52 protein-coding genes (1 of these 52 running past the window's edge) are annotated in these 57671 nt (G+C 58.4%); 37 read left to right on the forward strand and 15 right to left on the reverse strand.

Features of this window, described 5'->3' with window-relative positions; genetic code table 11:
• Window positions 1–122: 122 nt before the first annotated feature.
• On the reverse strand, window positions 123–359 hold the full coding sequence (locus tag COA55_RS13155; RefSeq protein WP_063520290.1) for a PA3496 family putative envelope integrity protein: 237 nt from the start codon (window positions 357–359) through the stop codon (window positions 123–125).
• 352 nt (window positions 360–711) lie between these two features.
• On the opposite strand from COA55_RS13155, the gene COA55_RS13160 reads away from it, so the two are divergent.
• From COA55_RS13160 to sixA, 5 genes are all read left to right on the forward strand, one after another.
• Window positions 712–2331 (forward strand): hypothetical protein, encoded by a 1620-nt coding sequence (locus COA55_RS13160; RefSeq protein WP_290502539.1) that lies wholly within the window; start codon window positions 712–714, stop codon window positions 2329–2331.
• Entirely contained in the window at window positions 2328–3230 is a 903-nt protein-coding gene (locus tag COA55_RS13165) for a TIGR01777 family oxidoreductase (protein ID WP_290502540.1), read from the forward strand. The genes COA55_RS13160 and COA55_RS13165 overlap by 4 nt, the downstream gene beginning before the upstream one ends.
• Before the next feature lie 321 nt (window positions 3231–3551).
• Window positions 3552–5402 carry a molecular chaperone HtpG gene (gene htpG / locus COA55_RS13170; RefSeq protein WP_290502541.1) on the forward strand — a complete coding sequence of 617 codons (1851 nt, stop codon included), beginning with the start codon at window positions 3552–3554 and terminating at the stop codon, window positions 5400–5402.
• Between the two features lie 165 nt (window positions 5403–5567).
• Window positions 5568–6599 carry an NAD(P)H-dependent glycerol-3-phosphate dehydrogenase gene (locus COA55_RS13175; protein ID WP_063518672.1) on the forward strand — a complete coding sequence of 344 codons (1032 nt, stop codon included), beginning with the start codon at window positions 5568–5570 and terminating at the stop codon, window positions 6597–6599.
• The gene (gene sixA, locus COA55_RS13180; protein ID WP_290502542.1) at window positions 6596–7072 is read left to right on the forward strand and encodes a phosphohistidine phosphatase SixA; all 477 of its coding nucleotides are present in this window, start codon (window positions 6596–6598) and stop codon (window positions 7070–7072) included. Before COA55_RS13175 ends, sixA begins: the two co-directional genes overlap by 4 nt.
• A gap of 279 nt (window positions 7073–7351) precedes the next feature.
• Here the strand turns inward: sixA and COA55_RS13185 are convergent, their stop codons facing one another.
• The 4 genes from COA55_RS13185 to xthA all read right to left on the reverse strand — a co-directional run bounded on the left by COA55_RS13185 (window position 7352) and on the right by xthA (window position 11045).
• Window positions 7352–8563, reverse strand: coding sequence for a serine/threonine-protein kinase (locus COA55_RS13185; RefSeq protein ID WP_290502543.1), 1212 nt, complete (start codon window positions 8561–8563; stop codon window positions 7352–7354).
• A 73-nt stretch (window positions 8564–8636) separates the two neighbouring features.
• Window positions 8637–9140 (reverse strand): response regulator, encoded by a 504-nt coding sequence (locus tag COA55_RS13190; RefSeq protein ID WP_063520276.1) that lies wholly within the window; start codon window positions 9138–9140, stop codon window positions 8637–8639.
• 51 nt (window positions 9141–9191) lie between these two features.
• The gene (locus COA55_RS13195; protein ID WP_063520275.1) at window positions 9192–10217 is read right to left on the reverse strand and encodes an ion transporter; all 1026 of its coding nucleotides are present in this window, start codon (window positions 10215–10217) and stop codon (window positions 9192–9194) included.
• Window positions 10218–10229: 12 nt separating this feature from the next.
• Window positions 10230–11045, reverse strand: a complete 816-nt coding sequence (gene xthA, locus COA55_RS13200; protein ID WP_290502544.1) for an exodeoxyribonuclease III — start codon at window positions 11043–11045, stop codon at window positions 10230–10232.
• Window positions 11046–11203: 158 nt separating this feature from the next.
• Here xthA and COA55_RS13205 point away from each other — a divergent pair, with 158 nt between their 5' ends.
• The 6 genes from COA55_RS13205 to COA55_RS13230 all read left to right on the forward strand — a co-directional run bounded on the left by COA55_RS13205 (window position 11204) and on the right by COA55_RS13230 (window position 16279).
• Complete coding sequence (locus COA55_RS13205) at window positions 11204–12013, forward strand: alpha/beta hydrolase (RefSeq protein WP_290502545.1); 810 nt, start codon at window positions 11204–11206, stop codon at window positions 12011–12013.
• A 2-nt stretch (window positions 12014–12015) separates the two neighbouring features.
• Complete coding sequence (locus COA55_RS13210) at window positions 12016–12891, forward strand: alpha/beta hydrolase (RefSeq protein ID WP_063520272.1); 876 nt, start codon at window positions 12016–12018, stop codon at window positions 12889–12891.
• A 112-nt stretch (window positions 12892–13003) separates the two neighbouring features.
• Window positions 13004–13465 carry a MaoC family dehydratase gene (locus COA55_RS13215; RefSeq protein WP_063518676.1) on the forward strand — a complete coding sequence of 154 codons (462 nt, stop codon included), beginning with the start codon at window positions 13004–13006 and terminating at the stop codon, window positions 13463–13465.
• 276 nt (window positions 13466–13741) lie between these two features.
• The gene (locus tag COA55_RS13220) at window positions 13742–14695 is read left to right on the forward strand and encodes a hypothetical protein (protein ID WP_063520271.1); all 954 of its coding nucleotides are present in this window, start codon (window positions 13742–13744) and stop codon (window positions 14693–14695) included.
• Complete coding sequence (locus tag COA55_RS13225; protein WP_290502546.1) at window positions 14688–15776, forward strand: diguanylate cyclase; 1089 nt, start codon at window positions 14688–14690, stop codon at window positions 15774–15776. The genes COA55_RS13220 and COA55_RS13225 overlap by 8 nt, the downstream gene beginning before the upstream one ends.
• Window positions 15773–16279 (forward strand): DUF2505 domain-containing protein, encoded by a 507-nt coding sequence (locus tag COA55_RS13230; protein WP_063520269.1) that lies wholly within the window; start codon window positions 15773–15775, stop codon window positions 16277–16279. Before COA55_RS13225 ends, COA55_RS13230 begins: the two co-directional genes overlap by 4 nt.
• 41 nt (window positions 16280–16320) lie before the next feature.
• On the opposite strand, the gene COA55_RS13235 is transcribed toward COA55_RS13230, so the two are convergent.
• A complete protein-coding gene (locus COA55_RS13235) occupies window positions 16321–17133 on the reverse strand; it encodes an SDR family NAD(P)-dependent oxidoreductase (protein ID WP_290502547.1) in 813 nt (270 codons plus the stop codon).
• A 56-nt stretch (window positions 17134–17189) separates the two neighbouring features.
• On the opposite strand from COA55_RS13235, the gene COA55_RS13240 reads away from it, so the two are divergent.
• Window positions 17190–17456, forward strand: a complete 267-nt coding sequence (locus COA55_RS13240; RefSeq protein ID WP_290502548.1) for a hypothetical protein — start codon at window positions 17190–17192, stop codon at window positions 17454–17456.
• Here the strand turns inward: COA55_RS13240 and COA55_RS13245 are convergent.
• From COA55_RS13245 to COA55_RS13265, 5 genes are all read right to left on the reverse strand, one after another.
• On the reverse strand, window positions 17453–18787 hold the full coding sequence (locus COA55_RS13245; RefSeq protein ID WP_290502549.1) for a dicarboxylate/amino acid:cation symporter: 1335 nt from the start codon (window positions 18785–18787) through the stop codon (window positions 17453–17455). The genes COA55_RS13240 and COA55_RS13245 overlap by 4 nt on opposite strands.
• 95 nt (window positions 18788–18882) lie before the next feature.
• Window positions 18883–19515, reverse strand: coding sequence for a hypothetical protein (locus tag COA55_RS13250; protein WP_290502550.1), 633 nt, complete (start codon window positions 19513–19515; stop codon window positions 18883–18885).
• Complete coding sequence (locus COA55_RS13255) at window positions 19512–20822, reverse strand: ammonium transporter (protein WP_063518818.1); 1311 nt, start codon at window positions 20820–20822, stop codon at window positions 19512–19514. Before COA55_RS13255 ends, COA55_RS13250 begins: the two co-directional genes overlap by 4 nt.
• A gap of 153 nt (window positions 20823–20975) precedes the next feature.
• Window positions 20976–21455, reverse strand: coding sequence for an EVE domain-containing protein (locus COA55_RS13260; RefSeq protein ID WP_063518819.1), 480 nt, complete (start codon window positions 21453–21455; stop codon window positions 20976–20978).
• Window positions 21452–21826, reverse strand: a complete 375-nt coding sequence (locus tag COA55_RS13265) for a hypothetical protein (RefSeq protein ID WP_063518820.1) — start codon at window positions 21824–21826, stop codon at window positions 21452–21454. Before COA55_RS13265 ends, COA55_RS13260 begins: the two co-directional genes overlap by 4 nt.
• 160 nt (window positions 21827–21986) lie before the next feature.
• Here COA55_RS13265 and prmB point away from each other — a divergent pair, with 160 nt between their 5' ends.
• The 3 genes from prmB (at window position 21987) to COA55_RS13280 (ending at window position 25418) form a co-directional block, all read left to right on the forward strand.
• Entirely contained in the window at window positions 21987–22916 is a 930-nt protein-coding gene (gene prmB, locus COA55_RS13270; protein ID WP_063538321.1) for a 50S ribosomal protein L3 N(5)-glutamine methyltransferase, read from the forward strand.
• 95 nt (window positions 22917–23011) lie between these two features.
• On the forward strand, window positions 23012–24103 hold the full coding sequence (gene aroC / locus COA55_RS13275; protein WP_290502551.1) for a chorismate synthase: 1092 nt from the start codon (window positions 23012–23014) through the stop codon (window positions 24101–24103).
• 169 nt (window positions 24104–24272) lie between these two features.
• Complete coding sequence (locus tag COA55_RS13280) at window positions 24273–25418, forward strand: MFS transporter (RefSeq protein WP_290502552.1); 1146 nt, start codon at window positions 24273–24275, stop codon at window positions 25416–25418.
• Window positions 25419–25446: 28 nt separating this feature from the next.
• On the opposite strand, the gene COA55_RS13285 is transcribed toward COA55_RS13280, so the two are convergent.
• On the reverse strand, window positions 25447–26322 hold the full coding sequence (locus COA55_RS13285; RefSeq protein WP_082872387.1) for a LysR family transcriptional regulator: 876 nt from the start codon (window positions 26320–26322) through the stop codon (window positions 25447–25449).
• A gap of 187 nt (window positions 26323–26509) precedes the next feature.
• On the opposite strand from COA55_RS13285, the gene leuC reads away from it, so the two are divergent.
• The 21 genes from leuC to COA55_RS13390 all read left to right on the forward strand — a co-directional run bounded on the left by leuC (window position 26510) and on the right by COA55_RS13390 (window position 50718).
• A complete protein-coding gene (gene leuC, locus COA55_RS13290) occupies window positions 26510–27928 on the forward strand; it encodes a 3-isopropylmalate dehydratase large subunit (protein WP_290502553.1) in 1419 nt (472 codons plus the stop codon).
• A gap of 11 nt (window positions 27929–27939) precedes the next feature.
• On the forward strand, window positions 27940–28584 hold the full coding sequence (gene leuD / locus COA55_RS13295; RefSeq protein WP_063519625.1) for a 3-isopropylmalate dehydratase small subunit: 645 nt from the start codon (window positions 27940–27942) through the stop codon (window positions 28582–28584).
• Between the two features lie 21 nt (window positions 28585–28605).
• The gene (locus COA55_RS13300; RefSeq protein ID WP_290502554.1) at window positions 28606–29052 is read left to right on the forward strand and encodes a hypothetical protein; all 447 of its coding nucleotides are present in this window, start codon (window positions 28606–28608) and stop codon (window positions 29050–29052) included.
• Window positions 29053–29087: 35 nt separating this feature from the next.
• A complete protein-coding gene (gene leuB, locus COA55_RS13305) occupies window positions 29088–30164 on the forward strand; it encodes a 3-isopropylmalate dehydrogenase (protein WP_290502555.1) in 1077 nt (358 codons plus the stop codon).
• 77 nt (window positions 30165–30241) lie between these two features.
• Window positions 30242–31354, forward strand: a complete 1113-nt coding sequence (asd, locus tag COA55_RS13310; protein WP_063521567.1) for an aspartate-semialdehyde dehydrogenase — start codon at window positions 30242–30244, stop codon at window positions 31352–31354.
• A 20-nt stretch (window positions 31355–31374) separates the two neighbouring features.
• On the forward strand, window positions 31375–32391 hold the full coding sequence (locus tag COA55_RS13315) for an aspartate-semialdehyde dehydrogenase (RefSeq protein WP_290502556.1): 1017 nt from the start codon (window positions 31375–31377) through the stop codon (window positions 32389–32391).
• A gap of 165 nt (window positions 32392–32556) precedes the next feature.
• Window positions 32557–35745, forward strand: coding sequence for a FimV/HubP family polar landmark protein (locus COA55_RS13320; RefSeq protein ID WP_290502557.1), 3189 nt, complete (start codon window positions 32557–32559; stop codon window positions 35743–35745).
• Between the two features lie 178 nt (window positions 35746–35923).
• Window positions 35924–36727 carry a tRNA pseudouridine(38-40) synthase TruA gene (truA, locus tag COA55_RS13325; RefSeq protein WP_290502558.1) on the forward strand — a complete coding sequence of 268 codons (804 nt, stop codon included), beginning with the start codon at window positions 35924–35926 and terminating at the stop codon, window positions 36725–36727.
• Window positions 36728–36800: 73 nt separating this feature from the next.
• On the forward strand, window positions 36801–37457 hold the full coding sequence (locus tag COA55_RS13330; RefSeq protein WP_063519950.1) for a phosphoribosylanthranilate isomerase: 657 nt from the start codon (window positions 36801–36803) through the stop codon (window positions 37455–37457).
• Window positions 37450–38661 (forward strand): tryptophan synthase subunit beta, encoded by a 1212-nt coding sequence (trpB, locus tag COA55_RS13335; protein ID WP_063519949.1) that lies wholly within the window; start codon window positions 37450–37452, stop codon window positions 38659–38661. Before COA55_RS13330 ends, trpB begins: the two co-directional genes overlap by 8 nt.
• A 109-nt stretch (window positions 38662–38770) precedes the next feature.
• Window positions 38771–39574, forward strand: coding sequence for a tryptophan synthase subunit alpha (gene trpA / locus COA55_RS13340; RefSeq protein ID WP_290502559.1), 804 nt, complete (start codon window positions 38771–38773; stop codon window positions 39572–39574).
• Window positions 39575–39586: 12 nt separating this feature from the next.
• The gene (gene accD, locus COA55_RS13345) at window positions 39587–40468 is read left to right on the forward strand and encodes an acetyl-CoA carboxylase, carboxyltransferase subunit beta (RefSeq protein WP_290502560.1); all 882 of its coding nucleotides are present in this window, start codon (window positions 39587–39589) and stop codon (window positions 40466–40468) included.
• Window positions 40461–41693, forward strand: a complete 1233-nt coding sequence (locus COA55_RS13350; protein WP_063538683.1) for a Mur ligase family protein — start codon at window positions 40461–40463, stop codon at window positions 41691–41693. The genes accD and COA55_RS13350 overlap by 8 nt, the downstream gene beginning before the upstream one ends.
• A 34-nt stretch (window positions 41694–41727) precedes the next feature.
• Window positions 41728–42351: an SPOR domain-containing protein gene (locus tag COA55_RS13355; RefSeq protein WP_290502561.1), complete on the forward strand. Its 624-nt coding sequence runs from the start codon at window positions 41728–41730 to the stop codon at window positions 42349–42351.
• A 180-nt stretch (window positions 42352–42531) separates the two neighbouring features.
• Window positions 42532–43026, forward strand: coding sequence for a CvpA family protein (locus tag COA55_RS13360; RefSeq protein ID WP_290502562.1), 495 nt, complete (start codon window positions 42532–42534; stop codon window positions 43024–43026).
• Window positions 43027–43037: 11 nt separating this feature from the next.
• Entirely contained in the window at window positions 43038–44561 is a 1524-nt protein-coding gene (gene purF, locus COA55_RS13365) for an amidophosphoribosyltransferase (protein WP_290502563.1), read from the forward strand.
• Window positions 44562–44734: 173 nt separating this feature from the next.
• Window positions 44735–45949 (forward strand): O-succinylhomoserine sulfhydrylase, encoded by a 1215-nt coding sequence (locus COA55_RS13370; protein WP_290502564.1) that lies wholly within the window; start codon window positions 44735–44737, stop codon window positions 45947–45949.
• Window positions 45950–45995: 46 nt separating this feature from the next.
• Window positions 45996–46907 carry a MoxR family ATPase gene (locus COA55_RS13375; RefSeq protein WP_290502565.1) on the forward strand — a complete coding sequence of 304 codons (912 nt, stop codon included), beginning with the start codon at window positions 45996–45998 and terminating at the stop codon, window positions 46905–46907.
• A 51-nt stretch (window positions 46908–46958) separates the two neighbouring features.
• The gene (locus tag COA55_RS13380; RefSeq protein ID WP_290502566.1) at window positions 46959–47873 is read left to right on the forward strand and encodes a DUF58 domain-containing protein; all 915 of its coding nucleotides are present in this window, start codon (window positions 46959–46961) and stop codon (window positions 47871–47873) included.
• Window positions 47873–49909 (forward strand): DUF3488 and transglutaminase-like domain-containing protein, encoded by a 2037-nt coding sequence (locus COA55_RS13385; RefSeq protein ID WP_290502567.1) that lies wholly within the window; start codon window positions 47873–47875, stop codon window positions 49907–49909. The genes COA55_RS13380 and COA55_RS13385 overlap by 1 nt, the downstream gene beginning before the upstream one ends.
• Window positions 49910–49980: 71 nt before the next feature.
• Window positions 49981–50718 carry an iron-containing redox enzyme family protein gene (locus tag COA55_RS13390; RefSeq protein WP_063518662.1) on the forward strand — a complete coding sequence of 246 codons (738 nt, stop codon included), beginning with the start codon at window positions 49981–49983 and terminating at the stop codon, window positions 50716–50718.
• A 67-nt stretch (window positions 50719–50785) separates the two neighbouring features.
• Here the strand turns inward: COA55_RS13390 and COA55_RS13395 are convergent, their stop codons facing one another.
• A complete protein-coding gene (locus COA55_RS13395; protein WP_063518661.1) occupies window positions 50786–51352 on the reverse strand; it encodes a hypothetical protein in 567 nt (188 codons plus the stop codon).
• Window positions 51353–51492: 140 nt separating this feature from the next.
• Here COA55_RS13395 and hrpB point away from each other — a divergent pair, with 140 nt between their 5' ends.
• A complete protein-coding gene (hrpB, locus tag COA55_RS13400; RefSeq protein WP_290502568.1) occupies window positions 51493–53937 on the forward strand; it encodes an ATP-dependent helicase HrpB in 2445 nt (814 codons plus the stop codon).
• A gap of 142 nt (window positions 53938–54079) precedes the next feature.
• Here the strand turns inward: hrpB and acnB are convergent, their stop codons facing one another.
• Both acnB and COA55_RS13410 read right to left on the reverse strand, forming a co-directional pair.
• On the reverse strand, window positions 54080–56680 hold the full coding sequence (gene acnB, locus COA55_RS13405; protein WP_290502569.1) for a bifunctional aconitate hydratase 2/2-methylisocitrate dehydratase: 2601 nt from the start codon (window positions 56678–56680) through the stop codon (window positions 54080–54082).
• 197 nt (window positions 56681–56877) lie between these two features.
• A protein-coding gene (locus COA55_RS13410; RefSeq protein WP_290502570.1) for a lysophospholipid acyltransferase family protein crosses the window boundary here: on the reverse strand, window positions 56878–57671 show its 3' portion. Its footprint extends 115 nt past the window's final position; only the last 794 of its 909 coding nucleotides appear in the window; the start codon falls outside the window, past its right edge; it ends in the stop codon at window positions 56878–56880.

The raw sequence follows: 57671 nt of genomic DNA on the forward strand, positions 1-57671 counted from the left end.
CCTGAACCTCCCTGATGACAACGTTTTCTTCGCAGATACATTGTAATCAGATTGGTTCAGGCTTTTTCATTTATCCCAAACTGTGGGACAGCAGTGGGCATTTGCCGGCCTTTTTTGTGGGCTTAGTGGAGGAGGTCGTCGTCCAGGTCGAAGGACTCGTATTCATTGAGTTCCTTCTTCAGACGCCGCTCTTCCAGCCGATCTTCGATGCGATGGCGCATGTCCATATTGAAAGAGCGGCTGCGAGCGCTGCGCTCTTCCTGCTCTTCCTCATCAACACTGTCATCCAGGATATCGAAATCTTCGTTCATCAGCAGATCTTCCGAATCAAGGTCTTGCTCATTACGATGGTTACTCATGGTGGCCTCCTTTCTGACCTCCTCAAACAACCTGTTATACGGGCTAATCAGGTCCGGACCCCCGGTTTCCCAATCTCCTCAGCGCCTGTATATCCTCAGACTTTCGGCCTTACAAGTTTTTTTTTCTTTTCAATGATGAGTGGCACGGAACATCCGGGCGGAAGGTCAGGGCTGTAATCAATAAGCGCTTGCAGCGGGCGGTTCGGGAGGGCTAAATGTGATGCATATCATGCCCTTCACTCTAATAGAAAAATCAGTAACTTAAGTGCTGGAATGCCCGCAAAAGGCTTTGTAAAGTGGGGGCTGTTCGCCGGTTATCGGTAGGGCGACGACCCGTGGAGAGAATAAGAATATGGCAGAACTGCTGATTATTGTTGGGGTAAGCGCACTCATCATCACCACGCTGGGGCTGATGCATGAAGCCGGTAGCCGGGGCCACAGCTCGCTTTTTTTTCTGGTGCCGCTGGTAAGCCTGGGGCAGGTGCAAAGTCATTGGGAATATTATCGCTGGTGGGCGCTGGGCCGTGTAGCAGCGGTGCTGACCACTGCGGTGGGCATAGGCCTGTTCGTGGTCACAGGTGGCAGCCTGGCGGGAGACGCTTCCGTGCAGCCGGTATCCAGCCAGAGCGGTCAGGTGCTGCGTGGCGAGAAAAAAGCCAGCAGCACCGCGTTTGTTTCCTCGGAAGAGTCTGCTCTGTTGGTTGTCGCAAGACAGGGCAAGCGCCTGACCGGGCGTTTGCATGGAGAGACATTCCGTTACGACCGTGTTGCCCTGATTGATGGGGTAATGACCCTGAGCCAGGGCGAAGGGTTTCTGGCTGACCTGGAAGTACGCATTCTGCTGGGTTGGAACCCGGAAGACATCACCGAACGCAGAACATTGATTGTAGGCCCGTCGGATGAGGATGGCCCTGTGGTGCACCTCTCCTGGAAGCCGGAGAACCAGGATTACCCGGAGACTCGCATTTTTGACGGTGGCTATCGTATGGAGCTGGCTTTGGCGCCGCTGGATACGGGGCAGCTTTCCGGTTCCCTTGTGCTGGTCATGCCGGATAGTTTCAAGAGCTATCTGGCCGGGGACTTTACCGCGCACACAAACCACCTGCGTTACCGTAACGGCCAGGTCGATCTGTACTTTGATCATGAAGATACTCTGGCCCATGTGGCGGAGGAGTTTCTGCGAACCCAGTTCCCGGAAGGGGCCGTGAGCACGATTGAGGCCCGCCATGTGACCCTTCGGCGCACGGAAAATAGCGGCCAGGTAATGGCCGTGGTGGAATTGAGTAATGGGGCTGTGCAGGAACGCACGGTACGTTTGGAGAAGAGTGACGTGGGCTGGGCCGTGGTTGCTGGCTCCATGGAAACCCGTGTTACCACACCCGCAAAAGAGGGCGGGCTGGAGCTGGTGACCCCGAGTGCCGAGAAACCGGCTGAACCGGAACGGGCTGCGCCAGAACCGATTATGCAGACGTTCCCGGAATTGGTGGCGTATGAAAACCAGTCGGTGGTGTTGGAAACCACGGGCGGGCGGACCCTGGAGGGGGTGCTGCGCAAAGTGGATGGCGACCGCCTGTGGCTGGTAATGAATGTGGGCAGCGGTAATGTGGAGCGCAGCGTGGGGGCCGATGAATTACAGTCCCTGACCCTGTCTTCCGGCCAGCGAGTGAGGTTAACGGTGCCTGGTGGGGATCAGTCGGCGGCGGATGAGCCGGCGGATTCGCCGTCTACCCCGAGCCAAGCGGTGGAATCGGCGCCTGCGGAACCGGCAGAACCGGCTGCGGTTGAGAACAGCGAGCTCAAGGCGCTGCTAGGAAAAAATGTGACTATTGAGGCCAATGAGGGGCCCAGTCGCACCGGAATTTTGCAGGCAGTAGCCGACGATCACCTGACCTTGAGTGTGCCGTTGGGCGCGGGCAATATGGAGTACTTTTACGATATCGACAGTATTCGCCATATTGAGGCAACCCGTTGAAGGTACTGATAACAGGTGGCACTGGGTTTATTGGCCAGCATCTTTGCCGGCGATTGGCAGCCCATGGCCACGAGTTGACCGTTCTTACCCGCAAACCCCGAAAAGCGGCTCGCGTGCTGCCGGAAGGGACGCGCCTGGTCACATCTCTGGATGATATCAACAGTGATGCGGCGATTGATGGCATCGTGAACCTGGCTGGCGAAAGCCTGTTTGCCGGGCGCTGGACCGAGCGGCGCAAGAAGGTGCTGTTTGCTTCACGGGTGGGGGTCACCGAAGCCGTAGTGAGTTTGGTATCCCGGCTGGACCGTAAACCGGCGGTGCTGGTTTCCGGTTCAGCCGTGGGCTTTTATGGCAATGCAGATAACGCGGAATTGTCTGAAGAAAGTCCCGCCCGCAAGCGTGATTTCGGTTATTTGCTCTGTGATGCCTGGGAACAGGCCGCCCGGCCGGTATCGCGACAGGGGGTTCGGCTGTGTCTGGTGCGCACCGGTATTGTGCTCGGTAGCGATGGCGGTATGTTGAGCAAGTTGCTGCCAGTGTATCGGCTTGGGCTTGGCGCCATGCTTGGTGATGGCAACCAGTGGCTGAGCTGGGTGCACATTGACGACATGGTGGCGGTGCTGGTTCGGGCGTTGGAAACCCCAGGGGTAGATGGTGTTTTCAATGCTTGCGCACCGGCCCCGGTAACCCAGCGAGAGTTTCACCACACCCTTGCCCGACAAGTGAAACGCCCGGCGCTGCTGCGCGTGCCATCCACCGCACTCAAAGTGGGCTTGGGAGAGCAATCCTCCATGCTGATTGGCGGCCAGCGGGTTTACCCCCGGCGCCTGGAGCAGCAGGGCTTCATTTTCCGTTTCCCGGACCTGGATTCTGCCCTGTCTCACCTGACCAGTCGTTAAGCTGGCCCAGCCTGTCCAATGGTGATTTGTGCAGCGCCAGGGTGGATGCCGGGTGGCTGGCGTTGTTTCTGACGCCTTCCTGGGGAGAATGCCGGGGATGGACAGGAAATCCTCCGTATAAAGAGAAGAAAAAGCCCCCACATTCCAGATTTTGAACAAAGATATCTGGCGTTGTGCATTCGGCGTTCGGCGATTTGCCAGGGTTGAATAGTGAGGCGGGCCTTGAGGTCCGCTTATCACTCAATTCAGTGACGCACCTTGAAAACCCCCGGTTTGCCCATATCTGTTTCTCAACATTACCCGCAGGTTCAGGAGCCAATCGTGTCAGCAGAAAAACAGACCCATGGATTTCAGGCAGAAGTATCCCGTCTTCTTCACTTGATGATTCATTCTCTCTACAGCAACCGGGAAATCTTTTTGCGGGAGCTGATTTCCAATGCGTCGGATGCGTGCGACAAGTTACGTTTCCAGGCGCTGGATAATCCTGCGTTGCTGGAGCAGGGTGGTGAACCCCGCATTACCCTGCAAGTGGACAAGGGCGCGGGCACCTTGACCATTACCGACAACGGTATTGGCATGGGCCAGGATGAGGTAGTGGATAACCTGGGTACGATTGCCCGTTCCGGCACGGAAAAATTCCTCGCCAGCCTGAGTGGTGATCAGAAGAAAGACGCTCAGCTGATTGGTCAGTTCGGAGTGGGGTTTTATTCAGCCTTTATCGTGGCTGACACCGTCACCGTGGAAACCCGCAAGGCCGGGGAAGCGGCGGCCAATGGGGTGCGTTGGGAAAGCGATGGTAAGGGTGAGTTTTCCGTTGAGCCGCTTACCCGTGATGAATCCGGCACAGCGGTGATTCTGCATCTGCGTGACGACGCCCGTGATTTTTTGGATGACTTTAAAATTCGCCAGGTGATTGGCCAGTATTCCGACCACGTGGCTTTCCCGATTGTGCTGGTGACAGCCCCGGACGGTGATGGCGACGCCAAAGAGGAAACCCTGAATTCCGCCACCGCGCTTTGGCAGCGGGCGCGAAGCGAAGTCACGGATGAGGAATACCAGAACTTTTACAAGCACATCAGCCATGACTTTCAGGACGCGCTGACCTGGAGTCATAACAAGGTGGAAGGCAAGCTGGAGTACACCAGTCTGCTCTATATCCCGGCTCGGGCGCCGTTCGATCTGTATCAGCGTGAGGCCAACCGTGGCCTGAAATTGTACGTCCAACGCGTTTTTATCATGGATGATGCGGAACAGTTCCTGCCCCAGTACCTGCGTTTCATCAAGGGGGTCATTGATGCTCCGGATCTGCCGCTGAACGTGAGCCGTGAGTTGCTGCAGGACTATGGCCCGGTACAGAAGATTCGTGCTGCGCTGACCAAGCGTGTGCTGCAGATGCTGAAAAAACTCAGTAATGATGATGAACAGTACGCCACCTTCTGGGCCCAGTTTGGTCAGGTGATCAAGGAAGGGGTGGCCGAAGATCGTGACAACCAGCAAGCCATCGCTGCCTTGTTGCGCTTTGCCACCAGCAGTAACCCGGATTCGGTGACTACCTCCCTGGATGAATACCTGGACAACAAGCCAGCAGAGCAGGACAGCATTTACTACCTGTTGGCGGATACCCCGTCGGCCGCGCGGCAAAGCCCACACCTGGAAGTGTTCCGCAAGAAAGGCATCGAGGTATTGCTGCTCAGTGATCCCGTCGATGAGTGGATGGTGGGTTATCTGGAAAGCTACAAGGATGTGAAGCTGGTCAATGCTGCCCGGGGTGAGCTGGACCTGGGCAATGATGAACAGGCGAACAACGATGATCCGCTGATTCAACGCCTGTCCGGGAGCCTGAGCGAGCATGTGGAAGCGGTACGTGCCACGACGCGCCTGGTGGATTCCCCGGCCTGTCTGGTTCTGGCGGAAGACCAGCTCGGCCCGCAGATGCGCCGTATGCTGGAAGCCGCTGGCCAGCCTGTTCCGGAAAACAAGCCGGTTCTGGAGGTGAATCTGGGTCACGATCTATTGGCCAAACTGAGTGGCATCGACGCGGGTGAGCGTTTTGATGACCTGGCTGCACTGTTGCTGGACCAGGCTATGCTAGCGGAAGGTCAGCTGCCCAAGGACCCGGCGGCAACCGCACGCAGAATGCATGAGATGCTTGTCAATGCAGTGAATAATTAAATAGCTGCGCGGACCAGGTTTGAGCATGATTCCGTGTTTGAGGCCGCGACCACAGGGTGGGCGCGGCCTTCTTGTTTGTCGAAAATACCAGCCTCAATCGCGTCGCTGTTCACTATTCACTGTTAACTGCTTTATGATGCCCGAAAGCGTAAACAAGGCGTTCCTATGACGCAGAACAAGCATAATGCCGCCATTCTTGGCGGGGGCAGTTTCGGTACTGCCATGGCCAGCATCCTTGCGGCCAACGGCCACAGCGTGAACTTGTGGGTTCGTGATCCGGAAACTGCGGCGGCGATCAATATTGATCGCGAGAACAGCCGCTATCTGCCCGGTGCCGAATTACCGGAAGGGGTGACGGCCACGGATAACCTGGAGGAAGCTTTAACGCACGCCTCCATGGTCTTTGTGGCGATTCCCAGCAAGGCTTTCGCCGAGGTGCTGGAGCAGGCCCGCCAATGGGTGCCGGACGATACCCTGGTGATCAGTTGCACCAAGGGGATCTATGCGGAGGGTTTCCTGCTGATGAGCGAGCTGCTGCATCAGTATTGGCCGCATACCCGTATTGGCGTGCTCAGTGGCCCTAACCTGGCCAAGGAAGTGGTGGAGCAGAAATTTACCGGTACGGTGATCGCCAGCCCCGATGAGCAGCTGCGACAGACCGTGCAGGACGCGCTGAGCTGCGATTATTTTCGCGTGTATGACAACCCGGATATTTATGGTGTCGAGCTTGGTGGGGCGCTAAAGAATATCTATGCGGTGGCATCAGGCATGGCCGCAGCCATCGGCGTAGGCGAAAACAGCCGCAGTTTTCTGATTACCCGTGCGCTGGCAGAAATGAGCCGCTTCGCGGTAGAGCTTGGCGCCAACCCCATGACCTTCCTGGGCCTGTCCGGAGTGGGGGACTTGATTGCTACCTGTACTTCGTCGCTGTCACGCAATTATCAAGTGGGTTTCCAGCTCGGCGAAGGCAAAAGCCTGGAGGAAGCGATTGCGCACCTTGGGCAGACTGCCGAAGGGATCAATACCATCAAACTGGTGGCGGATAAGGCTGCGGAACTTGACGTTTATATGCCTCTGGCCACTGCGCTTTACAAGATTGTCTATCATGGCAAGCCGCTGGAACTGGTCATCCAAAATCTGATGAGTGGTGAGTACAAGCACGATGTGGAATTTCAGCTGGGTGCGTTCAGCTCATGAAACTCTACCTTTGCCGCCACGGGCAGGCCGTCTCACAGGCGGCCACGGATGCCCTGCGGCCGCTAACAGAAGCCGGGCAGGCGGCACTGCTGTCGCATTGGCAATCCTTGCAAGGCCGTGGCGTTCAGCTCAGCGGTCTGATCGTCAGCCCGTACCTGCGTGCTCAACAAACCGCAGATTGTATCGCCCAGGTATATAGCGGTTTATCCCGGCAGGAGTGTCCCTACCTGACGCCGGATAGCCACCCCCAGGCCCTGTTCGACTGGTTGCTGGCCAACCCGCCGGTCTCAAATACGGTGCTTGTGAGCCATATGCCACTGGTGTCGCAATTGACCGCCAAGTGGACCGGTGTACCAGAGCGGGTGGGTTTCAACGTGGGGACTGTCGCCTGTTTCGATGTGGATGTGACTGCCGCCAACGGGGCGCAATTGCTGTGGTTATGCAGCCCTGGCGAGGAGCTCGCCAGCCGTTAATCGGTGATTCGCCACCCTTGATAGGCCCTTGTGTACCGTTCGCCGATCCGGTCTTTGCAACGGCGGGTGGGCATCGTAGCCTGAATTTGGTGACACAATGAACGCATGGCAGACTCCTGAACCGTGTCACCGGAACCACACCTGAGGGGGGAAATCATGGTGTCTCCTTGCACCGTGAGGCTTAGGTCGAATTAAGCACCAACCATCGTTGGTGCTTTTTTTATGCCGTTCAGCGGCCAGGGATCTGAACCGTTACTGTCTGTTTTCTACGGGGGTGGTTCAGGGCTGTTGCGCATCCGTAGTGCTGTTTTCCATGGGGCCCCAGGCCAGTTTCTCGATGGGGTCGCCATCGGAACCCACCAGGTTGATGGCCATGGGAATGCGGGCCAGAAATTCCAGCCCTTCTGTTTTTCTTAATTCTTTCAGATATTGCTTAACCCGGCCGCTGATCCAGGGGTGCAGTGTTGCCTTGATGGTGACGGCCTTGCCGCGTGCGCCCCGTTGCTGGAACCAGTCCATCAGTGCGGACCGCATGACCGGAAAGTGAGCCTGAAACTGCTCAAAATCATCAGCTACCAGGTAGATGTCGTATTGGTACAGGTTGCCTCGCCAGCTCAGGCCCAGCTTGGACTCTTTCAGGCGCAAGCGCGGGGCCAGTGGCGTTGTGGTGCCCTGTTCCTGGGGCCGGTAGCGGGAGCGGTCTGCGGAGTAGTGCCCCGGGCCGGGCTCCAGATTATCCAGTTGGGCAATCAGGGCACTGCCGCTTTCCGGGCGGTCTGCCGGGTCTTTGGCCAGCAACTGGCGGATCAGTGGCTGGTAGCGGCGTAATGCCACTGGCAGCAGGGGGACCGGGTCGCGCAGGTGGGCCAGGCTCATGCTACGTGCGTCCGGGGCGCTAAAAGGGGGCTTGCCCGCCAGCATCTCGTAAAATACGCAGCCCAGGGAATAGAGATCCGATTGTGGCGTCAGCGGCTGGGAGCGGTGTTGTTCGGGGCTCATGTACTTGGGCGTGCCCATGATCGCGTTGGACTGGGTAACGCTGGTGTCGCGCAGCACGTTGGAGGCGATGCCGAAATCCACCAGCAGCGCAGAACCGTCGGCGCGGAACAGTACGTTGTCGGGTTTTACGTCGCGGTGAATAAAACCGTGTTCGCCGGCATAGTTCAGTGCGCCGGCCAGCTGGCGAAGTATGTTTTGAGCGTTGCTCTCATCGAGTGCTCCGTCAGCGAGGCGCTGTTTGAGGCTGCCGCCGGTTACGTGTTCCATGGTGAGGTAATAATAGCCCTGATGCTCACCCACGTCGTAAACGGGAACGATGTGGGGATGGTTCAGGCTGGCAACGGTACGAGCTTCCTGCATGAAGCGCTCGGCAAAGCGGGGTTCCAGCGCCAGCGTCGGCGTCAGGATCTTGATGGCAACCTGCCGCTCAAAGGAGTGCTGGGTGGCAAGGAACACGTGAGACATGCCGCCTTTGCCCAGGCGGCTGGTCAATCTGTATCCGGGAATTGAAATGGCCATGATATTTTTTATGGGTCGTCCTGACCGTCGCAGTATACCCGTGGAACTATTCGGGTTGTTCACCGTACAGGGCATTCATTTCTGCCTCTGATCGGCGCGCTCGCGCTAATTTGGCTTCCAGCCTTTTTTTCTGCTGATCCAGGCCAAGAAAAAACGATACCTTGCTTTGTAATAGCTGGGGATCAATGGGCTTGAACAGATAATCCACGGCGCCACTGCGGTAACCCTGCTGTACAAAGCGGGTTTCCTTGGAGATCGCGGTCACAAAGATGATGGGCACATTCTGCGTGCGCTTGTGAGAACGCATGATGCCCGCGACCTCAAAGCCGTCCATGTCGGGCATTTGCACATCCAGCAGCACCAGGGCGTAGTCTTCCTTGAGCAGTTTGGACAAGGCTGCGTTACCACTGCTAACGCTATCCACCTGGCAATCCAGATCTTCCAGCACCACTTCCAGGGCAACCAGATTCTGCGGCGTGTCATCCACGAGAAGAACCCGGGAAGCGGGGAGTTGCAGGTCGTCGTCACCAGTGGGAGGAATGCTGTTCATGCTGTGGTCCGTGCTGTGCCTGGGTTGATACTTTTAACTGATACGAGCGTATCAACTTTTTACTGATTCGTCTCCTTCTTCCAGCTTCCACTGCTGAACGGCAACCTGGTTTTTCACTTGTTCGAGAACGTCCAGCAGGGTGTCGCGGACCAGTGCATCGAGTTGCTCACCTTCACCGCCGGCGGCGTCGATCAGATCGTGCAGCAGCTGTTCCAGCTGGGGACGATTGGCGGGGGAGGCCAGGTCATCCACCAGCTGATCCACAAAGGCGCTGCCGGTTTCACGCACGGCATCGCCCAGCAGGGCGATAGCCCGGGGGCCAGCGACGGGAATGGCGGCCAGGCGCCGGCCCGCCTGGGTGCGGACCAGGGATTCATCTGTCAGGTGAGAAAAGTATTCGGCCAGTTGATCGCGATATTGCCCATGGCTTCTCTGGGTGGCGTTGGCAATACGGGTGGCGACAAAGCTCACCAGTTGTTCTTTGCGTGGGGCCAGCACCTGGGATTCGATGCGGTGGAGCAGGGGGCTGCCGCCGCCAATTTCCTGCTGAGCGCCACTAAGCACATTGATCACTACACGGTCGGAGATTTCTTCCACGACGATGCCGTAATACTTGAGGATGGTCTGGCCAAGCCAGGTTTGCGACAGATCCACGATGCCCATGCGTTGCAGACGTATAAGCAGGCTGATCACACGAAGAATTCGCAGCCAGCGGAAGCTGCCCACGGGGATACAGCCGAGCAAATCGTACCAGTGCGCAAAGGGGTAGAAGAACCAGCGATGGTACGTGCCGCGGGCAATGGCGACGATCCAGCGGATGGTGAACTCCGTCAGGTAGACTGCTACGAAGCACAGGTCGTAGAACAGAAAATCGTCGTGAATGGTGTCCCGGTAGAAGTTATGGAAGCCCGGCGTCAGTGACGCCAGAAACTCCTGAACGGGGGGCACCTGAAACAGCCAGTCGAACAGGATCAGGCCCAGATTGGCGATGACCAACACAATCATGCCCAGGTCGATGATAAAGCCAAGGGTATCCAGGTTGGCTTTCAGCTTTTCCGGGTGCAGCCTGATCTTCATGTGAGGCCCTGTTCAGCCGTTAAAACGTGCCCATACCGGGCAATGATCTGAGGGTTTTTCCATGCCGCGCATGTCGTAATCCACGCCGGTGGTGTCCAGCTTGGCCATGAGCGGTTCGGTTGCCAAGACGGTGTCGATACGCAGACCCCGGCGGGGTTCGCGATCAAAGCCCTTGGAGCGGTAATCGAACCAGGAGAACACATCGTCGGTGGTGGGGTTCTGGTGACGGTAGGTGTCGGTCAGTCCCCAGCCCACAAGGCGTTCCCACCATTCTCTCTCTTCTGGCAGGAAGCTGGTCTTGCCTTCGCGCAGCCAGCGCTTGCGGTTGGCTTCGCCAATGCCGATATCCAGATCGGTGGAAGAAATATTGAAATCCCCCATCACCGCGACCTGATCGCTGGGCTGGTGATGGTTGATCAGATAATGCTGCAAATCGTCGTAGAACTTTTTCTTGGCTGGAAACTTTGTCGGGTGCTCGCGGTTTTCCCCTTGCGGGAAATAACCATTGAGTACGGTGACCAGGCTGCCGTCGCTATGTTTCAGGGTGCCGATGATCATGCGCCGCTGGGCATTTTCCTCGTCGGTGGGAAAACCGTACTGCACGGATTCCAGTGGTTCACGGGTAATCAATGCCACCCCGTAGTGGCCTTTCTGGCCAAAAAAATAGGGGTGATAGCCCATATCCCGAACCGCCTGCTCCGGAAACTCCGGATCGTGGACTTTGGTTTCCTGCAGGCCGATCAATGCGGGCCGGTACTTGTCGATCACCGCCTGGAGTTGATGCAGACGGGCACGAATACCATTGATGTTGAATGAAATCAGGGTCATAGCGCCTCCTTTGTGCCGGCATTGTACACTACCTGAAAAGCACTGGTCGCATACGCCTCTACCGTGACGTATGGCGCTATCGGCCATGGCATGGCTGCTGTGAGTGCCGCTATGATGTGCCTTTTGTTTGGGTCGGATATTGGCCCCAGGGAGAGTTCATGCCTGAACAATCAGGGCAACGTCAGGTGCTTGCCTTCGCTCACGCCAATGGCATACCAGGCCACAGTTACGATACTTTTCTTGCGCCGTTGGCGGATGATTACCAGTTGGTGATACTGGACCGGGCAGGCCATGACCCTGCCTTCCCGGTGGATAATGGCTGGCATAGCCTTAGCCTGGAACTGGAGGCACAGCTGGCGCCGTTGCCCAAACCCATTGTGGGGGCCGGGCATTCGCTGGGGTCGGTATTGATGTACCTGGTGGCGCAGCGCCATCCGGAGTGGTTTTCCTGTCTGATAATGCTCGACCCTCCCATGATGAATGGTTTGCATGGGGCGTTGATGCACGCAGCAAAACTGACGAGACAAATTGATAAGGTGACCCCGGCAGGGAAAAGCCGTGGGCGGCTGGACTACTGGCCTGATTGGGACTCGGTGGTCAGCTATTTTTCTTCTCGCGGGCTGTTCAAGGCGTTTGATCCCCGTTGTTTGTCCGATTACCTGAAAGCCGGTGTGGAACCCTGGCAAGACGGCTGGCGGCTGCGTTTTCGACCGGAAGTGGAAGTGGAGATTTTCCGCCATACCCCCACAAACGCCACCCGGTTGCCACGGCTGAAGGTGCCGGGCGCGATCGTGACTGGCAAGGACTCGCCGTCCCCTTTCCATGACAGCGCCAGGCGTCACGTGAAACGCCACCGCATGTTGCATCGCATTGCGGAAGGCTCGCACATGTACCCACTGGAAAAACCGGAACAGACCCTCGCGCTGTTTCGTGAATTGCTGGATGAACTGCAACCGAAGGGAGCCTGAGAATGGACGCCATCGAACGAAAATTCAGTGTCTACGGCCAGACTCTCAGCGCCCTCGAGTGGCCAGGGCGTGACGACGGCGAAACCGCCGAGCCGGTGCTGGCACTGCATGGCTGGCTGGATAACGCGGCTTCATTTTCGCCTCTATCAGCTTATCTGAAACGACCTTTGTTGGCGCTGGATGTGTCCGGCCATGGCCATTCCGATCATCGACCCGATGGCGTGGTCACGCATCTGGTGGACCACGTTCGTGATGTGCTGGCTGTTGTGGATCAGCTGGGGTGGAAGCGGTTCACCCTGATGGGGCATTCCATGGGGGCAGGTATTGCTTGCCTGTTCGCGGCGGCCTGCCCGGAGCGGGTATCCCGGTTGGTGTTGATCGAAGGGCTGGGCCCGCCTAGCACCGACGGCAAGGACGTGGCAACAAACTTGCGTAAAGCGCTGGATGATTCCTCCTCGCTGGCAGGCAAACGCAAACCGGTCTACGCCCGGGTCGAGGATGCTATCGAAGCCCGTACCAAGGGCTTTGGCGGGTTGAATCATGCGTCGTCCGGGCTGTTGAGCGAGCGCGGCTTGATGCCGGTGGAAGGGGGGTGGACCTGGCGGGCAGACAGCCGTTTGCGGCTCACCTCCTTTCTGCGCCTGACCGAAGAGCAGGTAGAGGGCTTTATTCGAGCCATCAAGGCTCCCACCTGCCTGATTATTGGTGAGCAGGGCATGGGCGGAAATGGCATGTTCGATCACCGGTTGGGCTGGCTGGAAGGGGCCTCAATTGTACGGCTGCCAGGGCGCCACCATTTGCACATGGAGGAGCCGGAGAAGGTGGCTGCCAGTATTAATGATTTTCTTTGCGCAACGGACGCAGCGGTTGAGGACTGACCAAAACCATCAGGGTAGGCATTGATCCGGTTTTAATAGGTCATGGTGCTGTGAACCTGTGCGGTTATCCTCGAAAGAAAACCGAGACAGATTCCGTTAGGAGAGCAGCATAATGAAAGTGGTTGAGGTCGCAGCATTGGCCGATTACGTCGGCAAGGAATTGGGTGCTTCAGACTGGTTTCAGATCGATCAAGAGCGCATCAATGCTTTTGCCGATGCCACTCTGGATCATCAGTTCATTCATGTGGACCCGGAACAAGCGCGAAATACCCCCTTTGGCACCACCATCGCTCACGGTTATCTGACGCTGTCGCTGCTGCCGTATCTGCAGGCGTCCATCGACGATTTTCTGATGCCCAAAGGCATGAAAATGGCGATGAATTATGGCTTCGACAAGCTGAGATTCATGGCTCCGGTGAAGGAAGGAAAGCGGGTTCGTGCGCGTGCTACCTTGCTGGACGCTACGGAAAAGCGTGAAGGGCAGTGGCTGCTCAAGTTTGCGTTTACGGTGGATATCGAAGGTGAAGACAAGCCAGCGCTGGCAGCTGAATGGCTGCTAATGTACTTCGTCTAATCGGCTTTGCCTGCGGTTGTGTGAAGACAGGCCGCAGGCAGTTGTGCGAAGGGGATGGTGGCGGCAAAGCCCTGACCCTCCACTGTTTTTTTCCGCGTGTTGTTCACTTCTGTGACCTCTCTTTGGTGATTTCCTGCTATTCTTGATCTGCTGATTTCGTCGTACTCTGGTGTGCCGACAGCGCCGGTGTCTCTCCCGGGCACAGACTCTGATATGAGCGCAGACACACACGCTCGGCATATAAGAAAAACAGAACAGTAAAGGCAGGGCAGGAAGATGTTGCACCGTCCCCGGCTGTGGTTACGCCACGTCATAGATAACCGCTCCGCCATTCGGCGGGATTTGCGCCTGAGCCTGAGCCACATCACCGACATTCCCCGAATGGTTATGCCTGCGGGAGATGAGCCGGGCGTTAGTTCTGAACTCTCTCTGTCGTCCTATTCCAGCCGTGGCGAAGCACTGCTTTCCTTGTTGCAACTATTGGTTCCGGCCACCCGTGAATCCATCAGCCAGGGGACGCTGGTGTGCCATCCGCCCCGGGCCGTGCGTGAGAATACACGCAGCCGGTGGTTTTTCATTAATGGTATGGGAACAGCGGGGCCGGTGGCACTCCTCAATACGTCTGAGATCGCCCGTTTGTTCGGGCGGCCGGTGCATTTGATTCACACCCCAACCTGGGGCCTGGTGCGTGATGTGGCCGAATCCATTACGGCCAGAACGTTGCGCAAGGACGGCAAACTGTCACGTCCAGCAATGCATATCCTGGTGGATGCACTGGAAAACAATGATCGTGTTGTGCTGATGTGCCACTCTCAGGGCTCCATCGTTGCCAGTTACATCGTCCGCAAACTGTTGCGCCATCCCAGTACCCGTCCTCTGGTCAAGAAACTGGAGCTGTATTGCATTGGCGGCGTGGCCGACAGCCTGGACATTGATCCGCAACTGACTCTCGCAGCAGGGCACCCGGTCCCGTATGTGGAACATTTTGCCAATGGTCGGGATTATCTTGCCCAGTTGGGAATCCTCTCCCATCTTGATAGCACCGCCGGTACGGTTTACTGCATGGCAGACCGGCCCGGGCATCTACTCAACGAGCATTATTTACCTGCCATTGTGCGGGGGGATTTCTGTCAGCGCCGGTCACGGCTTTATGGTTACGTACGCGGGCGCGAGCCCGGGCCGCAGGGTGCGCTGGCGATTTTGAAAAAGGAAACCGGCAATCATGGATAAGGCCCCCAAACCCTTATTGCTGTTTGTGGATGACTCCAAGGTAATGCGCCTGGCGGCTGACAAGATGCTCGGTGGTGAGTTTCGCGTCGAGGTGGCTGAAAATGGCCTCCAGGCCTGGACCATGATTTGCAGCAACCCGTCCATCAGTGTGGTGTTCTCGGACCTGGCCATGCCGGAGATGGATGGCTTTGCGTTACTGAAAAAAATCCGCACCAGCGAGGATGAAGGCATTGCCGGGTTACCGGTCATCATCGTCACCGGTGCAGAAAATGATGAAGAGGCCCGAGCTGAAGCGCTGCGCCTGGGAGGAACGGACTTTATCAGCAAGCCGTTTAATTCCACGGATTTGCTGGCCCGGGCCAGGGCCCATGCCAATTACCAGAACGAGCGTAAGGAACTGGCCAAGCAGGCAATGATTGATCCGCTGACCCGGCTCGGCAATCGCCGTTACCTGGAGCACCGCCTGCGCCAGGAGCTGGCATTGGCCGCGCGTCAGCAGTACAAGCTATCAGTTGTGCAACTGGAGATTTACCAATTCAATCAACTTTTCGTACAGCTTGGTAAAAAGCGAACGGATATAGTGTTGTTGAAGCTGGCGCAATCACTGCGTGGGGTGATCCGCAAGGAGGACTCCCTGGCGCGTAGCAGCGTGGCGCAATTTACTGTGTTGCTGCCCAGTGCCGGCCCGGCGGGGGCCAAACGATTCGTGGAACGGGCGTTGAAAGTCAGCGAAAAGCTGGCCTTCCAGTTTCGTGGCAAGGTGCAGCGTTTGCCGCTGACCGTGATTATCCAGACCCCGGCCGCTCATGCGGGATTGACGCCGCGCCAGGTGCAATTGACCCTGGATGAACAGTTGAAACAGGCCCGTACCCTCGGGCCGGGTGCGGTACTCAGTGATGATGCGGACACCACCTTGTCGGTGGATGATGCGGCACCCATATTAACGATTGAACAGGCACTGGCGCTGTTGCGTGCCGGCAAATCCCGTCCCGTCATCAGCGCCTTACCGGATTTGAAACGCCAGCTGGCGCCGCTGTTACAGTTGATGAAGCGGGTGGCCTCAGGGCAGGAGACAGTATGAAAGTGATGGTTGACCGCCAGTACCCCATCGGTGTGGACCGGCTTTACGAAATCCTGACGAGCAAGGCGTTCTATGAGACGCGTTACGAATGGGGCAAGGTGGACAATTACCGCTTTGGGGCCTTTGAGGATACCCCGCGGGGAAAGTTGATTCAGCTGATTCAGCCCATTGAAATACGCACGGACAAGCTGCCGTCTGTGGCGCGCCGCTTCTTGCCGGAAAGCGCGGATTTATTGACAGAATTTCTCTGGACGCCGACGACGCAAGCTGGCCGCTACCAGGCCGAGTACCGGTTTGAATTGGGTAATGTGCCCATGAAGATCAGTGGTGTAATGATCCTCACCGGGGATGACAACGAAGCGGTTCAGCACACCGAGGTGGAAATAAGCAGCTCGGTACCATTGGTAGGGAAAAAACTGGTCTCGCTTGTCGCACCGAAAATTGACGATGCGCTGGCGGGGGATTACCGGCACACGCTGCGCTACGTGGAAAACTTCGCCTGAGCCTGGTCGGGTTGCGGGCCTCTCGTTTGTGGAGCGCCGTTTTACGGTTCCCTGCGGCGATAGCGCTGTCCGCGTTGCTGCATTTTGCGGTCCCAGTGTTTTCTGAACCAACGTTTTAAGCGCCATTGCGCCCGGGTCGGCGCTGAGGGCAGATGCAGGGTTGTGCCCGCGGGCTTGTCCAGCATGGCAATGATATCGGCACTCAGAGAGAGGGCAGTATCCAGGCTGTCACGGGTCTTGCGTTCAAAGCGGGCCTGGCTGAGTGGGTCCGTGGCATCCAGCTGTTGAGACAACTCCCGGTAGAGAGGCAGTGCAATGAGGGCGGCGCTGACCGGGCTGTTGGCGAGTTCGCTGTTCAGGCTTTCGGTTAGGGCGACAATGCCCGCGTAGGTGCTGCTGCTTGCTGATGTCAGTGGCCCGGCCAGTAAACCGCAATCGGGCACCACATTAATAATTTTTCCGCTCCCTTGTTTCTTCATGGCCGTCAGAGCACGTTGGCAGCTGTGTACCACGTGCATCATTTGCAGGTTGGCCAGGCCTTGCCATTGCGGCCCCTGGGTGGCTTCAAAAGGCCCCACCAGCAGCTTTCCGGGCAAATTGATAACCACATCCAGCTGCTGCCAGCGGCGCAGAACCCGATTTATACCCCGTTGAATATCCTGTGAATCGCCCGCGGTTGTTTCAATGAAAAGCGCTTCATGGCCCGCTTCATGCAGGCTGCGGCACAAGGCATTGCCGGTGCGAGTGTCGTCACTGGCGATGGCAATACGATAGTGCCCAGCGGCAGTGTGGGCCAGGGCCTGGCCGAGCGGGCTGCAGCCGCGAGTGATAAGGAGGGTGGGCGATTGTTTCAACGTGTCTCCATGTGCAAGAAGCAGAACAAAAAATAATTTTGTGAACAGGTGTTGACTTGGCGGATTATAAAGTTAACATATGTTCACATGAAGCATTTAAGGGAGCAATTGTTATGACTTTATTCTTTCGTTTGTTTAAAGACACCCTGGCCTTGATGATTGCGATTGCCGTGACGGTTTTGATCGTGGCGGGGCTTGGAAACAACGGTGAAAACCTGTTTTCCGTAATGCTGGCGTTTGCCTGCATGGTGCCTGTTATTGCCAGTGCTGCAGTTGCCATCAAGCGCGACTGGGATAATGGCGGGTTTGCGCACGCATTCTAAGGCTGTTCACTGGCGGTTGCATCTCGGCCCGCTTGCCCGCCTGTTGTCGTTACCGATTCCATCTCGGAGACCGGTAGCGACAATACCTGTTCTTCTCCCTCACTGCGTGCCAGCACCACGGTGACCACGCTGTCGCCCCAGACGTTGACCGCAGTGCGGCACATGTCCAGCACGCGATCGGTGACCAGAATCAGCCCAATGGCTTCTGCCGGCAGGCCGATGGCGCCAAGAATCACCGTAATCGCTACCAGTGATGCAGCGGGAATGCTGGCCACGCCGATGGAGGTGAGCAGGGCGGTGATCACAATCATGAACTGGGTGGTCAACGACAAGTCCATGCCGTAGGCCTGGGCAATGAACATGGCCGCCACGCACTCGTACAATGCGGTTCCGTCCATGTTGACGGTGGCACCCAATGGCAGCACGAAGCTGCTGGTGCGAGTCGATACACCGGAGCGTTTTTGTACACATTCCATGGTCAGAGGCAGCGTAGCGGCTGAACTGGCGGAGGAAAACGCGGTGAGCAGCGCTGGCGTCATGGCCTGAATATGGCGAAGTGGCGAGCGCTTGGTCGCCAGCGCAATCAGGATCGGCATGAAAACAAAAGCATGCAGGCCCAGTGCTACCAGTACGGTGAGGAAGAACCAGGCAAGCGGCTCAATGGCATCCATACCGGTGCGGGTTACCGTGGCGGCTATTAGCGCAAATACGCCCAGGGGCGTGAAACGAATGACCAGCATGGTGATTTTCATCACCACTTGGTAAATGCCATCGATAATGTTGCGCAGGCTCTGGCCGGAGGGGTTGCGTTCGGTTCGCAGAAAAAAACCGAACAGCAGCGAAAAGACGATCAGCCCAAGCATTTGGCCATTGGCGGCGGCCGCTATCAGGTTAGGCGGCAGCATCTGGCGGAGAATATCAGTGAAATCGCCGGCCCCGCGGCCTTCAATTTTGGCCAGCGCATCCTCGGTTTCTGTGGCCAGACCGAGTAATTCACGTGCGGGCTGATCGTTGATAATGCCAGGGCTGAACAGATTGACCACGATGAGGCCGATCAGCACGGCTACCAGAGTGGTAGTCATGTACAGGGCCACGGTTTTCAGGCCCATTCGGCCCAGATTCTGCCCATCACCGACGCCCACCATGCCGTTGATAATGGCTGTCACAATCAACGGAATGACGACCATTTTAAGGGCATTGATAAACAGGGTTCCCACCAGATCGTAGCCGCTGAGCACAGGCAGCCCGAGTAGCGTACTGGATTCGGTGGTGAAACTGCCTGCCAGTGCGCCGGCCAGCATGGCAATGAATATCTGGTGGTGTAATTTCACTGTCTCCCCCTGGTGGCCATCAATGGCCACCCCTGCCTTTGCTTATTCGATCCCTGAGAGTACCTGATCCTGTCTCGGTGCACAGTGGGGCAGTGCTACATCAAGGTTTGCAGGGCCTCCTTGTCATCCAGTCGGTTCAGCGTTGCCTGGTACGCCGCCTTGAGTTGTCGATCCGCCTCGACAGGGCCCAGCCGTTCGCATAGCAGTACATAGGTGCGGTTCAGTTGGTCTCGCAAGCTGGTCAAGGGTAGGGGGCTCAGTGATTGGTCCGGTGATTGTAGCCAGTATTCCATGGTCAGGCGGGTTTCGGCGCTAACGCTGGCCTGGCGCAGTTGTGCACCCAAATCCAGCTGTAACTGGCTGGCTACCCGTTTGCCAAGCCCTTGCCACAGGGCCTGGAGCAGGCACTGAAACGCATGGGTGCAGGGGTGCGCTTCGGTGTGGTTGTAGTTGCTGTTGGCCAATGGATCGGCGGCCAGTTCGCTGTCGGAAAGCGTCATCGCTTGCACCAGGCTCATGTGAATATGGTGGCGCCGTTCGCCCAGGTCGAACAGGCGACACAGATCGCTGACAAAGCCCTGCAGGGAAAAGCTGGGTCGCTCCGCGTAATGCTGCTGCCAGTGGCTGACCGCCTCCAGCAGGACCGGCTCATTCATGTAGGGCGTAAGGCCGGTGACGATAGCGCGCCGTCGACGCTGGACGCTTTGGTTGATGGGTGCGGAGCTCATGGGTGTTGCTCCTGACCGTGGGCCCTGTCTGGATTATAGGTTTCGCTGCTATAGAGCGTGTTCTGGGGAAATTCCGGGTAGCCGGTTTCGGCGTGCTCGCTGAGATCCAGTCCCCGTTGTTCATGCAGCGCCGGCGCCCGCAAGCCGGCAAGAATAGATACCAGCATGTACATGATTAGCGCGGTGAAGAATGCCCAGCCGAATGCCACGATCACGCCCAGCAGCTGCACCATCACACGTTGGCCATTGAACAGGTCGCCGTCATAGAAGAGGCCGGCAGCCAGGGTGCCCCAGGCGCCGGCGAAGGCATGTACAGGGACTGCACCGACCACGTCATCCAGGCGAAACGCGAGTAGGATTCGGGCACCGAAGGCCGCCAGCGCGCCAGCTACCAGGCCGGTGATGATGGCGAAGCCCGGTGTCATGACTGCGCAGCCGGCGGTCACCGCCACCAGCCCCGCCAGGCTGCCATTCACGGTTTCTGTCAGTAATACCGGGCGGCGACTTGCCATCCGGTAGATAACGCTGCCCACGGCACCGGCCGCGGCGGCCAGCTGGGTATTCAGGTTCACCTTGGCGATATCCACGCTGGCAGAGAGGGTCGAGCCCCCGTTGAAGCCAAACCAGCCGAACCAGAGTATGAAACCGCCCAATGCCACATAGGAAAGGTTATGGCCGGGAATGGTGCGTGGCTTGCCTTGGTTGTCGAAACGCCCAAGTCGCGGGCCTACCACCAGAATACCGGCCAGTGCACACCAGCCGCCGATACTGTGGACCACCGTGGAGCCGGCGAAATCAATAAAGCCCATCTGGGCGAGCCAGCCATTGCTGTTCCAGGCCCAGTTGCCGAACAGCGGATAAATAAGGCCGGTGATCACCACCGCGCCACACAAATAGCCCACGTAGCGGGTGCGCTCTGCCATGGCTCCTGAGGCGATGGTGGCGGCGGTAGCCGCGAACATGATCTGGAAAAGGAGCATGGCCCAGGTACTGCCATCGGCCTGGTTGAGCATGAACTGGTCCTGCCCGAACCAGCCATTGGTGCTGGTGCCGAACATCAGCCCGAAACCCACGGCCCAGAACACCAGTGTGCCGACACACAGGTCCATGTAGTTCTTCATGACCACGTTCAGTGAGTTCTTCGCCCGGCTCAGGCCGCTCTCAAGCAGTGCAAAACCCGCTTGCATGAAGAACACCAGCGCCGCAGCGATAGCAATCCAGACTGTATCGGTGGCGGTCAGGGTGTCGGCGTTGGCGAACTCGGGAAGAATCAGCAGAGAAAGCCAGTGATAGCGTCGCAGCAGCATAGCGGTGAATCCCATTCGTCATTGGTGATGAGAAGAGGGGACTGCAACCGCTGTGCCAGCGCGTATAGCCGATAGAATCAGGGCTTCTTAGTTCTTTTGTATTAACGGGTGCCCTGTTGTGGTGCTGAGGTTGTTTGTGGTGCGCGGGGTGCCCTATGCGGTGGCATCCACGGGCTGGCTTATCTGCCGGATAAGCTGGAGCTGTCGTTCAGACACTTTTTGCACCGACAGGCGAGGTCGCACCACCAGCTCCATGTCAGCAAATTCGGGGTGATGCTTGATCTGTTTCAGTGTTAATGGCTGAGGGTATAGGCAGGCAAACTGTATATCGGCCTGGTACCAGCGGGGCATCTCACGGGTGCTGCGTGGGTCATAGCCATCTGAAGCAGGGTCAAACTGGGTTGGATCGGGGTAGGGGGCGCTGGTGACGCGAGCTTCGCCAACGATGGCGGGCACCGCACAACTGGAATGGTAGATCAGCACCGTATCGCCGGCTTTCATTTCATCGCGTAGCCGGTTGCGAGCCTGGTAGTTGCGCACGCCATCCCAGCCACTGGTGGCATTTTTGCTGTTGCGCAGATCATCGATGCTGAAAGCATCCGGTTCTGTTTTTAATAACCAGATAGTGCTCACTCCTGAGGATGATGTTTGAGAAGGCACTCTTTGGCCTGGTTGATGCTGCCACAAATGTAAACGGGAAAGGCCGGCTTGTTAAGCTTCAACATCATATTGGCATAGGTACGGTTGAGTATACTTTCCAGGACCATGGCCTTGGCCTCGGTAATTTGCGCAAAATCCTCGCCACAGGAATAGCGCGCGGCGGTGTAATCCAGCCCTTTGATTTGGCCGACGTAGATGGTGAGCTGTTTACGCTGTTGGTGCTGATTGAACAAACGTAGCCGCTGCCGGTAAATGGACAATTGAACGCGCATATCCACCTGGGTGCCTTTCTTTAGCTCGACCAGGGCGAAGGGGCCCTCCTGCGTTACCGTAACCGCACTCATTACTGTCCCTTTACTGCAAGCGTGACAGGCTTTTATAACCGATTCTGTGCTAATCTTCAGCGCTTCTTTTTGCTGGTGTTCGTCAACGGTGCAGGATCAGGGGTGATCGGCGCAGTTGTCAGTAGCGTGTTGTCGGTGGAGTGTTGGTGGAGGTAGATGCGTGATCAGTTCGCAACAACAGAATGAGGCCATGGCCGCCCTGCAAACTGTCCGCGACTGTTTGCGTTTCGGCGAAAGCATGCTGCGCAGTGGCGGGGTGTTCTTTGGCCACGGTAACGATGACCCCTGGGATGAAGCCCTGGCGCTGTTGATGCATCAGCTGGCGTTGCCTCTACAGAGTGACCCTCGGATTCTCGATGCCCGTTTGCTGCCCTCTGAAATCAGTGGGTATGTGAGTCAACTGGTTAAGCGGGTGAATGATCGTGTCCCGGTTCCTTATCTGACCCATGAAGCCTGGTTTTGCGGCCTGCCGTTCTATGTGGATGAGCGGGTGCTGATACCGCGTTCGCCGCTGGCCGAGCTGATTGAGCAGTCCTTTACGCCCTGGGTCGATCCTGAGCGAGTGCATCGGGTGCTGGATTTATGCACCGGTAGTGGCTGTATCGCGATTGCCTGTGCCTACGCGTTTGAGCATGCGCAGGTGGATGGCAGTGATATCAGTGCCGAGGCCCTGGCCGTGTGTGAGGAAAACATCCAGCGTCATGGGCTTGGCGAACAGGTGCGGGCGCTACAATCCGATGGGCTGGCCGCGGTGGATGGCCCCTATGACCTGATTGTCTCCAACCCGCCCTATGTGGATGCCCAGGATATGGCGAATCTGCCAGATGAGTACCGCCATGAGCCGGAGCTGGCGCTGGCGTCTGGAGATGACGGTCTCGACTTCACGCGCCAGCTGTTACTGGATGCACCGGATCGGCTCACTGAAGACGGTGTGCTGATTGTGGAAGTGGGCAACAGTTGGGAGGCCATGCTGGCGGCTTGGCCCCAGGTGCCGTTTTTTTGGTTCGAATTCGAGCGGGGAGGGCATGGGGTGTTCATGCTTACCCGCGCACAGCTGCTAGAATACCGTGATGACCTGCTGGCTCATTGAGGCAGCCTTGCTGAAGAGCACCTTGTCAGCTTAAAGCGATTTAACGGGTTTTCGTGGCAGAGCATTGATTTCAATAATTTTTTAAGAGGGGCAGCATGTCCGGTAACAGTTTCGGTGAGCGTTTTCGCATTACCACCTTCGGTGAAAGTCATGGCCCCGCCCTGGGCGCTATCGTGGACGGCTGCCCCCCGGGCCTAGAAATCAGTGAAGCGGACCTGCAGGTTGAGCTGGACCGCCGTAAGCCGGGTACCAGCCGTTATACCACCCAGCGGCGCGAGCCGGATCAGGTAAAAATCCTCTCCGGGGTGTTCGAAGGCAAGACCACCGGCACGTCCATTGGCTTGCTGATCGAGAATACCGACCAGAAATCCAAGGATTACTCCAACATCGCCGGCACGTTCCGGCCTGGCCATGCGGATTACACCTACACCCAGAAATACGGTTTCCGTGATTACCGCGGCGGCGGACGTTCCTCTGCCCGGGAAACGGCCATGCGCGTGGCCGGCGGCGCCATTGCCCGCAAATTCCTGGAGCAGCGCCTGGGCATTCGTATCTATGGTGGCTGCACCCGGATTGGTGATGTGAAGGCCGAGTCCTGTGACTGGTCGGCGGTGAACAACAATCCGTTCTTCTTCCCGGATGAGAGTAAGGTGCCGGCCCTGGAAGACCTGATCAATGCACTGCGCAAAGACGGCTCTTCCATCGGTGCCCGCGTGGAAGTGTTTGCCGATGGGGTGCCGCCCGGTTGGGGCGAGCCGGTTTTTGATCGCATTGACGCGGATCTTGCCAAGGCAATGATGTCCATCAATGCGGTGAAAGGGGTGGAAGTCGGTGACGGCTTTGCCGTGGTGAACCAGCGCGGTGAGCAACATCGTGATGAAATGACCCCGGACGGTTTTTTGAGTAACCATGCCGGCGGCGTGCTGGGTGGCATCAGCTCCGGGCAGACCGTTCGTGTGGCCATGGCGCTCAAGCCCACCTCCAGCATTCTGATTCCCGGCAAGAGCGTCGGACTGGACGGTGAAGCTGCCGAGGTGGTGACCAAGGGGCGCCATGATCCTTGTGTCGGGGTCCGTGCTACGCCCATTGCCGAAGCCATGCTGGCTATCGTGCTGATGGATCACTATCTGCGCCACCGTGGTCAGAATGGGGATGTGGTGCCGCCGTTCGCACCGATTCCGGGCTGAGACAGCGCCAGACGCTGGAGGCTTGAGGCCAGACAAAGAAAACGAAAAGACGCTTGAGGCGAAGAATGGCGATTTTATGCTGATTAGCGTCAGGCGTCAGGCGTCAGGCGTCAGGCGTCAGGCGTCAGGCGTCAGGCGTCATCCCTGTCAAGCGCAAGGTTCCTCTTTCATGCCCTATTATTGGCGCCTTTCCGGCTTCTACTTTTTTTACTTCGGTCTGCTTGGCACGCTGGTGCCGTACTGGTCTCTGTACCTGAAAGACCTGGGCTTCAGTGCGGCTGCCATCGGCGCTCTGATGGCCATTCCCCAGCTCACCAAAATCGGCGCTCCAAATCTGTGGGGCTGGCTGGCTGATCGTAGCGGCCAGCGCCTGCGTATCATTCGTGCCGGCAACCTGCTGGCGGCCATCGTATTCCTGCCCGTATTCTGGGTGGACACATTCTGGTCCATGGCCGCGCTGTTGGTGTCTTTCAGCTTCTTCTGGAACGCGGTACTGGCACAGTTCGAAGTGCTCACTCTGCAATCTCTGGGTCGCCAGTCCCACCGCTACAGCCATGTGCGGTTGTGGGGGTCGGTGGGCTTTATTGTGGCGGTGTTGGTGCTGGGTGAAGTCCTGGACCGGGCCGGTACGCAGGTGCTGCCCTGGGTGCTCAGCGGGCTGTTGTGGCTACTCTGGCTGGGAACGCTGACCCTGCCTGCGGGCAATGCACCGCGAGCGCAAGCCGGGGGGGAGGGAACATCAGTCTGGCAGATCCTGTGTCGCCCGGCGGTAAGCCTGTTTCTGGTGGCGGCTTTTTTGATGCAGCTGTCTCACGGGCCGTACTACACTTTTTACAGCATCTATTTGGAAGACCTGGGCTTTAGCAAGTTCATTGTCGGTTTGTTGTGGTCTCTGGGGGTGGTGGCGGAAGTCGGGCTGTTCCTGATCATGCATCGCCTGCTGGCACGCTTTCATATCCCCTGGCTTCTGGTGGTAAGCCTGCTGCTGGCGTCGCTGCGCTGGCTGATGATTGGTGTTGCTGGCGATGCCCTGTGGCTGTTGGCGCTGGCCCAGCTGTTGCATGCGGCCAGCTTTGGCAGCTTTCATGCCGCCAGTATTGCCTGGGTGCACCGTCAGTTTGGGGAAGCGCTGGCAGGCCAGGGGCAGGCGCTGTACTCCAGCCTGGGCTTTGGCGCTGGCTGGGCTGCCGGGGCGGGCTTGTCGGGGTTGTTGTGGCAGCAATGGGGCGTGCTGTTGTTTTTTGTGGCGTCTGCGGTGGCGGTGGCGGCGGCGGCGCTTTTGGTTGTCGGTGGCGTTACCCGCGCGCCCCGCTAGGCGGCTGGGGCCGCCGCCTGCCGTGTGTTCACATAACCTGGCTACGCAGGGCGCGCAGGAAGGCCTTCGCCGCGTTGGACTGGCTGCGGGCCGGGTGCGTGACGACACCCAGCTGGCGCTGCGGCAGTGGCGCATCCACAGGCAGCTGCACCATGCCCCGATCCACCATGGTGGCGGGCAGCACGCTCCAGCCCAGACCGATGGACACCATCATGTGAATGGTTTCCAGGTAGTTGGTGGACATGGCGATATCCAGCTTCAGGTTATGCTCATCGAACAGCCGCTCCACGATGCCGCGGGTAAAGGTGATCGGTGAAGGCAGGATGGCGCTGTGATCGGTGAAGGCTTCCAGGGTCAGGTTTTCCTGCTTCGCCAGCGGGTGTTCCGGTGCGCACATGAACACCAGCGGGTCGTTCCAGATGACTTCGCTGTGCAAGCGCTCATCCGGCTGCGGGGGCAGGGTGACCACCCCCATTTCCAGCTCCCCGTGCAGTACACCTTCCCAGGCTTCTTCGGAATCGATGAAATGGATGTCCAGCTTCACCAGCGGGTAATCCCGGGAAAACTGGCGCAGAACCGGTGGCAGTCTGTGCAGTCCAATATGGTGGCTGGTGCCGATTCGCAATTTACCGCCCACTTCTCCGGATAAATCGTGAATGGCGCGGGCCATGTCTTCCACGTCCATCAGTACCTGGCGTGCGCGCGGCAGCAGTGAGCGACCGGCTTCCGTCAGTTGGATCTGGCGGCCCACACGATCAAACAAGCGGGCCTCAAGCTGTTGTTCCAGCAGGGCAATCCGTTTGCTGATGGCAGGCTGAGTGATGTACAGGCGCTCAGCTGCGGCAGAAAATGAGCCGGTTTCGGCAACGGCCATAAAGGCGGTTAGCGTTGGGGTGTCGATCATTCCCGGGGCATCCACAGTGTCGGTACAGGGGATAATAATTGGTTATCTTAAAAATGAAAAATATGAATTGGATTTATTGATGGCGTAGTTCTACATTAATTACCAGTGAGAAACCAGCCCCAGTGATAAACCCGCTTGTAGTTGTGACAATATGCTGCGGCACTACGCTACGGTTCAGGAGAAAGACATGGCAGGCAAAACCCTCTATGACAAATTGTGGGAAGCCCACCTCGTTACCCAGCGCGAAGATGGCTCTGCGCTGATCTATATTGATCGCCAGATCATCCATGAGGTGACCTCGCCCCAGGCGTTTGAGGGCCTGCGCCTGGCGAGTCGTCAGCCGTGGCGGACCAGTGCCAGTGTGGCCACCATTGATCACAACGTGCCGACAACCCCGTTCAAGAGTGCCGCCGACATCGCCGATGACACCTCGCGGATTCAGGTGCAGACGCTGCAAGACAATACCCGTGAATTCGGTATCACCGAGTTCGGAATTGGCGATGTACGCCAAGGCATTGTGCATGTGATGGCGCCGGAGCAGGGTGCTGTGGTGCCGGGCATGACGGTCGTTTGTGGTGACTCCCACACCTCCACCAACGGTGCGTTGGCCTGCCTGGCCCACGGTATTGGTACCAGTGAGGTAGAGCACGTCTTGGCCACCCAGACGTTGGTGGCCAAGAAAATGAACAATATGCGCGTTTCTGTTGAGGGTGAGCTTGGTCCCGGCGTCACCGCGAAAGACGTGGTGCTGCATATCATCGGCGTGATTGGCACCGCTGGCGGTACCGGGTATGCGCTTGAATTTGCGGGCAGTGCCATGCGCAGCTTGAGCATGGAAGGACGCATGACGGTCTGCAACATGGCCATCGAGGCCGGCGCCCGAGCGGGCATGGTGGCGGTGGATGATGTGACCATCGATTATGTGAAAGGCCGCCCGTTTGCCCCGAAGGGTGCGGATTGGGACAAGGCGGAGGCCTACTGGCGTACGCTGGTTTCTGATGCCGATGCCCGCTTCGATGAGGAGGTCAACATTGATGCGGCGGACATCAAGCCCCAGGTGTCCTGGGGCACCAGCCCGGAAATGGTGGTGCCGGTGGATGCCAACTTGCCGGACCCGGCGGCGGAGAGCGATGAAGTCAAACGCTCAGGCATGAGCCGTGCTTATGAGTACATGGGCCTGACGCCAGGCATGCCGGTGACGGACATCAAGGTGGACCGGGTCTTTATCGGGTCTTGCACCAATTCGCGCATCGAAGACCTGCGCGCCGCGGCGGAAGTAGCCAAGGGCCGTCAGAAAGCCGGTAGCGTCAAGCAGGTATTGGTGGTGCCGGGCTCCGGTCTGGTCAAGCAGCAGGCGGAGAAAGAAGGCCTGGACAAGGTCTTTGTGGCGGCAGGCTTTGAGTGGCGTGAGCCGGGTTGTTCCATGTGTCTGGCCATGAACCCGGACCGACTGGAAGCCGGCGAGCACTGCGCTTCCACCTCGAACCGTAACTTCGAAGGGCGCCAGGGTAATGGCGGCCGTACGCATCTGGTCAGCCCGGCCATGGCGGCAGCGGCGGCGGTGGCAGGCCATTTCGTTGATATTCGCGAACTCGATCAGGCATAAGGAGCAAACCCATGGAAAAGTTTGTGCGTCATGATGGTCTGGTTGCTCCGCTTGATCGTGCCAATGTGGACACCGACCAGATCATTCCAAAGCAGTTTCTCAAGTCCATCAAACGGACCGGTTTCGGGCCCAATTTGTTTGACGAATGGCGTTATCTGGACGAAGGCTTTCCGGGTCAGGACAACAGTGCTCGCCCACTGAATAAGGACTTTGTGCTGAATCAGCCTGTCTATCAGGGAGCCAGCGTTCTACTCACCCGGCGCAATTTTGGCTGCGGTTCCAGCCGTGAGCATGCGCCCTGGGCGTTGATGGATTTTGGCTTCAAGGCGATCATCGCCCCGAGCTTTGCCGATATCTTCTACAACAACTGTTTCAAAAACGGGTTATTGCCCATCGTGTTGTCGGAGGATAACGTGGAAGCCCTGTTTCAGGCTGTTAATGGCAAGGAAGGCTATCGGATCACTATTGATCTGGAAGGCCAGCAGGTGATCCCCGAAACCGGAGAGCCGCTGCCTTTTGAGATTGATGAGTTCCGCAAGCACTGTCTGCTGAATGGTCTGGACGAAATTGGCTTGACCCTGAATGAAGCGGATGCGATTCGAGCTTACGAAAAAGGTCGCATGGAACGCGAACCCTGGGTTTTTGCCGACCATTAAAAGAATAACCAAGGAGGTTGTATGTTGCGTTTACTTTCGCTGTCGCTGGTTTCGATGTTGATGCTGGCTGGCTGTGCATCCACAGGCATGTATGACGCCCCCACCGGGGAGCAGGCGGCCACGTTGAGCGTGGATAACCAGCTGGCGGCCCCGACGGCGCAGGGCGAAGATGCCGGGTGGCAGATGCCCACCAGTAGCGAAGCCAAGGCATCCCTGTTCAAGGTGGATGGCGAGCGCATTACTGAGCAAGCGGGCGCGCAGAGTGTGCAGATTGAAGCCGGAAAGCATTCAGTGGAAGTGTTTGCTGACCAGGCGGGCATTCTTCGTTTCGGCAAGTTCCGCCACAACTTCGCACAAGGTGGCATCTATCAGGTTCGCATCAGTGCCGCTGAGGGCAAGAAAGATTACACCCTGGAGCTGGTAAAGGCGTCCGCGCCGGATGATGTTCTGGTAACCAAAGACTTTTAATCGCCCGCAAGGGCAGTAGTAGACAGGAAGCAGTAATGAGCAAGGTGTTGGTGTTGCCCGGTGACGGTATTGGCCCGGAGATCGTGAAAGAAGCGGTCAAGGTGCTGAACGTGGCCAAGCAGAAGTTCGGGCTCGAGGTGGAGCTGGATGAAGCCCTGGTCGGGGGCGCAGCGGTGGATGCGGAAAATGACCCGCTTCCGGAAGGTACGCTGGAAAAAGCCCGTGCCGCCGACGCTATTTTGTTCGGCTCCATTGGTGGTCCGAAATGGGACACCATTGAACGCGACAAGCGCCCCGAGCGTGGCCTGTTGCGTTTGCGCTCGTCACTGGGGCTGTTTGCCAACCTGCGCCCGGCCATTCTGTTTCCGCAACTGGCGGATGCCTCCAGCCTGAAACCGGAAGTGGTATCCGGGCTGGATATCCTGATTGTGCGCGAGCTGACCGGTGGCATCTATTTCGGTCAGCCTCGCGGTATCAAGGAAGAAAACGGCGAGCGTGTAGGCTTCAACACCTATGTCTACACCGAGTCGGAAATGCGCCGGATCGCGAAAGTGGCCTTTGAACTGGCCATGAAACGTGACAAGCGCGTGCTGTCGGTGGACAAGGCCAACGTGCTGGAAGTCACCGAACTCTGGAAAGAAGTGGTCACCGAGGAGGCAAAGGCCTACCCGGAGATCGAGTTGTCACACATGTATGTGGACAACGCGGCCATGCAACTGGTGCGTGCGCCGAAACAGTTTGATGTGATTGTCACCGGCAATTTGTTTGGTGACATTCTCTCCGATGAAGCCGCCATGCTCACCGGCTCCATCGGGATGTTGCCCTCCGCGTCACTGGATGAAAACCGCAAGGGCTTGTACGAACCCTGCCACGGCTCGGCACCGGACATTGCCAGCCAGGGCATCGCCAACCCGCTGGCGACCATTATGTCGCTGGCCATGCTGATGCGTTACAGCCTGGAGCGTGGTGATGTGGCTGATGCCATTGAAGCCGCTGTAGAGCGTGTTCTTGATCAAGGGCTTCGTACTGCGGATATCTACACCGAGGGCACTCGCAAAGTGGGCACCGAAGAAATGGGCAACGCCGTCGCGGATGCTTTGTCACAAGCATGACTGAGGCATGACGCACAGGCGCACACGCGCATTGATTCACTGATAGAAAGGGCAATCCTTTCAGGAGACAGTTTCTAATGAAGAAAGTCGGTTTTGTCGGCTGGCGTGGCATGGTGGGTTCCGTATTGATGGAGCGCATGACTGCCGAAAATGATTTTGCAGATATCGAACCGGTCTTTTTCTCGACCTCCCAGGTTGGACAGGCTGGCCCGGACGTGGGCAAGGATATTCCGGCCCTGGGCGATGCCAAGAATATTGATGAACTGAAAGCGCTGGACGTGATCGTGACCTGTCAGGGTGGCGATTACACCAGCGAGGTTTACCCCAAGCTGCGCGAAGCGGGCTGGGATGGCTACTGGATTGATGCAGCATCCACGCTGCGTATGCAGGACAACAGCGTCATTGTGCTGGATCCGGTGAACCGTTCCGTGGTGGATTCTGCTCTGGACAGTGGCACCAAAGACTTTGTGGGTGGCAACTGTACCGTGAGCCTGATGTTGATGGCTCTGGGCGGATTGTTCAATGAAGGGCTGGTGGAGTGGGCGAGCGCCCAGACCTACCAGGCCGCGTCCGGTTCTGGTGCACAGAACATGCGTGAGCTGATTGCCCAGATGGGTAAGATTCACGGCGATGTTTCCGATAAATTGGCGGATCCTGCCAGTGCCATTCTGGATATCGATCGCCAAGTGGCGGCAAGCATGCGCAGCGATGCCATGCCCCGTGAGCACTTCGGCTTCCCGCTGGCCGGTTCCCTGTTGCCCTGGATCGACAAGGAAATGGAGAACGGTCAGAGCAAGGAAGAATGGAAAGCCCAGGCGGAAACCAACAAAATTCTCGGCCGTAGCGGCAATCCGATTGCTCTGGATGGCACCTGTGTGCGTATTGGTGCCATGCGTTGCCACGCCCAGGCGTTGACCGTGAAGCTCAACCGCGATGTACCCATGGACGAAGTGAACGACATCATTGCCAAGTCCAACGACTGGGTGAAAGTGGTGCCGAACACCAAGGAAGAGACGCTGCGGGATCTCACCCCCACCGCCGTGACCGGTACCCTGGGGATTCCGGTGGGCCGCCTGCGCAAGCTGAACATGGGCGGCGAGTTCCTCAACGCCTTCACCGTGGGTGACCAGCTACTGTGGGGTGCGGCTGAACCGCTGCGCCGTATGCTGCGAATTCTTCTCGAGCGCTAAGCGCCCAATAGAGGTAAGTGATGGATCGGTCTATCAATCTGGCCATCGTCGGTGCAACCGGCCTGGTCGGAGAGGCCATCATCAAACTGCTCGCTGATCGGAAATTTCCGGTCGGCGAGCTTTTTGTTTTGGCTTCCGAAAATGGGGCCGGCAGCAAGATCGCGTTTGCCGGCAAAACCCTCACTGTGAGCACCGCAGAGGATTTCGATTTCTCCCAGGTGGAAGTGGTGCTGTTTGCGGCGGGAGCGTCGGTGAGCCAGGCCCTGGCGCCGGCTGCGGCGGAAGCCGGCGCTGTAGTGGTGGACCTGTCACCGGCCTACCGTTATGAGGCTGACATTCCGCTGGTGGTGGCCGATGTGAACGACGAGATGCTGGCTCAGGCCCGGGAGCAAAACCTGGTGGCCTGCGCTGATGCCTCCACGGTTCAGTTGCTGCGCGCCTTGAAACCGCTGACCGAACTGGGTCCTTTGCAGGACGTGGTGGTGACCCAGTTCCAGGCGGCATCCGCCACCGGCAAGTCCGGGGTGGACCAGCTGGCCCAGCAAAGCGTGCGTTTGCTCAATGGCCTGTCTCCCAGTGAAGCGGCGCAGGCGCAAATTGCCTTCAATGTACTGCCGGTGAGTGGTCAGATTCAGGAAAACGGCTTCACCAGCGAAGAGCTGAAATTGATGCTGGAAACCCGCCGGATTCTGGCGGATCAGCCCCTGTCCATCCAGGTCACCACGGTGCGGGTGCCGGTTTTTTATGGTTATGGGCAGAGTGTCACCGTACGTAGCATGCAAGGGCTGTCGGCAGCGCAATGCCATGCCTTGTGGGAGGGCAATGACGATATATCGGTGCAGGACAGTGATGATCCGCAAGCCATGTCGCCAGTGGCCATGGTGGAAGGTGAGCCTGTAATGCGACTTTCCCGGGTCCGTGAAGAGATGGAAGCGGGCGGGGCGTTGAGCTATTTTAGCGTTGCCGATAATGTCCGTTGGGGGGCTGCGTTGAACGCGGTGAAAATAGTCGAGAAGTTGCTAAAAGACTATCTGTAATGGATACTTACTGACATTATGTGACGCGGTTTCTAGGTTTTGTCTCTGCCCTGAGGCAGAATATGTGAACGGCGTCATATAGGACAGCTTGCCGCCTCGGGTACATCCGTAGGGCCCGCGGGATCGGGCTGAGCGCGGGAAACATAATAAATAAAGGGTTCGACCATGCTTCGAAAACTTGGGTTTGGCTTAACAGCTGTGGCGATGATGGCGCCTGGCGTAGCGGCAGCATTGGGGGTAGGGGAATACCAGCTTAATTCCTATTTGAACCAGCCCCTGGATATGGATGTTTCTCTGCACGAGGTCGGCGACCTGTCAGCAGAAGAGATTCTGGTGAATCTGGCGCCCCAGTCAGAATTCGATGCTGCTGGCGTTGATCGCAGCTATTTCCTCAATCGTCTGGAATTTTCTGTAGAGCTTCAGGAGGGTGACAAGGCCCAGCTGCATATTTCTACGGACCAGCCGGTGCGTGAACCTTACCTGAACTTCCTGGTTGAATTCCTGTGGCCCACCGGCCGCCTGATGCGTGAATATACGGTATTGCTGGACCCGCCCAGCTTTGCCGATAGCAGCGTAACCGCTGCGCCGACCATCAGTCGTGTGCCGCAGCCAGTGACTCGCAGCGAGCCTACTCCTGCGCCGGCGCCCGCAGCCGCGACAACATCCCAGCCTGACAGAGCGCCTGAGCCCGCCATCGAACCGGGGCCTCAGCAGGTTCAGTCTGCACCGGCAGTAGCCGATAACAGCCCGCGCAACAGTTATACCGTGCGTTCCAGTGACACCATGTGGCAAATCGCCCTGAATAATCGCCCCTCGAACAGTGTGTCGGTGCAACAGATGCTGGTGGCGATTCAGGAGATGAACCCGGATGCGTTCATCAATAACAACGTGAACCTGGTGCGTGAAGGCACCGTTCTGCGTATCCCTAACGAGCAGGAAGTGCGCACCATCTCCACCCGTTCCGCTATTGCGGAAGTCGCTGATCAGAACCGCCAATGGCGTGACATGCTGGAAAAACGAGGCATCCAAACCCCGCAGCGTGCCCAGATTGATGGTTCTCGCCAAGTCACAGACAGCGATGATGAGGCTGAGACGCCAACCCGCGGTGAAGTGAAGCTGGTTGCTCCGGAATCCACTGCCGGCGTTGATGATGGCGACAGTACGGGTTCTGACGAACAGGGCAGCGCCAATACTGCGGTGCTGGAGAACGAGCTGGCGATTCGCGATGAGAGTCTGGATCGCCTGGATCGTGAAAATTCTGAGCTGAAATCCCGCCTGCGTGATCTGGAAGAGCAAAGTTCCACCAGCGAACAGCTGCTGAAGTTGCGTAACGACCAGATTAGCCAGTTGCAGGAAGAGTTGCGCCAGCTGCGCGAAGAGCAGGGTGTTGCATCGCCGGAAAATGACCCGCTGCTGGAAGAGCCGGCAGCGCCGGAAGTTCCGGCTGAAGACGACGCCACTGCGGATGTTGGTGAAGCGGGTGACTCTGTTGCCGCTGCTGACGCTACTCAGGAAGAGGCTGAACAAGCCGCTGGTGATGACGTTGCTGTTCTGGAAGGTTCCGATGAGGAAGCAGCGGAACAGGGTGGTGTAACCGATGCCGGTGATGCAGAAGAGTCACAGAGCGTTGCTGACACTGCCGATGACAAAGACGTTGCGGCGGACAGCGCGGTTAAACCGGTAGAGCCAGTCTCCAAGCCTGAGCCAGTGGCGCCTGCACAGCCGCCGGTTGCCCAGAGTGGCGGCATTGTCGACCTGATCATGGAAAACCTGCTGTACATCCTGCTGGGTGTGCTGGTCATAGTGCTTCTGATTGTCCTGCTCCTGCGGGGCAAGAAGAAAAATGACAATGAAGATCTGGATGAGCCGCTGTTTGATGATGTCGATGATCAGCAGGACGATGAGTTCGGCCTGAATCTGGACGACGAAAGCGCGCCCGCCGTTACCACTGTTGATGAAGATGACGCTGCCGACGCACCGCCGGTACAAGGGCAGGGCGGTAGCCAGGATCCGCTGGAAGATGTGGAAGTGTATGTGGCCTACGGTCGCTACCCACAAGCCGTTGACTTCCTGCGCAACGAAATCAATAAATCACCGGAACGGGCAGACCTGAAAGTGCGTCTGCTGGAACTGCTGAAAGAAATGGGCGACGACGCAGCATTCCAGCAACAAGCAACCGCCTATGCCGGCACTGGTACTGAGGTGGACGCAGCCATTGCTCGTTTGGGTGGTGCGCCGGCTCCGTCGGGCGAGGATGATGAAGAGCTCTCCCTGGACGATCTGGAAATGGGCCTGTCCTCCGATCTGGATAACGAGCCGGCCAGTGCGCCGACCATTGAAGCGGAAGCGCCGTCTCTGGAGCCGGAAAGCACTGATGAGTTGGCGGATTTCGACTTTGAGCTGGATTCTGCAGAAGCCGACAACGATGACGCCACCGTCATGCTGGATGCGGACAGCGAGGCATCGCCTTCTTCTGCCAGTGCCCAGGACGATGATTTCAGCCTGGATTTCGACAGCGACGATGATGCGGCAAAAGAAGTGCCGGAAATGTCTGACGCGGACAAGCAGTCTCTGTCTGCTGACTCCCTGTTGGAGCTGGATGACGTTGGTAGCGCGACTCTGGAAGATGACACTGAATTCGGTGATCTGAGTCTGGATGAAATGAATGCGGAGTTCGATGATCTGTCTGCCGAACCGGCCGCTGACGAAGAGCTGGATTTGTCTCTGGATGATCTGGACTTGTCTGACGAAACCGGCGCGGCTCCACAGTCGACTGAAGATGACACCCTGGCAGATCTGGATATTGATCTGGAGCTGGACGAAGCTGAGAAGTCACTGGGTGGTTCCGCAGAGGGGGATGACTCTCTTGACGATATCACCTCGCTGGACCTGGATGCACCGCAAGAAGATGCGGCACCCATGGCTGACGCACAGATCGATGCGGACCAGGTGGCTGCTGCGGATGATGGCTCCCTGGAAGACCTGCTCGGCGATGACGACCTGAATCTGGATGACGATCAGACCTTGTCTTTCGATGCCCCTGAAGTGACTGACACTGAGGTCGCCGATGTGGAGGAGCCAACGGAAGAAGCCATGTCCATCGAGCCGGCTGCTGTGCCTGATGCTCCGGCGGATGACACCCCGGCGCCGTCCAGCGCTGACGTGTTGGCTGATGAGGATGACTTCGACTTCCTGGGTGAAACTGACGAGAACGCGACCAAGCTGGATCTCGCCAAAGCCTATATCGACATGGGTGATAACGAAGGCGCCAAGGATATCCTCAACGAAGTGATCTCTGAAGGTAACGACCAGCAGCAGTCCGAAGCCCGGGAGTTGCTCAGCCAAGTGGGCTAATCCCCCTCTCTCCCTAGGCAAAAAGGGGGCGATGCCTTATGGTATCGCCCCCTTTTTTTATGGCTTCTCCGTTCCCATCGATCGCTGAAGCCTGTGCCAATATTTCTGACGGGCACTGTGGGGAAGCCGCTGTTTGCGGTGAGCTGCGAAGAAGGCTTCTGTAACGACATGGTGGAACATGGCACGTATTGCGTTGGGTATTGAGTACGATGGCACGGACTTTCGTGGCTGGCAGACACAGCAGCCCGGGGTGCGTACGGTCCAGGAGTGCCTGGAAGCGGCATTGAGCAAAGTCGCGAACCACCCGGTAGCCGTAGTGTGCGCGGGGCGAACGGACGCGGGTGTGCACGGTACCGGGCAGGTGGTGCATTTCGATTCCGATGCTCCCCGTGAGATGAAAAGCTGGATCATGGGCGCCAATACCAATCTGCCGCGGGACGTGACCGTACGGTGGGCGGTGCCGGTGGACGACGGGTTTCATGCGCGTTTTTCCGCGGTGAGCCGCCGCTACCGTTATGTCATCTATAACCATGCCCGCCCGCCGGCGCTGTATCGCAATCAGGTAACCTGGAATTACCGCCCGATGAATGTGGCCGCCATGCGCGAGGCGGCTGCGCACCTGGTGGGTGAGCACGACTTTACCGCCTACCGCAGCGTGCATTGTCAGGCAAAATCGCCATTGAAAACGATGCACAGCCTGACGCTCTACGAGCACGGCAAAGTGCTTGTGCTGGAAGCCCATGCTAACGCGTTCTTGATGCACATGGTGCGTAATATAGCCGGGGTGCTAATGAGCGTGGGAGCGGGCCAGAAGCCGCCAAGCTGGGCCAGGGAGGTTCTTGAGGGACGTGACCGCCGCAAAGGAGCAGCCACGGCACCGCCATTCGGCTTGTACCTGGTGGAAATCGAGTACCCGGACAGCTTTGCATTGCCGAAAGATTCGCTTGGGCCTCTGTGGCTACCGGATGACCTTCAGGCATAATGATTAAGAGCAGCACGCGGCATGCCTCAAGCACCACGCTAAAATCCCTGGTTTTTGTTACACTGGAGCACCCATGACCGTACCCCGGGTCAAAATCTGCGGTATTACCCGAATTGAAGATGCCCTGGCGGCGGCGAAGGCCGGTGCCGATGCAATTGGTCTGGTTTTCTATGGGCCCAGCCCCCGTGCAGTGACTGCGGCTCGCGCGGCGCAGATCTGCGCTAGCCTGCCCCCGTTTGTTACCACGGTGGCGCTTTTTGTGGATGCCCCCCGTGACCAGATCAACCGGGTGCTGGCCACCGTGCCGGTGGATGTACTGCAGTTCCATGGCAATGAAGACCCGCAGCACTGTGATAGTTTCGGGCGCCCCTGGATCAAGGCGGTGCGGATGAAGGACGACGTGGATTTGCATGAGTACGCGCAGGCGTACCGCAACGCGTCGGGGTTACTGGTAGATAGCTATGTGCCGGGGCTGCCAGGCGGCACCGGCGAAGTTTTCAACTGGGGCAGGGTTCCGAAAGACCTGCCCTTGCCCGTGGTGCTGGCCGGTGGCCTGCACCCGGAAAATGTGGCTGCAGCTGTGACACAGGTTCGGCCATGGGCGGTGGATGTGAGTGGTGGCGTTGAACAGAAGAATGTTCAGGGTCGCCGCAGCGGCGGCATCAAGGATGCCGCCGCCATTCGCGCCTTTATCAATAGTGTCAAAACACGAGGAGTAGCTGGTGTCTGAACGCCCTGATTTTTCTGCTTTTCCTGATGCACGTGGCCACTTTGGCCAATTTGGTGGCAGCTTTGTTTCCGAAACCCTGATGGGGGCTTTGGACGAACTGACCGCCATGTATGCGCGTCTCAAGGACGATCCGCAGTTCCGCGCGGATTTCGACTACGACCTGGCCCACTATGTGGGGCGCCCGTCTCCGCTGTACCTGGCAGAGCGATGGTCGAAGCAGCTCGGTGGCGCAAAGATCTGGCTCAAGCGTGAGGATCTCAACCACACCGGTGCACACAAGGTGAATAACACCATTGGTCAGGCGCTGTTGGCCAAGCACATGGGCAAACCCCGGGTCATTGCAGAAACCGGGGCCGGGCAGCACGGGGTGGCCACCGCCACGGTCGCGGCTCGCCTGGGTCTGACGTGTCAGGTGTACATGGGTGCCGAAGACGTGGAGCGCCAGAAGCTCAATGTTTATCGCATGAAGTTGCTGGGTGCAGAAGTGATTCCGGTGACCTCCGGTTCGCGGACCCTGAAAGACGCCATGAACGAAGCCATGCGTGACTGGGTCACCAACGTGGATGACACCTTCTACATCATCGGTACGGTAGCCGGCCCGCATCCTTACCCTCAGTTGGTGCGTGATTTCCAGTGCATTATCGGGCGTGAAGCCCGGGAGCAAAGCCTGAAGCAAGCCGGTCAGCTTCCTGATGCACTGGTGGCCTGCGTGGGCGGTGGCTCCAACGCTATCGGTCTGTTCCATCCGTTCCTCAACGATGAAGGCGTGGCCATGTATGGGGTGGAAGCGGCTGGAGACGGGATCGAAACTGGCCGTCATGCTGCGCCGCTGAGTGCGGGCCGCCCCGGTGTTCTGCATGGCAATCGCACTTATCTGATGGAAGACGACAACGGCCAGATTATCGAAACGCATTCCGTTTCGGCTGGTCTGGATTATCCCGGCGTGGGCCCCGAGCATTCCTGGCTCAAGGACATTGGTCGGGTGAATTATGTGGCCGCAGACGACCAGGAAGCCCTGTCGGCATTCCGTGAGCTAACCCAGGTGGAAGGCATTATGCCGGCACTGGAATCGGCCCACGCACTGGCGTATGCCCGTAAATTGGCGCCCACCATGTCACCGGACCAGAACATTGTGGTGAACCTGTCTGGCCGGGGCGACAAGGATATTCTGACCGTGGCCGCCATTGACGGGATCGAATTCTGATTCGATGTCAGGCGGTTGGCTTATAGCGGCCGGTGTCGTGTGGTCAAGCACGACACCGGCCCGGAAAGCCCGGAGGAAGGCTTTCCACTACCTGTTTTAAGGAGCAGAAATGCGTCGTATTGAAAGTTGCTTCCAGCGCCTCGCCGACCAGAAGCGCAAGGCCCTGATTCCTTTTGTGACCGCCGGTGATCCGGTAAAAGAAGTGACGGTGCCGCTGATGCACGCCATGGTAGACGCTGGCGCCGATATCATTGAGCTGGGCGTGCCGTTTTCCGATCCCATGGCGGACGGGCCAGTGATCCAGCTCGCCTGTGAGCGCGCGCTGGCGCACAACACGTCCACCCGCGATATCCTGGATATGGTGAAGACATTCCGCGAAACCAACGCGGATACGCCGGTGGTGCTGATGGGCTACCTGAATCCGGTGGAAGTCATGGGTTACGAGGCCTTTGCCAAAGCCGCAGCGCAGGCGGGTGTGGACGGGGTGCTGCTGGTGGATCTGCCGCCAGAAGAAGCGCTGGATGTGAAGCCACTGATGGATGCCCAGGGCCTGGACATGATCTTCCTGGTTGCGCCTACCACCTCGGATGCTCGTATCAAGCTGATTGGCCAGGCCGGTTCCGGCTACCTGTATTACGTTTCCCTGAAAGGTGTCACCGGCTCCGCCACCCTGAATGTGGATGAAGTGGCGAGCCGGGTTGAAACAATTCGCAACCTTGCTCAATTGCCCATTGGTGTCGGCTTTGGTATCAAAGACGCTGAATCTGCGCAGGCGGTGAGCCGGGTAGCCGATGGTGTGGTCGTCGGTAGTGCCCTGGTAAACCAGATTGCTGAAAACAAGGACACCCCGAACGCGATTAATGACGCGGTTGGGGGTATTCTCAGCGCTATGCGTAACGCCATGGATCAATAACGGGACCTTTGCATGAGCAATAGCAACTGGCTGGAGAAAATCCTCCCCGCCGTACGTCGCCCCCAGGAAAGCCGGCGCAACAATATTCCTGAAGGGTTGTGGCGAAAGTGCCCGCGTTGTGAAGGGGTGGTCTATCGGCCAGAACTGGACCGCAACATGGATGTGTGTCCCAAGTGCGATCACCACTTGCGCATTGATGCGCGCCGTCGCCTCAAGCTGTTTCTGGATGAAGGTGCACAAACGGAGATTGGTGGTGAGCTGGCGCCAGTGGATCGTCTCAAGTTCAAGGACTCCAAGAAGTACAAAGATCGTTTGGTAGCAGCCCAAAAAGCCACAGAAGAAAAAGATGCCCTGGTCGTCTTGAAAGGAACGTTGCATGGTGAGCCGCTTGTGGCTTGCGCCTTTGAATTCAACTTCATGGGTGGCTCCATGGGCTCCGTGGTGGGCGAGCGTTTTGTCCGCGCGGTGAACGTGTGCCTGGAACAAAAAATGCCGTTGGTGTGCTTTGCTGCCAGTGGCGGGGCACGTATGCAGGAAGCCCTGTTCTCACTCATGCAGATGGCAAAAACCAGTGCCGCCCTGGAGAAGATGCGTCAGGCGGGCCTGCCGTTTATTTCTGTGTTGACCGATCCGGTCTATGGTGGCGTTTCCGCGTCACTGGCCATGCTGGGCGATGTGAATGTGGCAGAGCCCAACGCGTTGATCGGGTTTGCCGGCCCCCGGGTTATCGAGCAAACCGTGCGCCAGAAATTGCCTGAAGGCTTCCAGCGAAGTGAGTTTTTGCTCGATCATGGCGCCATCGACATGATCGTGTCCCGGCATGATATGCGTGACACCCTTCACCGTTTGCTGGCCAACATGATGGGCTGGTCGCCGCTGGCGCTGAATGACTGACACCTCTCTGCCTGATTCCCTGGCCGGGTGGCTATGCCGTATCGAGGCCATGCACCCGGCCGAGATCGAACTGGGCCTGGATCGGCTCCACGGCGTTGCTGCCCGCTTGGCGGTGGCGCATTTTCCCGTCCCCGTGATTACCGTTGCCGGCACCAATGGCAAAGGCTCCACACTGCGTTTAATGAGGGCGTTAGCTGAACGCCAGGGCCGCAAGGTCTGCCTGTATACCTCTCCGCATCTTCATGTGTTCAACGAACGGGTTCGCCTGCCTGAAGGCCTGGCCAGCGATGCGCAGTTATGTGCGGCGTTTGCCCAGGTGGAACAGGCCAGGGGAGGGGTGCCGCTCACCTATTTTGAATTTACCACGCTGGCGGCGCTCTGGTTGTTCAAGGCCAGTGCTGCTGACCTGATCCTGCTGGAAGTGGGCCTGGGTGGCCGACTGGATGCGGTCAATATTGTCGAACCCGACGTGTCTGTGGTGACGTCCGTAGGTCTTGATCACCAGGACTGGCTTGGCGATACCCGCGAGGCCATCGCTGCCGAGAAATGCGGCATTGGCCGGGCCGGCAAGCCGCTGGTATTTGGCGAAATGGACTGGCCGGACAACCTTGTTTCGCTGGCCGCAGGGCTTGATGCAAGAGCGGTGTTTGCCGGCCGGGACTTTCATGTCGAGGACGATGCGTTGGTTCTGTCAGGCGACCGACAGTTGCGTTTGCCCACGCAGGTGCGCCTGGGTGCTGACAATCTGGCCACGGCCTGCCAGGCCCTGGCTCTGGTAGGCATTGAGTGCGGCGATGCGGATGTGGTGGCGGTGGCTGAACTGGGTCTGTTTGGCCGTTGCGAACAGCAGCACATCGGTGGGGTGTCCTGTTGGTTTGATGTGGGCCACAATCTGCCGGCGGTGCAACGCTTTCTGCAGCAGCTGCCGCCCTGTACCGGGACCCGGCATCTGGTGTTCGGTATGATGGTCGATAAACCTGTTGATGCGGTGATTGGGCTATTTAACGGCATGGCTGTCCAGTGGTACCTGGCGGCACCGCAGATTCCCCGTGCGGCACCGACGGCAAGATTGCGAGAGGGACTGCCTGACACGGCGCAGTACCAGGAATATGCCAGTGTGGCGGCGGCTACTCGCGCCGCGCTGGGTGCGGCTGGTGGTGAGGACCAGGTGGTCGTCTTTGGTTCCTTTTATACCGTGGCAGAAGCTCGCGAGCAGGCGCAGTAACGGCGGTGCTAGTGAATGCTGAATGGAGAAACCGGTGGATAATCGAGCGCGTCAGCGCATTGTGGGCATTGTACTGTTACTGATTCTGGCCGGGGCGCTGGCACCATTCCTGTTCCGTACTCCTGAGCAGGTGCGCAATGCGTTGGATATGCGTATCCCCGAGCCGCCGGAACACAAAACCGTGCTGGTTGAACCTGTAGTGCCGCAGGAGCGCCTGGACACGGCGGAAGAGCGCATTGTCACTGACCGCCAGGCAATCCGGGATGCTGCCGAGCAGCAGCTGAACGATGAGAACGCGAAAACCGTTCCGAAAGAGCCGGAGCCAGTGACGCCGGTGAAGGAAAATGCGCCGGTACCGCCACCGGAAGAACCTGTGACACCGCCCCAGATCGACCCCGCCGATGGCCCTGTGCTGGCCGGCTTTGTGGTGCAGACCGGCAGTTATTCCGACGCCAAGAATGCCAGCGGCATGGTCGATAAACTCAAGGCCGCAGGCTATCGGGCATACATACAAACCGACAGCCACGAAGGCAAAGTGGTGCATCGGGTGATGGTCGGGCCGGAAATTCGCAAGGACGATGCCGAATCCACCCGGCAGAAGCTGGCTGATGACGAGCGTTTCAAGCTTAAGGGGCTGGTGCGGATTTACGTGCCCTGACGGATGGCAGCCTGTGTGGTTGTGTCCCTGTTTCGTAAAGCAGGAAAACCGGCCATGCATGGGCAAGCGGGTTCGCCTCTGATAAACTGCGCCGTCTGTATTTGCAGGGTGATGTCCGCCTTTTCCTGGTCCGGCATTGCCCTTTTTCAGCCCTAACCCGCCGGCGAGAGCACGCTTTACATGAATCTGGCAGACGGCATCATTCTGTTTGTTATCGCAGTCTCCGCACTTCTGAGTGTGCGCCGGGGATTTACCCGCGAAGCCTTTTCGTTGCTCACATGGGTAGCGGCCTTTATTATCGCGCGCCTGTTCAGCCCGGCCCTGGATCTCCTTCTCCAGGAGCAGATCTCCACCCCCAGCCTGCGGGCCGCTGTCGCTTTCGGCAGCCTGTTTGCCTTGACGTTGGCGGTGGGAGCCCTCATCAACCATTTGCTCGGTGAGCTGATCCGCGTGACCGGCCTGAGCAGTACAGATCGATTGATGGGTATGGTGTTCGGCGCCCTGCGCGGGGTCTTGCTGATGGTCGTACTGGTTGCCCTGGGTCGGCATCTGTTTGCCGCTGACCCCTGGTGGCACGAATCTACCCTGGTGCCGCATCTGGTGATGATGGAAGCGTGGACCCGGGACGTTGGCGAGAGTCTTCTCGCCTTTATCATGAATGTAAGCGGCAGCTAGAGGTAAGTACCATGTGCGGCATTGTGGGTATTGTCGGTCATAGCCATGTGAACCAGGGGATCTACGATGCCCTGACCGTTCTCCAGCATCGTGGCCAGGATGCGGCTGGTATCGTGACCTGTGACGGTGATCGTCTCTACCTGCGCAAGGATAACGGCATGGTGCGCGATGTGTTCCGCACCCGCCATATGCGTCGGCTGGTCGGCAACATGGGGATTGGCCATGTGCGCTATCCCACGGCAGGCAGCTCCAGTTCGGCGGAAGCCCAGCCGTTCTATGTAAACTCTCCCTATGGCATTACGCTGGCCCACAATGGCAACCTGACGAATGCGGAAGCCCTGGCCGAGCATATCTTTCGTGCCGACCTGCGCCACATCAATACCACCTCCGATTCCGAAGTCCTGCTGAACGTCTTTGCCCACGAGCTGCAAAGCCGCGGCAAGTTGCAGCCGGAGCCGGAAGACATCTTTGATGCGGTGGCTGCAGTCCATCAACGGGTGGAAGGGGCCTACGCAGTGGTGGCCATGATTACCGGTTACGGCATTCTGGCTTTCCGCGACCCCCATGGTATTCGCCCGGTGTGCTTTGGCCGCAAGGACACCCCCAACGGACCGGAGTACATGGTGGCTTCCGAGTCTGTGGCTTTGTCTTCCCTGGGTTTCCACGTGGAGCGTGATCTGGCTCCGGGCGAAGCGATTTACATCACCGCTGATGGTGAGATGCATACCCGTCAGTGCGCGCAATCTCCGAGCTTGCATCCGTGTATTTTTGAGCAGGTTTATCTGGCGCGACCGGATTCCATTATTGATGGCATCTCCGTGTACAAGGCGCGCCTGCGCATGGGGGAGAAACTGGCCGAGAAGGTGGAGCGTGAATGGCCGGACCACGATATTGATGTGGTCATTCCAATCCCTGATACCAGCCGCACGTCCGCCTTGCAGATGGCTAATCATCTGGGCGTGAAATACCGTGAAGGTTTTATCAAGAACCGGTATATCGGTCGCACCTTTATCATGCCGGGCCAGCAACAGCGCAAGAAATCAGTGCGCCAGAAACTGAACGCCATCGAGCTGGAATTCCAGGGCAAGAATGTATTACTGGTGGACGATTCCATCGTGCGCGGTACCACCTGCAACGAAATCATCCAGATGGCTCGGGAAGCCGGCGCCCGCAAAGTGTATTTCGCTTCAGCGGCGCCTGCAGTGAAATACCCGAACGTCTACGGCATTGATATGCCGGTGGCCCAGGAACTGATCGCCCACGGTCGTACCACCGATGAAATCGGAGAACTGATCGGCGCTGACCGGTTGATCTACCAGGATCTGGATGATCTGGTGGAAACTTGCAAGGAGGGCAACCCCAATGTGGTGTCCTTCGATTGCTCGGTGTTCAACGGCGAGTATCTGGCCGGCAATATCACACCGGACTATCTGGCCAACCTGGAAGCGCGTCGAAGCGACGCGGCCAAAGGTAACAGCGAGAAGACCCAGGCCCTGGCGGATAACGAAATTATTGATCTGCATAACGCTAATTAACGCGGGCACGCAGCGCGCCACACGCAACAAGGCAATTGAGGCGTGCTGCCAGATGAATGAGTCCGTCGCTGCGAATCGACTCGGCTTTTTTCGCGTGTAATGATACTTCCTTTGGGCACAAATCTCTGACGCGTTGTTGCGTGTCGCGTGCGGCATGAAAGCGAGAATAAACCATGAGTGATGATCTGGATCCGACAACCCTGAATGTGGAAACCCTGGCTATTCGTACCGCGCAATTGCGTACGGATGAAATGGCACATTCGGATCCCATCTTCATGACCTCCAGCTTCGTCTACGAAAACGCGGCGCAAGCAGCGGCCCGGTTTAGTGGTAAAGAGCCCGGCAACATCTACTCCCGTTTTACCAACCCTACCGTACGTGCCTTTGAGCAACGGCTTGCGGCTCTGGAAGGCGGCGAGGCCTGTGTGGCTTTCGCGTCCGGTATGGCGGCGATCAGCGGTACGTTTTTCGCTTTGCTGGCACCAGGCGACCACATCGTCAGCTCGCGCAGTGTGTTCGGCACCACCAACGTGATCTACGACCGTTACCTGAAGAAATTTGGTATCGATACCACGCTGGTGGACATGAGTGATCTTTCCCAGTGGCAAGCGGCGATTCGCCCGGAAACGAAAATGTTGTTTCTGGAAACGCCGTCGAATCCACTGGCGGAAGTCGGTGACATTGCTGCTCTGGCCAAGCTCGCCCATGACAATGGGGCGTTGCTGGTGGTGGATAACTGTTTCTGTACCCCGGCACTGCAAAAGCCTATTGAGCTGGGTGCTGACCTGATTATCCATAGCGCCACCAAATACCTGGACGGGCAGGGGCGTTGCCTCGGTGGTGCCGTGGTCGGCCCTAAAGAACCCATGAATGACATTCTCGGCTTTGTGCGTTCTGCCGGTTCCTGCATGAGCCCCTTCAATGCCTGGGTCTTTATCAAGGGGCTGGAAACGTTGAGCCTGCGCATGAAGGCGCAAAGCGAGCGGGCCATGGCATTGGCTGAATGGCTGGAGTCGCAACCAGGCATTGCACGTGTACATTATGCCGGGCTGAAAAGTCACCCGCAGCATGAACTGGCTGGCAAGCAGCAGTCTGCCTATGGCGCGGTGATGTCCATCGAAGTCGAAGACGCTGACGGTAATCGTGATCGTCAGGCAGCCTGGCGCTTTATTGATGCCACTCGCCTGATTTCCATTACTGCCAACCTGGGTGATGTTAAAACAACCGTGACTCACCCGGCGACCACCACCCATGGGCGAGTCAACGAAGAAGAAAAGCAGCGAGCAGGGGTGACGGAAAATCTGATTCGTCTGGCCATTGGCCTGGAGGGAGTGGAGGATCTGAAAGCAGACCTGAGCCGCGGCCTGAAGGCGCTGGCCAGCGCTTGAACCCGCCTCGCTGCCCGAATTTGCAACCAATGCATAAAGGGGACGCATGCAGGCACTGGATAAAGCCCTGGCCCAGGTAGGGCGAGTTGTACTGGGCAAAGAAGAACAACTGAAACTGGCGCTGACCTGCATGTTGGCCAATGGCCATCTGCTGATCGAAGACCTGCCGGGCATGGGCAAAACCACTTTGGCCCATGCGCTGGCGAGGGTGTTCCAGCTGGATTACCGGCGGGTGCAGTTCACCAGCGATATGCTGCCGGCGGATATCCTGGGTGTGTCCGTATTCGACCCCAGCACCCAGCAATTTTCCCTCCGCGAAGGTCCGGTGTTCACCCAGTTGCTGCTGGCCGATGAAATCAACCGCGCCACGCCGAAAACCCAGAGCGCCTTGCTGGAAGCCATGGAAGAGCGGCAGGTCACGCTGGATGGGGTGACCCGGCCATTACCCGCGCCGTTTTTTGTGGTGGCGACCCAGAACCCGGTGGATCAGGCTGGCACTTTCGTATTGCCGGAATCCCAGCTGGACCGTTTTCTGATGCGCATTTCCCTGGGCTACCCGGCCCCGGATGTGGAGCTGGAACTGCTCGCCGGCGGCGATTTGCGCCAGCAGGTGCGCGAGTTGAAAGCGGTGATCAATGGCGAAGGGCTGATGAAGCTGGCCCAGGTAGTGGGCAAAATTCGTGTTACCCGCGAGCTGCTCGACTATGTGCAACGGCTGCTTGACGCCACGCGTTCTGATGACCGCTTTGTGGCGGGGCTGTCACCCCGTGCGGGTTTGGGGCTGTTACGTGCGGCACGGGCCTGGGCGCTGATTACGGGCCGGGACTATGTGCTGCCAGAAGACGTGCAGGCGGTCTGGGCCTCGGTGGCAGAGCATCGCCTGAGTGCCCGGCAAGGGGGCAGCGTGGCTGCCATTAGCCAATCATTGCTCCAGTCCGTGCCTGTGGTACGGCGCTAGGGCGGCATCGTGAGGCTTCCTCAAGGACCGCGCCGGCTGTACGAGCGATGGTTGGCACGCCGTCTGCCGGCGGCCAGTCAGATTGTTCTGAACCAGAAACGTATTTTTATTTTTCCTACCGGCTACGGGTTCTTCTATCTGTTAGTGGCCGCGCTACTGTTTATCGGTGGCATCAATTATGAAAACAACCTGATTCTGGCCCTGTCTTTTCTGATGGCGAGCCTGTTTCTGGTGGCCATCCTGCATACGTTCCGCAATTTATCCGCCCTGGGTCTGCGCAATGGCACGACGGAATCCGGCTTCAGTGGCGAAGAAGGGGCACTGGAAGTGGTGCTGTTTGCTGAACAGCGGGCACACCACTGTGTCTGGTTGCGTTGGCCGGGGCAGGATGCACAGCAAGTGAGTGTCATGGCCGGGGAGGAGGAGAGCCTGTGGCTGAATCTGCCGTTGGCCAGAAGGGGCAAAATCTCGGCACCACGACTGAAAGTGGAAAGCCGTTTTCCTCTTGGTTTGCTGCGTGCCTGGTCCTACGCGACGCTTGATCATTACTGTCTGGCCTGGCCGCGTCCGCAGGAAAGTGAAGATTGCCCTGCCGATGGAGGCAAGAACAACCAGCGGGCATTCAGCAGTGGCCAGCCCGGCAACGAAGAGTTTCAGGGGTTGCGCCGCTATGTGCCGGGTGATTCCTTGCGCAAGATCGATTGGAAAGGCTATGCCCGTGGTCGCGGCCTGAATACCAAGTTGTTCGAAGAGCCTGTGGGCGGGCGGCTCTGGCTACGCTGGGACAAGCTGGAAGGGTTGGGTGATGAACAACGGCTTTCCATTCTCTGTCACTGGGTGCTGGAGCTGGATCGGCAGCACCAGCCCTATGGGTTGGTGTTGCCGGGCCTGACATTGGCACCGGATACCGGTGATGTGCATCGCTGGCGCTTGCTGGATGCGCTGGCCTGTTACCCGGAGTTCTGATGGCGCGTATTTACCAGGTTCCTTCCCATACCCGGCTTTGGCTGACGCTTGCGGTAACGTTCTGTGCGCTGCCTCAGCTACTCAAAGGCCCGCTTTGGCAGGGTGGCCTGTTTGCGTTGGTGATCGCGATCCGTGCCCTGGTCAACCGCCAGCGGGTGGCGCTGCCCGGGCGTATTATCCGCAGCCTGTTGTTGATGGGGGCGGTGGCGCTCACCTTTTACAGCTTCGGCCGCCTGTACGGTCCGGAAGCGGGGGTGGCCCTGTTGGTGTCGCTGTTCGGGCTCAAGTATCTGGAAGTGGTCAGTCAGCGCGATGCCTACGTCTTGCTGGTGCTGGGCTTCTTTGTTTGTGCGACGTCGTTGCTGTTCTCGCAAAGTCCGCTGATGTTCCTCTATGTGTTGCTGTGCATGGTGCTACTCACCGCCTGCCTGGCGGGCATTAATCATAGCGATACCCGTGCCAGCGGCCTGCAGCACCTTAAACGCGCTGGCATCATCATGGCCCAGGCGGTCCCCTTGATGCTGATTTTGTTTGTGCTGGTGCCCAGAGTGGCGCCTCTGTGGAACATGCAGGTGGGCAACGGAAAAGCCCGCACCGGGATGACCGACAGCATGGCCCCCGGGCAGATCAGCGAGCTGTCAGAGTCGTCCGCACTGGCGTTCCGCGTCGTTTTTGACGGCGATATGCCGCCGCCGGCAGAGCGCTACTGGCGCGGCCTGACATTGAGCCATTTTGATGGCCGGGCCTGGCAGCAGGCCATTCCTCGCGGCATGGATGAGGCTCGTTACCTGTACGGCGGCCGTGGGCCGACCCCGGACTGGGTGGATGCGTTGACAGCCGGGCGGGGCGACGGCACCAGCTATGCCTACCAGGTTATAGTTGAACCTACACAGCGCCGCTGGCTGTTTGCCATGCCGGTACCCTTTGTCAGTGAGGGAGGCGTCAGCCTGGCCCGGGACATGCGGCTGGTGGCGAACAACCCGGTGAGCCAACGGCAGAGCTATCAGGTGGTCAGTGTACCGGCGGCAACCCGGCGACTGCCATTGGTTGCAGAAGAGAAAGCGCTGATGCTGTCGATTCCTGACGAGAGCGGCCGCCGTGCCCGTGGTCTCGCCCAGCAGTGGCGCCTTGAGAACCCGTCGGATGCGGCAGTGGTGCAGCAGGCGTTGAGGTATTTTCGCCAACAGCCTTTCCACTATACGCTGCGACCGCCCAAACTGGTGGCCGACCCCATTGACGATTTCCTGTTCCGTTCGCGCAAGGGGTTCTGCGAGCATTATGCCTCCAGCTTTACCTTCCTGATGCGCGCTGCCGGAATCCCTGCCCGGGTGGTGGTGGGCTATCAGGGAGGCGAACAGAACAGTCTGGGTTCCCACTTGCTGGTGCGTCAATACGACGCCCATGCCTGGAGTGAGGTGTGGCTTGAGGGGCAGGGCTGGGTGCGGGTGGACCCCACCGGTGCCGTGGCGCCAGAACGCGTGGAGCGAGGTTTACGAGCCGCGCTTGAAGAGCGTGATTCCGGGGGTGAGCTAAGCGGTATTCAATTTGATGGCTTTGCCGACAGCGGCCTGCTGGGCGTCATGCGTGAGTGGGCCGATTATGTGGATTTCCGCTGGCAGACCTGGGTGCTGGGCTACGACAGCCAGCTGCAGTTGTCCGTGCTGAGCAAGCTGCTGGGGCAAGTGACACCGCTGCGTGTGGCTATTACGTTGATGGTGTCTGTGGCCTTGCTGCTGGGGCTGTATGGCCTGTACCTGTTCTGGCGCAACCCAGCCCATAGTCAGTCGCCCTTGGAGAAGGAGTTCTGGCGGTTACATCAGCGTGCTCAGGCCTGCGGGCTGGCGTTGGCCCCCGGGGTAACGCCTTCGCAACTGGCCAGCACCATAGCAGAGCGCTGGCCACGAGCGGCCAGCCCGGCCCAGGATTGGGCCCGTTACTACCAGCGTGCACTGTACGATCCACGGCAAAAAACCCGTAAACAGCAAATGCGCCATTTACGTGGCCTGCGAAATCGCTTATACAAATTATTGGACTAGTGTGCTAGCCGGGAGGCGGGTACGCTGGTATGCGTTGCAATGATTGCTTGGGTTGTTATGGAGAACGACGAATGCGTGCCGCAAATTATAAGAAAGCGCTCGAACTGACAGAGCATACCCCTTGGGCCCAGCAGTTCTGGGATGACCTGGTGCCCCTCAAGAACAAGGTTGTTAACCACCCGGTATTCGCGGAAATGGCCAGCGGGCAACTGAGCCTGCCGCGTTTCCGTTGTGCGTTATTGAATTTCTACCCGCTGGTGGAAAACTTCCCCAAGTATATGGGGCTGAACCTGGCGAAAACCCGGCCTGGCCGCTTCCCGGGCCATGAGCAGGCCAAGAACTGGTTGATCGGCAACATCAAGATTGAGCAGCGCCACGCCTATTGGTACCAGGACTGGGCCATGGGTTTCGGCCTGACACTGGAAGACCTTGAGTTCGTTGAGCCTCCCGCGGCAATGGATGCGGTCAACAATTTTCTCTGGACCATGGGGCGCCAGGGCAGCCTGGAAGAAGGTATTGCTGCCACCAATCTGGCCATTGAGTGGGCCACGGGCGAGTGGAGCCAGAGTGTGGTCAAGGGTATGAAGGCGTATCAGGAAGACGGGGTCGCCACGATTAACCGTCATTCCATGGCCTGGCTGAGAGCTCATGCCTCCTATGACGACGATCACCCCCATGAGGCCATGGAGTTGGTGAAGTTGCTCTGTGTAGAGCAGGAAAGCCGTGACCGCGCCTTCAAGGCGGCCCAGCGTGGGCTGGAGTATTACATTCAGGCGCTGGATTATTGCTATCAAACGCCGGAAGCTTGAAGCCGGATGCCTGACGCTTGCGCCTGACCTTTACCGTTAGGCGTCCTGCGTCAGGCCTCGGGCGTTGCTACATATACACTTTCAGCTTGTCGCGAATCACTTTCTGGATTGCCTTGATCTCCATGGCAGACCGGTCCACCAGCTTGGATGGTTGAATGCGATGCAGGTGCAGGCAGGGAAAATCCTTGCGGAAGGCGCGCAGGTCGCCTTTGGTGATAACCGGCAGAAAGGGGACTTCCTTCGTTTCTTTTTTCATCAACGCCCACAGGCCCACTTTCAGCGGTACCGGCTTGATGACGCGCTTGCCGTACTTCAGCAGGCGCAAGGTCAGAAATAATCCTTCCTTACCGAAAAGATCGCCGGGGACGATATACATGCCGCTGGCATGCACACTGTGGTCCCCAATGCTGTTGAACGTATCGTGGTACGCGTAGGGGTTGGGTAAAATGATCATTGAACGATCATCATCATCGGGCAATGAGATGTCGTAGTTGGTATAGAGCTGCTGTACTGGTGCACTGTAAACGCACAGCGTTTCCTGGAACTGTTTGATAAAATTGACCGCCCGCTTGTGGTTGTCAAACTGGTCCAGTTTCCAGATTAGATGCTCAGGGATCCCCAAATCATTCAGCATAAATCACTATCTGACGTAGTTATTAATTATTAGCTATATGAGCAGAATATAGCATAGGTTTTGCACGTCACGAGCATTACTGCGTGATGAAAAGTGCCAGCGTGACGGTGGTCACGGCGAAACGGCGACGGACGTAACGAATGGCAACAGTTTTTCCAGTCGATCAGGCGATTAACCCGCTTTTACAGGCGTTAAAGGCGCACGGGCGTGCCATTCTCGAGGCGCCGCCGGGGGCCGGGAAGTCTACCCGTGTACCCCTGGCGCTGCTGGACAGTGAGTGGGGCCAGCGCGGGAAAATCCTGATGCTGGAACCGCGCCGCGTGGCGGCCCGCTCGGTGGCCACTTTTATGGCCTCGCAACGGGGAGAAGCCGTTGGGCAATCGGTCGGCTACCGCACCCGTACTGATACCCGAGTGAGTGCCCGGACGCGCCTGGAAGTGGTGACCGAAGGGGTACTGACCCGCATGTTGCTCAACGATCCCGAGCTCCCCGGTGTCAGCCTGGTGATTTTTGATGAATTCCATGAACGCTCTCTGAACGCCGATCTTGGCCTGGCCCTGATTCTGGAGGCGAGTGAGGTTTTTCGTCCCGATCTCGGCCTGCTGGTGATGTCCGCCACGTTGGACTGCGGCCCGCTGGAAACCCTTCTGCAGGCGCCGGTGGTGCGTAGCGAAGGGCAGAGCTACCCCGTGTCCGTTGCCTATGCGCCGGTGCCCGCCCGCCAGGACTGGCGCAACCATTGCGCGGAACAGGTGATGGGACTGATCGGCGACGCCGGGGTGATGCTGGTCTTCCTGCCCGGGCAGAGCGATATGCGTCGTGTTGCCAGTCAGCTGGATCAGCGGGGCTGTCGGGTACCGGTGGCCACGCTTCATGGTGGTTTGTCTCTGGACAAACAGCAGAGGGTGCTCGAATTGGCAGCCAATGAGCCGCAGCTGATCGTGTTGGCGACCAATGTGGCAGAAACCAGCCTGACCATCGACGGGGTAACCCACGTGGTCGATAGTGGTTTCGCCCGCGAGCCGGTCTATGATCCTGCCCGGCATCGTACTCGCTTGGTGACCCGCCGCATCAGTGAGGCCAACGCCCGGCAACGTAGCGGCCGGGCCGGGCGCCTGGGCCCAGGCCATAGCCTGCGCTTGTGGGGCGAAGCGGATGTGTTGGCGCGTTATCAATTGCCGGAAATTCAGCGTGTGGGGCTCGACCGGCTAGTGCTGGATCTGGCTCGCTGGGGTTGCCGTGATCCACAACAGATGCCATGGCTTGATGCGCCACCGCAGGCCGCCTGGGACAGTGCGGTGGAGCGCCTGCAGCGCGGTGGTGCGCTGGATCAAAGCGGGTCGCTGACGCCTCGGGGCGATGCCATTGCTCGTCTCCCTGTGGATCCATCTCTTGCCCTTCTGTTGATTGCTGCCAAAGAGATCGGGCTAGCCGAGCCGGCGGCCCGGCTTGTTGCGGTGCTCTCCGAGCGGGATATCCTTGCCGGCGAGGGCGTGGATTTACGGCGGCGCCTGGAGGCGCTGGAGAATCATCCGCAACGCTTCGCTACGGTGCTTGCCGAGGCGAAGCGTCTTAACGCCGGGAACGACCAGACACCGCAAGGCTGGCGCGATGGCATGGGTGGCTTGCTGGCGTCGGTGTTTGCGTTGCAGATAAGCCGGCGGCGCAGCGGTAGCCAGGGGCGTTACCAAATGGCCGATGGCCCGGGCCTGTTCCTGCATGACAACGATAGCCTGCAGGGAACGGAATGGTTGCTGGTCATGGACACGGATGGGCAGCCTAAAGACGCGCGCATTCGCCTCGCCTGGCCTTTGACTGATCAAGAGATTGACTCTGTTCTGGAGCAGCATGGCCGTTGGCGGGAACACATTGGTTGGGACTCAGAAAAACAGCGGGTCACCGGGCGCCGTGAACGGGTGCTGGGGAATTTGGTCCTGCAAAGCCAGCCACTGGCGTCACTGAGCAATGAACAGCAGGTAGCCGGCCTGTTGGCTGGCATCCGCAGCCTGGGGCTTGCGGTGCTTCCCTGGGAGGAGTGTTGGCGTCAGTGGCAAGCGCGTATTCTGCGCTTGTCTGCGATGCAGCCAGAGGCGGGTTGGCCGGATGTGAGTGATGCGGGGCTTCTGTCCGGGCTGGAGCAGTGGCTGGGGCCTTACCTTGCGGGGATGCGCAGCGTGGCGGATCTAAAAAAATTGCCTCTGGGGGCTGCGCTGTCTGGCCTGTTATCGATAGATCAGCAGCGCCAACTGAAGCAATGGATGCCGGAAACGGTGACCATTCCCACCGGCCGTACCGTGCATCTGGATTACACCGGTGAGCATGTGGTGCTGGCTGCCAAGTTGCAGGAACTGTTCGGTTTGCAGAGGTTGCCGATGCTAGCGGATGGTGCGCTTGCGATCACGGTTCACCTGCTCACTCCGGCGGGGCGCCCGGCAGCGATTACCGATAACCTGGCGCGGTTCTGGGCAGAGAACTATGCGGCCGTGCGCAAGGATTTACGTGGCCGTTATCCCAAGCATCCATGGCCTGAAGATCCTCTGCAGGCACAGGCTACCAGGCTGACCAAGCGCCGGTTAGGGCAGTAGGGGCTTTGATTTTTCGGGGTTTGTCGGCTTACGGCCTTCGGCCTAAGCCGACCTACTCAGTGCCGATTAGTCGCGAAGCACCCACAAAAAAGCCCGGCTGCGAAGCCGGGCTTTTTGGTTCCGTGAAACGGTCAGTCAGTCGTTATACAGACTGGGCAACCGGGATCTTCACGGTGTCTGCCACTTCCTGGTATTCGGCCATTTGGTCGAAGTTCAGGTAGCGGTAGATCTCGGAGGACATGGAGTCGATGGTGTTCGCATACTCCATGTACTCTTCCTTGCTCGGCAGCTTGCCGAGGATGGACGCCACAGACGCCAGCTCAGCCGATGCCAGGTACACATCTGCACCCTGACCCAGACGGTTCGGGAAGTTACGGGTGGAGGTGGATACCGCAGTGGACTTCGGTGCGATGCGAGCCTGGTTCCCCATGCACAGGGAGCAGCCCGGCATCTCGGTGCGTGCACCGGCGCTGCCGAAGATGTTGTAGTAGCCTTCTTCGGTGAGCTGGTGCTGATCCATCTTGGTCGGCGGAGCGATCCACAGACGGGTCGGCATGGTGCCGCTTTCCACTTTCTGCAGCAGTTTGCCGGCTGCGCGGAAGTGACCGATGTTGGTCATGCAGGAACCGATGAAGACTTCGTCGATCTTGGCGCCAGCCACGTCGGACAGGGTCTTGGCATCGTCCGGGTCGTTCGGGCAGCACAGTACCGGCTCGTTGATCTGGTCCATGTCGATTTCGATGACGGTGTGGTACTCGGCATCGGCGTCGGCACGCATCAGGCTCGGGTTGGCCAGCCACTCTTCCATGCCCTGAATACGACGCTCAATGGTACGGGCGTCGCCGTAGCCGTTGGAGATCATCCACTTGAGCATGGTGATGTTGGACTTCAGGTACTCGGTCACGCTGTCTTCGGACAGGGTGATGGTACAGCCCGCAGCGGAACGCTCGGCGGACGCGTCAGACAGCTCGAATGCCTGCTCAACGGTCAGGTCATCCAGGCCTTCAATTTCCAGTACGCGACCGGAGAAGACGTTGACCTTGCCGGCTTTGGCAACGGTCAGGTGGCCGTCTTTGATGGCCTGCATGGGGATGGCGTGTACCAGGTCACGCAGGGTGATGCCCGGCTGGCGCTTGCCCTTGAAGCGAACCAGTACGGATTCCGGCATGTCCAGCGGCATCACACCGGTGGCAGCGGCAAACGCAACCAGACCAGAGCCGGCGGGGAAGGAAATGCCCATGGGGAAACGGGTGTGGGAGTCACCACCGGTACCGACAGTGTCAGGCAGCAGCATACGGTTCAGCCAGGAGTGGATGATGCCGTCGCCCGGACGCAGGGAAACACCGCCGCGGTTCATGATGAAGTCGGGCAGGGTGTGCTGGGTTTCCACGTCAACCGGCTTGGGGTAAGCGGCGGTGTGACAGAAAGACTGCATCACCAGGTCCGCCTGGAAGCCCAGGCAAGCCAGATCTTTCAGCTCGTCACGGGTCATCGGGCCAGTGGTGTCCTGGGAACCCACGGTGGTCATCTTCGGCTCGCAGTACATGCCGGGACGAACGCCGTCCAGGCCGCAGGCTTTACCGACCATTTTCTGGGCCAGGGTGTAGCCCTTGTTGGAATCACCCGGTTGCTCCGGCTTGCGGAACAGTTCGGACGGCGCCAGACCCAGCGCTTCGCGCGCCTTGGTGGTCAGGCCGCGACCGATGATCAGGTTGATACGGCCGCCGGCGCGCACTTCGTCCAGCAGCACCTGGGAACGCAGGTCGAATTCGGCAATCACTTCGCCGTTCTTTTCTACCTTGCCAGCGAATGGGTAAACGTCGATCTGGTCACCGGTTTCCATTTTGGAAACATCACACTCGAAAGGCAGAGCGCCGGAGTCTTCCATGGTGTTGAAGAAGATGGGGGCGATCTTGCCACCGATGCACACACCGCCAGCACGCTTGTTCGGTACGAACGGGATGTCGTCACCGAAGTGCCACAGTACAGAGTTGGTAGCAGACTTACGGGAGGAACCGGTACCCACAACGTCACCTACGTAGGCAACGGGCAGACCTTTGGCTTTCAGTTCTTCCATCTGGCTCAGCGGGCCGATTTCGCCGTCTTTTTCCGGAGTAATACCTTCACGGGCATTTTTCAGCATGGCGTTGCCGTGCAGCGGGATGTCCGGGCGGCTCCAGGCGTCCTGGGCGGGGGACAGATCATCGGTGTTGGTTTCGCCGGTGACCTTGAACACGGTCAGAGACATTTTCTCTGCCAGGTCGGCGCGCTTGGTGAACCACTCACCTTCGGCCCAGGACTCGATCACTTCCTTGGCCTTGGCGTTGCCGGCTTTCATCTTGTCTTCCACGTCGTGGAAGGCATCGAAGACCAGCAGGGTGTGCTTGAGTTCATCTGCGGCGATTTCGGCCAGTTCGGCATCGTCCAGCGCTTCAACCAGAGTGGCAACGTTGTAGCCACCTTGCATGGTGCCCAGCAGTTGAACGGCACGTTTACGGTCGATCAGGGGAGAGCTGGCTTCGCCTTTAACGATCGCGGTCAGGAACGCGGCTTTAACATAAGCGGCCTGGTCCACACCCGGTGGAACGCGGTTTACGAACAGGTCCTGGATAAATTCTTCTTCGCCAGCCGGCGGGGTCTTCAGCAGTTCTACCAGGTCGGCAACCTGCTGTTCGGTCAGCGGCTTTGGCGGCACACCTTCAGCGGCGCGCTCTTCTACATGTTTGCGATAGGCTTCTAGCACAGCGTTTCCCTCATCGTCGTCTTGGCTGATTTCTTTTGGAAATCAGTCTTTTAGGGTGTTACTGGGGGTTGGAATTGCGCGCGGAGTATAGCGGAATGGGCATCAATTGTTAAGACAAACCGGGGTTACAACCATTCATGGCGTGAATACTCGTAATCACTGAAACGGTGAGGCACTGAAAACGCAGGGGCGCAGCGCTAGTAGGGCGTGTCGACCCCGGCTGGTGGGCGGCGGAAACGCTTGTAGCTCCACAGGTACTGGCTGGGGGATTCGTCGATAAGATGCTCGATGGAGCGGTTCATGGCCGTCAGAGCCTTATCCAGGTCCTCATCTGCGACGCCGGGGTCAGCCGGCCGAACCCGAATTTCGTAGCCCTGGGTGCCGGGCAGGCGGCGCGCCCAGGCCATGAAGGTGACGGCGCCTGTCTGGCGGATCAGTTTGCATGCCAGTGTCCCGGTATAGGCCGGCTGGCCATAAAAAGGGGCGTGGCGCCCGCTGCGGCGATCGGGAACCTGATCGGGCAGGATGGCGGTTAGGGCTCCTTTCTTCATGGCCCGTACCAGGCCAGCAACGCCGCGGGCGGTGGTGGGGTACATGGTGGAGCCAAAATGTTCCCGGCCGCTGAGCACCAGATCATCCACTTCCGGCAGTCCGGAGGGGGCAAACATGGCGTGCAGTCCAAATTCGGTGGCCAGCCAGAAATTGAGCACCTCCCAGCATCCCAGGTGGGGAGCCAAAATCATGATGGGTTTGCCATCCACCACGGCCTGGCGGAGCGGGGCATCACCGTCAACGGCGACCACACGCTTCAGTCCCTGGTCGGGGTGCCGCCAGAACAGGGCAATTTCAAAGGTGTTCTTGATGCTTTCCACCAGTGATTCGCGAGCCAACTTGCGCCGCTCAGGTTCAGACCGGTCCGGGTAACACAGTGACAGATTCACTTCTGATACCCGGCGAGCATCGGTGGGGAAGGCGGCGATCAACCTGCCAA

Origin of the sequence: Alcanivorax sp., assembly GCF_002733835.1 — a bacterium.
GTDB lineage: Bacteria > Pseudomonadota > Gammaproteobacteria > Pseudomonadales > Alcanivoracaceae > Alcanivorax.

What these genes read in the sequence shown, in the direction of transcription:
- COA55_RS13350 (WP_063538683.1), top strand. Translation starts at nt 40,461, where the DNA reads ATGACTGACACCTCTCTGCCTGATTCCCTGGCCGGGTGGCTATGCCGT.
- COA55_RS13175 (WP_063518672.1), top strand. Translation starts at nt 5,568, where the DNA reads ATGACGCAGAACAAGCATAATGCCGCCATTCTTGGCGGGGGCAGTTTC.
- xthA (WP_290502544.1), bottom strand. Translation starts at nt 11,045, where the DNA reads ATGACCCTGATTTCATTCAACATCAATGGTATTCGTGCCCGTCTGCAT.
- truA (WP_290502558.1), top strand. Translation starts at nt 35,924, where the DNA reads ATGGCACGTATTGCGTTGGGTATTGAGTACGATGGCACGGACTTTCGT.
- sixA (WP_290502542.1), top strand. Translation starts at nt 6,596, where the DNA reads ATGAAACTCTACCTTTGCCGCCACGGGCAGGCCGTCTCACAGGCGGCC.
- COA55_RS13330 (WP_063519950.1), top strand. Translation starts at nt 36,801, where the DNA reads ATGACCGTACCCCGGGTCAAAATCTGCGGTATTACCCGAATTGAAGAT.
- COA55_RS13195 (WP_063520275.1), bottom strand. Translation starts at nt 10,217, where the DNA reads ATGAAGATCAGGCTGCACCCGGAAAAGCTGAAAGCCAACCTGGATACC.
- COA55_RS13285 (WP_082872387.1), bottom strand. Translation starts at nt 26,322, where the DNA reads ATGATCGACACCCCAACGCTAACCGCCTTTATGGCCGTTGCCGAAACC.
- COA55_RS13205 (WP_290502545.1), top strand. Translation starts at nt 11,204, where the DNA reads ATGCCTGAACAATCAGGGCAACGTCAGGTGCTTGCCTTCGCTCACGCC.
- COA55_RS13210 (WP_063520272.1), top strand. Translation starts at nt 12,016, where the DNA reads ATGGACGCCATCGAACGAAAATTCAGTGTCTACGGCCAGACTCTCAGC.
- asd (WP_063521567.1), top strand. Translation starts at nt 30,242, where the DNA reads ATGAAGAAAGTCGGTTTTGTCGGCTGGCGTGGCATGGTGGGTTCCGTA.
- accD (WP_290502560.1), top strand. Translation starts at nt 39,587, where the DNA reads ATGAGCAATAGCAACTGGCTGGAGAAAATCCTCCCCGCCGTACGTCGC.
- COA55_RS13265 (WP_063518820.1), bottom strand. Translation starts at nt 21,826, where the DNA reads ATGAGTGCGGTTACGGTAACGCAGGAGGGCCCCTTCGCCCTGGTCGAG.
- COA55_RS13390 (WP_063518662.1), top strand. Translation starts at nt 49,981, where the DNA reads ATGCGTGCCGCAAATTATAAGAAAGCGCTCGAACTGACAGAGCATACC.
- COA55_RS13160 (WP_290502539.1), top strand. Translation starts at nt 712, where the DNA reads ATGGCAGAACTGCTGATTATTGTTGGGGTAAGCGCACTCATCATCACC.
- COA55_RS13255 (WP_063518818.1), bottom strand. Translation starts at nt 20,822, where the DNA reads ATGCTGCTGCGACGCTATCACTGGCTTTCTCTGCTGATTCTTCCCGAG.
- COA55_RS13315 (WP_290502556.1), top strand. Translation starts at nt 31,375, where the DNA reads ATGGATCGGTCTATCAATCTGGCCATCGTCGGTGCAACCGGCCTGGTC.
- COA55_RS13225 (WP_290502546.1), top strand. Translation starts at nt 14,688, where the DNA reads ATGGATAAGGCCCCCAAACCCTTATTGCTGTTTGTGGATGACTCCAAG.
- COA55_RS13360 (WP_290502562.1), top strand. Translation starts at nt 42,532, where the DNA reads ATGAATCTGGCAGACGGCATCATTCTGTTTGTTATCGCAGTCTCCGCA.
- COA55_RS13370 (WP_290502564.1), top strand. Translation starts at nt 44,735, where the DNA reads ATGAGTGATGATCTGGATCCGACAACCCTGAATGTGGAAACCCTGGCT.
- COA55_RS13215 (WP_063518676.1), top strand. Translation starts at nt 13,004, where the DNA reads ATGAAAGTGGTTGAGGTCGCAGCATTGGCCGATTACGTCGGCAAGGAA.
- COA55_RS13190 (WP_063520276.1), bottom strand. Translation starts at nt 9,140, where the DNA reads ATGAACAGCATTCCTCCCACTGGTGACGACGACCTGCAACTCCCCGCT.
- COA55_RS13395 (WP_063518661.1), bottom strand. Translation starts at nt 51,352, where the DNA reads ATGCTGAATGATTTGGGGATCCCTGAGCATCTAATCTGGAAACTGGAC.
- COA55_RS13230 (WP_063520269.1), top strand. Translation starts at nt 15,773, where the DNA reads ATGAAAGTGATGGTTGACCGCCAGTACCCCATCGGTGTGGACCGGCTT.
- COA55_RS13220 (WP_063520271.1), top strand. Translation starts at nt 13,742, where the DNA reads ATGTTGCACCGTCCCCGGCTGTGGTTACGCCACGTCATAGATAACCGC.
- leuC (WP_290502553.1), top strand. Translation starts at nt 26,510, where the DNA reads ATGGCAGGCAAAACCCTCTATGACAAATTGTGGGAAGCCCACCTCGTT.
- COA55_RS13155 (WP_063520290.1), bottom strand. Translation starts at nt 359, where the DNA reads ATGAGTAACCATCGTAATGAGCAAGACCTTGATTCGGAAGATCTGCTG.
- COA55_RS13250 (WP_290502550.1), bottom strand. Translation starts at nt 19,515, where the DNA reads ATGAGCTCCGCACCCATCAACCAAAGCGTCCAGCGTCGACGGCGCGCT.
- hrpB (WP_290502568.1), top strand. Translation starts at nt 51,493, where the DNA reads ATGGCAACAGTTTTTCCAGTCGATCAGGCGATTAACCCGCTTTTACAG.
- COA55_RS13385 (WP_290502567.1), top strand. Translation starts at nt 47,873, where the DNA reads ATGGCGCGTATTTACCAGGTTCCTTCCCATACCCGGCTTTGGCTGACG.
- leuB (WP_290502555.1), top strand. Translation starts at nt 29,088, where the DNA reads ATGAGCAAGGTGTTGGTGTTGCCCGGTGACGGTATTGGCCCGGAGATC.
- COA55_RS13375 (WP_290502565.1), top strand. Translation starts at nt 45,996, where the DNA reads ATGCAGGCACTGGATAAAGCCCTGGCCCAGGTAGGGCGAGTTGTACTG.
- COA55_RS13300 (WP_290502554.1), top strand. Translation starts at nt 28,606, where the DNA reads ATGTTGCGTTTACTTTCGCTGTCGCTGGTTTCGATGTTGATGCTGGCT.
- leuD (WP_063519625.1), top strand. Translation starts at nt 27,940, where the DNA reads ATGGAAAAGTTTGTGCGTCATGATGGTCTGGTTGCTCCGCTTGATCGT.
- aroC (WP_290502551.1), top strand. Translation starts at nt 23,012, where the DNA reads ATGTCCGGTAACAGTTTCGGTGAGCGTTTTCGCATTACCACCTTCGGT.
- COA55_RS13280 (WP_290502552.1), top strand. Translation starts at nt 24,273, where the DNA reads ATGCCCTATTATTGGCGCCTTTCCGGCTTCTACTTTTTTTACTTCGGT.
- purF (WP_290502563.1), top strand. Translation starts at nt 43,038, where the DNA reads ATGTGCGGCATTGTGGGTATTGTCGGTCATAGCCATGTGAACCAGGGG.
- COA55_RS13320 (WP_290502557.1), top strand. Translation starts at nt 32,557, where the DNA reads ATGCTTCGAAAACTTGGGTTTGGCTTAACAGCTGTGGCGATGATGGCG.
- trpA (WP_290502559.1), top strand. Translation starts at nt 38,771, where the DNA reads ATGCGTCGTATTGAAAGTTGCTTCCAGCGCCTCGCCGACCAGAAGCGC.